57 protein-coding genes, 2 tRNA genes and 1 pseudogene (2 of these 60 only partly in view) are annotated in these 54,730 nt (G+C 71.2%); 26 read left to right on the top strand and 34 right to left on the bottom strand.

Going from position 1 to position 54,730, the window contains the following annotated elements:
- From ABD999_RS39205 to ABD999_RS39190, 4 genes are all read right to left on the bottom strand, one after another.
- Positions 1–117: the beginning of a DUF1540 domain-containing protein gene (locus ABD999_RS39205; protein ID WP_271277708.1), read on the bottom strand. Its footprint begins 225 nt before the window's first position; the window shows 117 of its 342 coding nt (coding positions 1–117); its start codon is at positions 115–117; the stop codon falls past the left edge of the window.
- 278 nt (positions 118–395) lie between these two features.
- Positions 396–1,499, bottom strand: a complete 1,104-nt coding sequence (locus ABD999_RS39200; protein WP_271277707.1) for a cobalamin B12-binding domain-containing protein — start codon at positions 1,497–1,499, stop codon at positions 396–398.
- Positions 1,496–3,058: a PP2C family protein-serine/threonine phosphatase gene (locus tag ABD999_RS39195; protein WP_271277706.1), complete on the bottom strand. Its 1,563-nt coding sequence runs from the start codon at positions 3,056–3,058 to the stop codon at positions 1,496–1,498. Before ABD999_RS39195 ends, ABD999_RS39200 begins: the two co-directional genes overlap by 4 nt.
- Before the next feature lie 141 nt (positions 3,059–3,199).
- On the bottom strand, positions 3,200–3,526 hold the full coding sequence (locus ABD999_RS39190) for a winged helix-turn-helix transcriptional regulator (protein WP_148036503.1): 327 nt from the start codon (positions 3,524–3,526) through the stop codon (positions 3,200–3,202).
- Between the two features lie 111 nt (positions 3,527–3,637).
- Here ABD999_RS39190 and ABD999_RS39185 point away from each other — a divergent pair, with 111 nt between their 5' ends.
- Positions 3,638–4,360 (top strand): MBL fold metallo-hydrolase, encoded by a 723-nt coding sequence (locus tag ABD999_RS39185; protein ID WP_271277705.1) that lies wholly within the window; start codon positions 3,638–3,640, stop codon positions 4,358–4,360.
- Positions 4,357–5,001 carry an NADPH-dependent F420 reductase gene (locus ABD999_RS39180; RefSeq protein WP_271277704.1) on the top strand — a complete coding sequence of 215 codons (645 nt, stop codon included), beginning with the start codon at positions 4,357–4,359 and terminating at the stop codon, positions 4,999–5,001. Before ABD999_RS39185 ends, ABD999_RS39180 begins: the two co-directional genes overlap by 4 nt.
- 57 nt (positions 5,002–5,058) lie before the next feature.
- On the opposite strand, the gene ABD999_RS39175 is transcribed toward ABD999_RS39180, so the two are convergent.
- The 3 genes from ABD999_RS39175 to ABD999_RS39165 all read right to left on the bottom strand — a co-directional run bounded on the left by ABD999_RS39175 (position 5,059) and on the right by ABD999_RS39165 (position 7,172).
- The gene (locus tag ABD999_RS39175; RefSeq protein WP_271277703.1) at positions 5,059–5,982 is read right to left on the bottom strand and encodes a slipin family protein; all 924 of its coding nucleotides are present in this window, start codon (positions 5,980–5,982) and stop codon (positions 5,059–5,061) included.
- A gap of 159 nt (positions 5,983–6,141) precedes the next feature.
- On the bottom strand, positions 6,142–6,639 hold the full coding sequence (locus ABD999_RS39170) for a hypothetical protein (protein WP_271277702.1): 498 nt from the start codon (positions 6,637–6,639) through the stop codon (positions 6,142–6,144).
- 164 nt (positions 6,640–6,803) lie between these two features.
- Positions 6,804–7,172: a nuclear transport factor 2 family protein gene (locus ABD999_RS39165; protein ID WP_271277701.1), complete on the bottom strand. Its 369-nt coding sequence runs from the start codon at positions 7,170–7,172 to the stop codon at positions 6,804–6,806.
- 331 nt (positions 7,173–7,503) lie between these two features.
- Between ABD999_RS39165 and ABD999_RS39160 the strand changes: the two genes are divergently transcribed.
- Complete coding sequence (locus ABD999_RS39160) at positions 7,504–7,824, top strand: GYD domain-containing protein (protein ID WP_148036509.1); 321 nt, start codon at positions 7,504–7,506, stop codon at positions 7,822–7,824.
- A gap of 205 nt (positions 7,825–8,029) precedes the next feature.
- Here ABD999_RS39160 and ABD999_RS39155 read toward each other — a convergent pair whose 3' ends face one another.
- The gene (locus ABD999_RS39155; RefSeq protein WP_148036510.1) at positions 8,030–8,488 is read right to left on the bottom strand and encodes a hypothetical protein; all 459 of its coding nucleotides are present in this window, start codon (positions 8,486–8,488) and stop codon (positions 8,030–8,032) included.
- Between the two features lie 288 nt (positions 8,489–8,776).
- On the opposite strand from ABD999_RS39155, the gene ABD999_RS39150 reads away from it, so the two are divergent.
- Together ABD999_RS39150 and ABD999_RS39145 are read left to right on the top strand one after the other, a co-directional pair.
- On the top strand, positions 8,777–9,094 hold the full coding sequence (locus ABD999_RS39150) for a hypothetical protein (protein ID WP_148036511.1): 318 nt from the start codon (positions 8,777–8,779) through the stop codon (positions 9,092–9,094).
- 108 nt (positions 9,095–9,202) lie between these two features.
- Complete coding sequence (locus ABD999_RS39145) at positions 9,203–9,829, top strand: VOC family protein (protein ID WP_271277700.1); 627 nt, start codon at positions 9,203–9,205, stop codon at positions 9,827–9,829.
- A 17-nt stretch (positions 9,830–9,846) separates the two neighbouring features.
- Here the strand turns inward: ABD999_RS39145 and ABD999_RS39140 are convergent, their stop codons facing one another.
- The 4 genes from ABD999_RS39140 to ABD999_RS39125 form a co-directional block, all read right to left on the bottom strand.
- On the bottom strand, positions 9,847–11,199 hold the full coding sequence (locus ABD999_RS39140) for an MFS transporter (protein ID WP_271277699.1): 1,353 nt from the start codon (positions 11,197–11,199) through the stop codon (positions 9,847–9,849).
- A gap of 139 nt (positions 11,200–11,338) precedes the next feature.
- Positions 11,339–13,807, bottom strand: coding sequence for a P-loop NTPase family protein (locus tag ABD999_RS39135; protein WP_271277698.1), 2,469 nt, complete (start codon positions 13,805–13,807; stop codon positions 11,339–11,341).
- The gene (locus tag ABD999_RS39130; RefSeq protein ID WP_271277697.1) at positions 13,791–15,083 is read right to left on the bottom strand and encodes a hypothetical protein; all 1,293 of its coding nucleotides are present in this window, start codon (positions 15,081–15,083) and stop codon (positions 13,791–13,793) included. Before ABD999_RS39130 ends, ABD999_RS39135 begins: the two co-directional genes overlap by 17 nt.
- Complete coding sequence (locus tag ABD999_RS39125; protein WP_271277696.1) at positions 15,076–16,125, bottom strand: hypothetical protein; 1,050 nt, start codon at positions 16,123–16,125, stop codon at positions 15,076–15,078. The genes ABD999_RS39130 and ABD999_RS39125 overlap by 8 nt, the downstream gene beginning before the upstream one ends.
- A 433-nt stretch (positions 16,126–16,558) precedes the next feature.
- Here ABD999_RS39125 and ABD999_RS39120 point away from each other — a divergent pair, with 433 nt between their 5' ends.
- Positions 16,559–17,995 carry a cellulase family glycosylhydrolase gene (locus ABD999_RS39120; protein WP_271277695.1) on the top strand — a complete coding sequence of 479 codons (1,437 nt, stop codon included), beginning with the start codon at positions 16,559–16,561 and terminating at the stop codon, positions 17,993–17,995.
- A 44-nt stretch (positions 17,996–18,039) separates the two neighbouring features.
- Here the strand turns inward: ABD999_RS39120 and ABD999_RS39115 are convergent, their stop codons facing one another.
- The gene (locus ABD999_RS39115) at positions 18,040–18,342 is read right to left on the bottom strand and encodes an SCO4225 family membrane protein (RefSeq protein WP_271277694.1); all 303 of its coding nucleotides are present in this window, start codon (positions 18,340–18,342) and stop codon (positions 18,040–18,042) included.
- Positions 18,343–18,892: 550 nt separating this feature from the next.
- Here ABD999_RS39115 and ABD999_RS44045 point away from each other — a divergent pair.
- Positions 18,893–19,048, top strand: a pseudogene (locus ABD999_RS44045) (DapH/DapD/GlmU-related protein); the annotation flags it as partial.
- Positions 19,049–20,213: 1,165 nt separating this feature from the next.
- On the opposite strand, the gene ABD999_RS39105 reads toward ABD999_RS44045, so the two are convergent.
- The 5 genes from ABD999_RS39105 to ABD999_RS39085 are packed head-to-tail and all read right to left on the bottom strand — an operon-like array spanning position 20,214 to position 24,407.
- Complete coding sequence (locus ABD999_RS39105) at positions 20,214–22,037, bottom strand: ABC transporter permease (RefSeq protein WP_271277710.1); 1,824 nt, start codon at positions 22,035–22,037, stop codon at positions 20,214–20,216.
- 5 nt (positions 22,038–22,042) lie between these two features.
- Entirely contained in the window at positions 22,043–22,789 is a 747-nt protein-coding gene (locus ABD999_RS39100) for an ABC transporter ATP-binding protein (protein ID WP_271277692.1), read from the bottom strand.
- Positions 22,786–23,313, bottom strand: a complete 528-nt coding sequence (locus tag ABD999_RS39095; RefSeq protein ID WP_271277691.1) for a PadR family transcriptional regulator — start codon at positions 23,311–23,313, stop codon at positions 22,786–22,788. The genes ABD999_RS39100 and ABD999_RS39095 overlap by 4 nt, the downstream gene beginning before the upstream one ends.
- A gap of 36 nt (positions 23,314–23,349) precedes the next feature.
- Positions 23,350–24,060, bottom strand: coding sequence for a hypothetical protein (locus tag ABD999_RS39090; RefSeq protein ID WP_271277690.1), 711 nt, complete (start codon positions 24,058–24,060; stop codon positions 23,350–23,352).
- Positions 24,057–24,407 (bottom strand): hypothetical protein, encoded by a 351-nt coding sequence (locus ABD999_RS39085; RefSeq protein WP_271277689.1) that lies wholly within the window; start codon positions 24,405–24,407, stop codon positions 24,057–24,059. The genes ABD999_RS39090 and ABD999_RS39085 overlap by 4 nt, the downstream gene beginning before the upstream one ends.
- Before the next feature lie 77 nt (positions 24,408–24,484).
- Here ABD999_RS39085 and ABD999_RS39080 point away from each other — a divergent pair, with 77 nt between their 5' ends.
- The gene (locus tag ABD999_RS39080) at positions 24,485–25,471 is read left to right on the top strand and encodes a BtrH N-terminal domain-containing protein (RefSeq protein ID WP_271277688.1); all 987 of its coding nucleotides are present in this window, start codon (positions 24,485–24,487) and stop codon (positions 25,469–25,471) included.
- Here ABD999_RS39080 and ABD999_RS39075 read toward each other — a convergent pair.
- Positions 25,457–26,647: an RNA polymerase sigma factor gene (locus ABD999_RS39075; protein ID WP_271277687.1), complete on the bottom strand. Its 1,191-nt coding sequence runs from the start codon at positions 26,645–26,647 to the stop codon at positions 25,457–25,459. The two genes, ABD999_RS39080 and ABD999_RS39075, sit on opposite strands and share 15 nt — an antisense overlap.
- 6 nt (positions 26,648–26,653) lie before the next feature.
- Positions 26,654–26,995, bottom strand: coding sequence for a YciI family protein (locus tag ABD999_RS39070; RefSeq protein ID WP_148036525.1), 342 nt, complete (start codon positions 26,993–26,995; stop codon positions 26,654–26,656).
- Positions 26,996–27,159: 164 nt separating this feature from the next.
- On the opposite strand from ABD999_RS39070, the gene ABD999_RS39065 reads away from it, so the two are divergent.
- Complete coding sequence (locus ABD999_RS39065; RefSeq protein ID WP_271277686.1) at positions 27,160–27,945, top strand: class I SAM-dependent methyltransferase; 786 nt, start codon at positions 27,160–27,162, stop codon at positions 27,943–27,945.
- A gap of 6 nt (positions 27,946–27,951) precedes the next feature.
- Here ABD999_RS39065 and ABD999_RS39060 read toward each other — a convergent pair whose 3' ends face one another.
- The 3 genes from ABD999_RS39060 to ABD999_RS39050 form a co-directional block, all read right to left on the bottom strand.
- Entirely contained in the window at positions 27,952–28,179 is a 228-nt protein-coding gene (locus ABD999_RS39060; RefSeq protein WP_148036527.1) for a LapA family protein, read from the bottom strand.
- Between the two features lie 67 nt (positions 28,180–28,246).
- Positions 28,247–29,158: a hypothetical protein gene (locus ABD999_RS39055; RefSeq protein WP_271277685.1), complete on the bottom strand. Its 912-nt coding sequence runs from the start codon at positions 29,156–29,158 to the stop codon at positions 28,247–28,249.
- Between the two features lie 13 nt (positions 29,159–29,171).
- Entirely contained in the window at positions 29,172–30,137 is a 966-nt protein-coding gene (locus tag ABD999_RS39050) for a helix-turn-helix transcriptional regulator (protein ID WP_271277684.1), read from the bottom strand.
- Positions 30,138–30,226: 89 nt separating this feature from the next.
- Between ABD999_RS39050 and ABD999_RS39045 the strand changes: the two genes are divergently transcribed.
- Together ABD999_RS39045 and ABD999_RS39040 are read left to right on the top strand one after the other, a co-directional pair.
- Positions 30,227–30,688: a VOC family protein gene (locus ABD999_RS39045; protein WP_148037262.1), complete on the top strand. Its 462-nt coding sequence runs from the start codon at positions 30,227–30,229 to the stop codon at positions 30,686–30,688.
- 90 nt (positions 30,689–30,778) lie between these two features.
- The gene (locus ABD999_RS39040; protein WP_271277683.1) at positions 30,779–32,929 is read left to right on the top strand and encodes a hypothetical protein; all 2,151 of its coding nucleotides are present in this window, start codon (positions 30,779–30,781) and stop codon (positions 32,927–32,929) included.
- Here the strand turns inward: ABD999_RS39040 and ABD999_RS39035 are convergent.
- Entirely contained in the window at positions 32,913–33,338 is a 426-nt protein-coding gene (locus ABD999_RS39035) for a DUF6463 family protein (protein WP_271277682.1), read from the bottom strand. The two genes, ABD999_RS39040 and ABD999_RS39035, sit on opposite strands and share 17 nt — an antisense overlap.
- 85 nt (positions 33,339–33,423) lie before the next feature.
- Between ABD999_RS39035 and ABD999_RS39030 the strand changes: the two genes are divergently transcribed.
- Both ABD999_RS39030 and ABD999_RS39025 read left to right on the top strand, forming a co-directional pair.
- Positions 33,424–33,969, top strand: coding sequence for a TetR/AcrR family transcriptional regulator (locus ABD999_RS39030; RefSeq protein WP_271277681.1), 546 nt, complete (start codon positions 33,424–33,426; stop codon positions 33,967–33,969).
- Positions 33,970–34,099: 130 nt separating this feature from the next.
- Positions 34,100–34,780 (top strand): GntR family transcriptional regulator, encoded by a 681-nt coding sequence (locus ABD999_RS39025; protein ID WP_271277680.1) that lies wholly within the window; start codon positions 34,100–34,102, stop codon positions 34,778–34,780.
- Here ABD999_RS39025 and ABD999_RS39020 read toward each other — a convergent pair.
- From ABD999_RS39020 to ABD999_RS39005, 4 genes are all read right to left on the bottom strand, one after another.
- Entirely contained in the window at positions 34,758–35,192 is a 435-nt protein-coding gene (locus ABD999_RS39020) for a hypothetical protein (protein WP_271277679.1), read from the bottom strand. The two genes, ABD999_RS39025 and ABD999_RS39020, sit on opposite strands and share 23 nt — an antisense overlap.
- A gap of 49 nt (positions 35,193–35,241) precedes the next feature.
- Positions 35,242–37,935 (bottom strand): AfsR/SARP family transcriptional regulator, encoded by a 2,694-nt coding sequence (locus tag ABD999_RS39015; protein WP_271277678.1) that lies wholly within the window; start codon positions 37,933–37,935, stop codon positions 35,242–35,244.
- A gap of 61 nt (positions 37,936–37,996) precedes the next feature.
- On the bottom strand, positions 37,997–40,225 hold the full coding sequence (locus ABD999_RS39010) for an AfsR/SARP family transcriptional regulator (protein ID WP_345483155.1): 2,229 nt from the start codon (positions 40,223–40,225) through the stop codon (positions 37,997–37,999).
- Positions 40,226–40,336: 111 nt separating this feature from the next.
- Positions 40,337–41,146: a M23 family metallopeptidase gene (locus tag ABD999_RS39005; RefSeq protein ID WP_271280090.1), complete on the bottom strand. Its 810-nt coding sequence runs from the start codon at positions 41,144–41,146 to the stop codon at positions 40,337–40,339.
- 150 nt (positions 41,147–41,296) lie between these two features.
- On the opposite strand from ABD999_RS39005, the gene ABD999_RS39000 reads away from it, so the two are divergent.
- The gene (locus ABD999_RS39000) at positions 41,297–42,121 is read left to right on the top strand and encodes an endonuclease/exonuclease/phosphatase family protein (RefSeq protein ID WP_271280089.1); all 825 of its coding nucleotides are present in this window, start codon (positions 41,297–41,299) and stop codon (positions 42,119–42,121) included.
- Between the two features lie 4 nt (positions 42,122–42,125).
- On the opposite strand, the gene ABD999_RS38995 is transcribed toward ABD999_RS39000, so the two are convergent.
- Complete coding sequence (locus ABD999_RS38995) at positions 42,126–42,497, bottom strand: STAS domain-containing protein (protein ID WP_271280088.1); 372 nt, start codon at positions 42,495–42,497, stop codon at positions 42,126–42,128.
- A gap of 106 nt (positions 42,498–42,603) precedes the next feature.
- Here ABD999_RS38995 and ABD999_RS38990 point away from each other — a divergent pair, with 106 nt between their 5' ends.
- The gene (locus tag ABD999_RS38990) at positions 42,604–43,257 is read left to right on the top strand and encodes a flavin reductase family protein (RefSeq protein WP_261809052.1); all 654 of its coding nucleotides are present in this window, start codon (positions 42,604–42,606) and stop codon (positions 43,255–43,257) included.
- A gap of 10 nt (positions 43,258–43,267) precedes the next feature.
- Here the strand turns inward: ABD999_RS38990 and ABD999_RS38985 are convergent, their stop codons facing one another.
- A complete protein-coding gene (locus ABD999_RS38985) occupies positions 43,268–44,011 on the bottom strand; it encodes an ABC transporter permease (RefSeq protein WP_271280087.1) in 744 nt (247 codons plus the stop codon).
- Positions 43,992–44,936 (bottom strand): ATP-binding cassette domain-containing protein, encoded by a 945-nt coding sequence (locus ABD999_RS38980; RefSeq protein ID WP_271280086.1) that lies wholly within the window; start codon positions 44,934–44,936, stop codon positions 43,992–43,994. Before ABD999_RS38980 ends, ABD999_RS38985 begins: the two co-directional genes overlap by 20 nt.
- A 232-nt stretch (positions 44,937–45,168) precedes the next feature.
- Here ABD999_RS38980 and ABD999_RS38975 point away from each other — a divergent pair, with 232 nt between their 5' ends.
- The 11 genes from ABD999_RS38975 (at position 45,169) to ABD999_RS38925 (ending at position 51,624) form a co-directional block, all read left to right on the top strand.
- Positions 45,169–46,179 carry a GH25 family lysozyme gene (locus ABD999_RS38975; protein WP_271280085.1) on the top strand — a complete coding sequence of 337 codons (1,011 nt, stop codon included), beginning with the start codon at positions 45,169–45,171 and terminating at the stop codon, positions 46,177–46,179.
- 43 nt (positions 46,180–46,222) lie between these two features.
- Positions 46,223–46,750, top strand: coding sequence for a C40 family peptidase (locus ABD999_RS38970; RefSeq protein WP_271280084.1), 528 nt, complete (start codon positions 46,223–46,225; stop codon positions 46,748–46,750).
- 60 nt (positions 46,751–46,810) lie between these two features.
- Positions 46,811–47,041, top strand: a complete 231-nt coding sequence (locus ABD999_RS38965) for a transposase (protein ID WP_148036545.1) — start codon at positions 46,811–46,813, stop codon at positions 47,039–47,041.
- Between the two features lie 39 nt (positions 47,042–47,080).
- Positions 47,081–47,156 (top strand) — tRNA-Thr (locus tag ABD999_RS38960).
- A gap of 152 nt (positions 47,157–47,308) precedes the next feature.
- Positions 47,309–47,382, top strand: a tRNA-Met gene (locus tag ABD999_RS38955).
- Positions 47,383–47,453: 71 nt separating this feature from the next.
- Positions 47,454–47,618, top strand: coding sequence for a 50S ribosomal protein L33 (rpmG, locus tag ABD999_RS38950; protein WP_019632658.1), 165 nt, complete (start codon positions 47,454–47,456; stop codon positions 47,616–47,618).
- Between the two features lie 179 nt (positions 47,619–47,797).
- Positions 47,798–48,247, top strand: coding sequence for a MaoC family dehydratase N-terminal domain-containing protein (locus tag ABD999_RS38945; protein ID WP_271280083.1), 450 nt, complete (start codon positions 47,798–47,800; stop codon positions 48,245–48,247).
- A 1-nt stretch (position 48,248) separates the two neighbouring features.
- A complete protein-coding gene (locus tag ABD999_RS38940; RefSeq protein WP_148036547.1) occupies positions 48,249–48,677 on the top strand; it encodes a MaoC family dehydratase in 429 nt (142 codons plus the stop codon).
- 54 nt (positions 48,678–48,731) lie between these two features.
- A complete protein-coding gene (locus ABD999_RS38935) occupies positions 48,732–49,775 on the top strand; it encodes a hypothetical protein (protein ID WP_345483152.1) in 1,044 nt (347 codons plus the stop codon).
- An 11-nt stretch (positions 49,776–49,786) separates the two neighbouring features.
- On the top strand, positions 49,787–50,818 hold the full coding sequence (locus ABD999_RS38930) for a UDP-N-acetylmuramate dehydrogenase (protein WP_271275138.1): 1,032 nt from the start codon (positions 49,787–49,789) through the stop codon (positions 50,816–50,818).
- 239 nt (positions 50,819–51,057) lie between these two features.
- A complete protein-coding gene (locus ABD999_RS38925; protein ID WP_271275139.1) occupies positions 51,058–51,624 on the top strand; it encodes a TMEM165/GDT1 family protein in 567 nt (188 codons plus the stop codon).
- Here the strand turns inward: ABD999_RS38925 and ABD999_RS38920 are convergent.
- The 3 genes from ABD999_RS38920 to ABD999_RS38910 all read right to left on the bottom strand — a co-directional run.
- Positions 51,621–52,199 carry a hypothetical protein gene (locus tag ABD999_RS38920; RefSeq protein WP_271275140.1) on the bottom strand — a complete coding sequence of 193 codons (579 nt, stop codon included), beginning with the start codon at positions 52,197–52,199 and terminating at the stop codon, positions 51,621–51,623. The genes ABD999_RS38925 and ABD999_RS38920 overlap by 4 nt on opposite strands.
- Positions 52,196–53,059 (bottom strand): hypothetical protein, encoded by an 864-nt coding sequence (locus ABD999_RS38915; protein WP_271275141.1) that lies wholly within the window; start codon positions 53,057–53,059, stop codon positions 52,196–52,198. Before ABD999_RS38915 ends, ABD999_RS38920 begins: the two co-directional genes overlap by 4 nt.
- An 85-nt stretch (positions 53,060–53,144) precedes the next feature.
- Positions 53,145–54,730, bottom strand: partial view of an ATP-binding protein gene (locus tag ABD999_RS38910; protein ID WP_271275142.1) — the 3' portion only. The gene runs 1,270 nt beyond the window's last position; only the last 1,586 of its 2,856 coding nucleotides appear in the window; its start codon lies beyond the right edge, outside the window — the gene reads right to left on this strand; it ends in the stop codon at positions 53,145–53,147.

The following is a 54,730-nucleotide window of genomic DNA, read 5'->3' as shown; positions in this document are numbered from 1 at the left end:
GCGGTCGGTGTTGTAGGCGCACGCATCCACATCGCATTCGTTCACTACAGGCATCTTCATCGGGATCCTCCGGGACGTTAAAGTGGCGCCGGTGAGCGGCTTGTCGAAACCGCTCACAGATGCTGCCCCAGCTCCGGTGAGCCCACTCTGAGTCGTCATGAAGCAGGGTGAAGTTTTGCCGTTTGCGATGGCTTCGCGGCCTTTTCTAGCGTTTCTGGGGTACGCAGCCAGGTGTCATCGAAGGCGACCGTAGGCCGCGGCCCATCACCGTACGTACAAAGGATCTTGGTGGCTGGGTGTGCTTCGGGCCACCCAAGGAAATGCGCACGGTACAGCCGGGAAGTACAGCAGCCGACCTGCGCCATGTCTCCTTCCCCACCCTCACTACCTGTTTATTACCTCTGTCCATCTTCGCGGGGAGGGATTTCACCTTCTGAAGACTCGCCCGCCTGCTGAGAGCCCGCCGTCGCCTCACGCCCCCGGGCCAGGGTGTCGAGGGCGTGCGGGAGGCCCGTGAGGCGGGCGCCCAGGGCGTCAAGTACGGCGGTCAGTGCGCGCGGCGGCGCGTCGCGCTGGGTGAGCGTCCATGCCAGCCACCTCGTGTAGGAGACGAACAGCTCGGGATCGTTCACGTACACGGCGGTGCCCAGGAAATCGACGGTGAACGCCACGTCCTCCGCGGTGAGGACGGGCGGTTCCGCAGGCCGGGGCCCGGTCTCGGGAACGCGCCGGCTCAGCTCTTCCAGGGCGCCTCTGACCAGGTCTGGCTTGCGGTCGGTGAACAGGGCGTACTCATGGGAGGCGAGATGCGGTCGCCGCTCGGCGCTCAGGCCGGGCGCGTGCCTCCGGGGCAGCGGCCCGGCGTCGAGCAGGTCAGCGGCGGCACGGGCGTCGGGCGTCCAGGCGTCGGCTCCTAGCAGGCGGGCGTAACGGCCGTCGGGGCCGAAGGCGGCGCCGCCCACGAGCACGGGCGTGCCGGCCGCCTGGCACGCGCTGATCGCGGAGTGCGCAGCGGGCAGGCGGGTGGCGATCGAGCTGGAAAGCGCGACCATGTCCGGGGCCGTCCTGTGCAGGTGCACGATCAGGTGCCGGGTCGGCACATGGGCTCCCAGGTAGTCGACCATCCAGCCGCGCAGCCGCAGCACCTCGGTCAGCAACCGGGCGGGGAAGGTGTGCCACTCGCCCTCGACGCACGCCACGCAGAGCCGCCACTTGAGCGGCGCGGAACCGTGGTCCGTCGTGTCGATCGTGTTGGCGAGGACGGCGAGCACGCCCTCGTTGACGGCGGTCGCCATGTGCTCCTGGGCGACGGTGAGGCGGTTGGCCGCCCACTCCTCGCCGATGCGTGCCTGCGCGACGGCGACGACGTCGAGGAGGAGGCGCTCCAAGGAGACACCGGCGTCGTGCGCGTCCTGCGCCACCTTTACCGCGGCGTACTCGTCGCCGGCCGTCGCCGCCGCCCGCAGCGCCTCGACGTACTGCTCCATGTCGTCCTTCACGCCCCCGGTCCTCCGGTCGCCGCAGGGGGTGCCTCACCTGGGGCGCCGATGGCGACGATCGCTATGTCGTCGTGCTCACGGTCGCCCGCCCATTGCAACGCGAGCATCTGCACGTGTTCCGCCAGGGTGTCCGTCGGCACGCCGACGCTCCGCCGCAGTTCCTCGCGCAACCGTTCGTCGCCGAACCACTCGTCGCCGAGCGGCCCGCCTCTGGCTTCGATGACGCCGTCGCTATAGAGCAGGCACTTCTCCCCGGGCTGCAGGAGCACCGTCTCGGTGGAGCTGGTGACCTCGTCCAGGAGACCGATCGCCGTGCCATGGGCTGTGGTGACGTCCACCCGGCCGTCGTCGCGCACGATCATCGGCGGCGGATGTCCGGCGCTGGTCAGCCGCAAGGCGACTCGCGTGCCGCGGCGCTCGACGCCGGCCAGCACGAGCGTGACGTAGCGGAGACTCTCGCCGGCGAGCAGCACGTCGTTTAGCCGCTCCAGCACCTGCTGGTGGTCATCGGCCAGCGGCAGCAGGGCGCGCAGCGTGTCACGGATCTTCCCGGTGAGGACGGCGGCCTCCAGCCCCTTGCCGGAGACGTCGCCCAGCACCACCAGGGAGTGCCGCCCCGAGCCGACGGCCGGGTACACGTCGTAGAAATCCCCGCCGATCCGCGAGCTGCCGCCTGCCGCCCGATAGCGGGCCGCCACTTCGATGCCGTCCAGCTGCGGTATCACCGGCGGCAGCAGGCCGGCCATCAGCAGTTCGGTGATGGCCACCTGGTCGGAGTACAGGCGGGCGATGGAGATCGCGGTGCCGGCCCGCGCGGCGAACAGCCGGGCGAACATCTCCTCGCGGGGGGAGAACCCGGTCGTATGGCGCAGCAGGACGAGCGCGCCTACGGGCATGCCGTGTCCGGGCAGCGAGATCACGGCCGCGGAACGGATCCCGCGCCGCCGGCCGGGGAGCACCCGGCCGGGCACCAGGGCGGGGTCGATCCAGCGGGCGGGCACCGGCGGGAACCCCTGCAACGCCTCGTTGAGCCCCGGGATCGTCCGCGGGTCGAGGTCCACGCTTTCGCGTCCGGCCTCGCCCTCCGAAGTGCAGAAGGCGAGCTCGTACTGGCGGCTTCCCAGCGGCATGACGACCAGCGCGGACTCGGCGAGATGCCGCACCGCCAGCCGCGCGGTGGTCTCCAGGCAGCGGTCGAGGTTCAGGGTGGACAACAACTCGGTGGCGGCCTGCACCATGGACAAGACGGATTCGCGCTCGGCCTGCAAGGTCTCCATGGCCTGCTGCTGTCCGGTGACGTCGATCAGCAACCAGGTGACGTGGCCGCCGTCGGCCCACACGGGATGGGCCTCGAACACTCGCTCACCGATCGGTCCGCGGACGGGCGCGCACGCCAGGCCCTCCCGGCCCGTCGTCAGTCGAGCCGAGAGCCCGCGTTGGGCTTCGGCGAGCCAGGCCGGCCCGTCGTGGAACAGTGACCGGGCCGCCTCGTTCGCCTGTTCGACGGCGCCTGAGACGCCGGTCACCACCAGTGGGTACGGCGAGTCCTCCCCGAGCATGCCGATCCTGCCTCGTGCGCGATCGCTGTCAAACCTCAACCGTACTGCCGGGATGTACATGGCTTTCTCGCCGGACAATTGATGTTGTGTCATTTTTCGCCGCAGGACGCGCCGCGTAGCCCGGGTCGTCTTCGCCGACTGTCAGGCGTGCTCGGCGGCCCAGGCGCAGATGGCCGCGAGGGGTTCCTGCAGGGACCTGCCGAGATCGGTGAGGGCGTACTCGACGTGCTGCGGAACGGTCTCCTTGTGGACGTCACGGGTGATGAGCCCGTCCGCCTCCATGCCGCGCAGCGTCTCGGTCAGCACCTTCTGCGTGATGCCGGGCAGGCGGTGGCGCAGGCGGGCAGGCCGCTGCGGGCCGTCCATCAGGGCGTAGATCAGCAGGATCCGCCACTTGGCCGCCAGCCGCTCCAACGCCTGGCGGGTGGCACAGGACTCCTCCAGCACGTCAGGGATCGTCAGGTCCACGGGCGCCTCCGGCGGGAGTGGTAAGGGCACTTCAAAGTGCCTTCTGGGAGACGGGCGTCCCAGCCCTTACGTTCGACAGCACCGCGAACCCAAGGAAGAGAGACGCCGCCGATGACGGACTTCCAGTGTCATGTCTACACCGCCGCGGAGCCAGGGATCTTCGCCAACAGCTACCTGCTGGAGACGGACGACGGCGTAGTGCTGATCGACGCGAACCTGCTGGTGGCCGACGCCGAGGCCCTGGCCGCCCGCCTCGCCGCGCTGCGCAAGCCGCTGCTGGCCGCCTTCGTGACCCATCCACACCCCGACCACTTCAACGGGCTGCCGTACGTCGTGCCCGAAACCGTCCCCGTGTACGCCACCGCGGCAGTCGCGAAGGAGATCGAGCAGAGCGCCGACGCCAAGCGGGAGCAATGGCGGCCCGTGTACGGCGACCAGTGGCCCGACCGCTACCGGGTGCCTGAGCATCTGCTCGCCACCGGCGACGGCGTCGACGTCGGTGGCCTGCGGGTGACCGTGCACTGGCTGGCCGCCCTCGATCGGATCGCTCGCGACCTCCGCGGGGTGCCGCTGTTGCCCGGTCATGGGCCGTCCGGCGATGCCTCCATGCTGGACGCGCAACGCCGGTACCTGATGATGTACCGCGAGACGATCGAACGGCTCGCCCGAGGAGCTTCCAGCCTCACTGACGACGACAAGCATGAGCTCACGCGGACCATGACGCGTTTTTCCCCCGACGCGCGGCTGGACTGGCTGGTCGGGCTGGGCGCCGACGCCGTCGCCGCGGAGCTGGCCGCCGAGCACCGTGAACCGGCACCAGGGACGCAGCAGTGAAGATCGGGGTCCTGGGCACCGGAGACGTCGGCCGCCGGCTCGCCTCCAGGCTCTCCGGTCTCGGCCACGAGGTGACGCTCGGCTCCCGTACGGCGGACAATCCGGTCGCCGCCGCGTGGGCGCGCGAGCATCAAGGGCACCACGAGACCTTCGCCGGCGCGGCCACCCACGGCGAGCTCGTCGTCAACGCCACCGGAGGGCTCGTGGCACTCGCCGCCCTGAAGGCCGCGGGGACCGCCAACCTCGACGGCAAGATCGTGGTGGACGTGTCCAACCCGCTGGACTTCTCGCAGGGCTTCCCGCCCCGGCTGGTCGTGCCCGCGGCTGGAAGCGTCGCCGAACAACTGCAGCAAGCCTTCCCCCGCACCCGCATCGTCAAGACGCTCAACACGATGCACAACACACTGATGACTGATCCGGCGCAGGTCCCGGGACCGCACAACGTGTTCGTGTGCGGGGACGACCAGGCCGCCAGGGCGCAAGTCGCGGATCTGCTGAAGTCGTTCGGGTGGGCCGATCGGCAGATCCTCGACCTCGGCGGCCTGGCTGCCGCCCGCTGCGTCGAGCCCCTCGTGCTGCTCTGGATATCCCTCAGCGGCACCCTGCGGACCTCGGACTTCAACTTCGCGATCCTCCGCTGACGGAGCGGACCCCTGCGCCGGCACACCGTCCCATCCGGTCCTGGAGAGGCTGATGGTCTATGGAGTACGCGAGGCGCCGTTCTTCATGGCCGATTCCGCGGCGGACCGGTCGAAGGAGCGCCCTGACGGGGCCAGTTCGGGCGTGGCGGAGTTCGTCACGGCCGGCTGCCTTTCGGGCTCCTCCTCTGAGGAACTGGCGGGCTGCTCCGTGGTCTCCGGGACCGGGGCGCTGTTCGCGGAGCGTTCGAAGAAGCGCAGGAGCTCCACGGGCACCGGCATGACCAGCGTGGAGGTCTTCTCGGCCGCCACTTCCACCATGGTCTGCAGCAGGCGCAGCTGGAGCGCGCCGGGGGCCTCGTTCATGATGGCCGAGGCGTCGGCGAGCCGCTGCGCGGCCTGGAACTCTCCGTCCGCGGTGATCACACGGGCCCTGCGCTCCCGCTCGGCCTCGGCCTGGCGGGCGATGGATCGCTTCATGCCCTCGGGAAGATGGACATCCTTGATCTCGACGCGGTCGATGTGGATGCCCCAGCCGAGCGCGGGGCTGTCGATCATCAGCGCCAAGCCCTTGTTCAGCTCCTCGCGGTTGGAGAGCAGGTCGTCCAGATCGCTCTTGCCGATGATCGAGCGCAGTGACGTCTGGGCCACCTGCTCGATCGCGAACAGGTAGTTCTGCACCGCGATGGCCGCCCGCATCGGCTCCTCGACCCGGAAGTACGCGACGGCGTCGACCTGGACGGAGACGTTGTCACGGGTGATGCCTTCCTGCGTGGGCACCGGCATCGTGACGATCTGGATATTCACTTTCTTCATCCGATCCACGACCGGGATGAGGAAGGTGAGCCCTGGCGGGCGGATCTCCTGCTGAGCCTTGCCGAAGCGGAAGACCACGCCTCGCTCGACTTGGTTGACGACTCGGACGCTGACCACCAGCAAAGCTACGAGGATGGCGATCAGCCCGATCACGATAGTGGTGATCATGGCATGCCCCTTCCAGCTCAAGGTTAGATCCGGGCATCCGCCCGCGTCGGTAAGGCAGGCGTCAAGACCTGGTCAGCGGCTTCGGCGCGGCCGCGTGGACGCCGTCTCACCGAGGAGTCCTTCGACATGGCCGAGATCGCCGAGACCAGATCCGGCGCGTCATCTGGGTTCGGGTGGACGGCGGGCGAGGTGCCGTTTGGAACCCGAGGTGGTCGGTCCGAGTGTGACGCCGGGCGGCAGCGGTGAGGGGCGTTTCCGGATCCTGGGAATCACGCCGACCTGGTACTGGTCCTCGTAGACGAGCTTGCCTGGATCGCTCGCCCGTACGAGGTCGCATCGCACGTCGTGCACCGACAGGAGGTCCCGCAGCGGCCTGAGACGGGCGAGCATCGCGCCTGTGGTGGCGTGTTTGAACCAGGTGATCGCGCCGATGGTGTTTCCGTCCGCGTAGAAAGGCGGCTCGGGTAGGTGCTCGCGGAACCAGTCGTCGATGTCGAAGTAGAGCTCTTCCTCCTCCGGCGTGAGCAAGTTCTTGCGTCGCAGGTGGTCGACGGCGACGAAGATGCCGACCTCGACCCCCAACCGGCCGACGTAGTCTGCCTGAAGCCGCAGGTACGGCGTCTCGTTGATCATCTGCCTGCTCCAGAGTCTGCTCACGCCCTCGACACCTGTCAGCATGACTCGTCCGCCTCTTTTCGAACACTCTCGACCGAGTTCGTCCAGCGCGGCGGGCACAGTATGGACGGCGCGTATGTCTGTGACGAAGCCGCCCTTGCTCGGGTGCGCCGGCGCCTGCGGCCCGTCTCCCAGTCCTGAGCGGTTCAGTCAGAACTCAGGGTCCCTTGGTGGAAGTAGAGCCGCCAGCCCGCGTCAGTCCAGCGCCACACCGAACTCCGGCGGGCACGCCGTCCGCCGTTGTCGGAGACATAGGTCAGGTGGACCACGCCAGGGGCAAGAAGCAGCCCTGTCATGTCACTCACTCGAATGGGCTCGTCGGATTCCCGAGTACTCCCAGCCAGGCTGGCGATGATCTCGGATCGGCTCCAGAGACGGCCGGACGCGCCGACCTCCTTGAACTCCGGATGCAGGAGTTCGGCCATGAGATTCGCCGACGATCTCACGGTCGGATCGAGAAGCCGGAGCTCTCCGGTCACAGCAGCTTCCACGGGATCCGTCCGCTGGTCGACCATGCCAAGGACCTTACGGGCAACGTCTCCGGCGGGGCACCCCGGCTCCTGGATGATCAGGTCAGCGAGGCGTGTGAGTGGCGGGCGTGATCACGGCATCGTCCCGTACGGGCGGACCCGCGGTGGATGCGGCCGTCAGGAGAACCACTACGGTCATTTGTCGCCTCATAAGCTAGGGATCTTCGCAGCTGCAGGCTTCGGCGGCGTAAGGCTGCGACAGGGGAAAACCAGTACAGAGGGTGGGATTACCGTCATCTGAAGCCGAGAACTTCGATCCCGTGACCGCGATGGCCGCCCCAGTGCAGGGTGGCGGCACGAGAAGAGGGACTCGACCATGCCCAAGTACCTGATTCAGGCGACTTACACCGCAGACGGCCTCAAAGGAGTGTTGCGAGACGGCGGCACCGGGCGTCGGCAGGCGGTGGAGCGCATGGCGGAAAGCGTCGGTGGCCGGGTCGAGCAGATGTATTTCGCGTTCGGGGAGACGGACACGTATGTGGTTCTCGACCTGCCGAACAATGCGGCTTCGGCCGCTGTGGGGCTCACGATATCGGCGACCGGGGCCGTACGGACGAAGACGACCGTCCTGCTGACGACGGAGGAGATCGACGACGCGACGCGGATGGAGGTGGCGTACCGGGCTCCTGGCGCGTGACAGTCGGGTGATTGCGATTCAGGCCGGCCTGGCGCGTGGCAGCGGTGGAAGGCCGGCTCGTCGACGATGACCATCCAGCCGTCAGGGCCTGCGCTCGCGGCCACCGCGCGTCCGCGAACTCCGGATGATCACGCGGTGGCCGTCTCCACGCGACCCCAACGCCTCGAGATCAGTCACTGGAGTACTGGGTGGTCATCGGAGCGCGTCACGGGCACTTCGCGCGCATCTTGGGGCTCCAGCCGTTGCGGACGACGTACTTGCTTCCTGCGTAGTAGCTGACCTGGCCCTGCAGGCGGTAGGTGAAGACGGTTCCCCGCTTGCAGCCCTTGTACAACGTCTTCTTGCCGGCCCCGTACCAGGAGGCGCTGGAGATGTTCTGCCAGCCGTACCAGCGCTTGCGCTGAAGCATGATCTTGGTGCGCTGGTTGCGGGAGCAGCCTCTCGACCAGCCGGTCGCGGCCACGTGTCCCTTGCGCATCTCCGGACGGTACACACGCACCTCACGGCAGGACATCGCCGTCGAGCCGGTCGCCGCGGCGGCCGGGGTGACGGTGGTGGGGGAGGTCTGGGCGCTGGTCTGGACGGCGGCCTGCGCGGGGGCGCCCGCGGTCAGAGCCGCGGCGGCGACCGCCGCACCGAGGACCATCGTGTTGAGCGTTCGCATCGGGTTCTCCTTGGTGCTCGTCGTACTGGACACCGCGAAGGTAGCCAGGCCGATGTTGAGAATCTGTGGAGCGCCTGTTGAGCGAACGACCGGCCAGTACTTCAGTGACCCATCGTGATCATGGTGGGGATCTGAGCTGGTAGTGGTCATGTGGACGCGCGGATCGCCGAGCCGGCGCCTTGCGCCCGGCCTTGATCGGTGCTGCCGGGACGATTAGCATGATCGCCGTGCTGCAGGAGGCGGGGTCGAGACGATCGCGTCACGAGGGAGTTCCGGGGCCTACTGACGATGAGCGCGGAAGAGGATTTCCAGCAGGTCGGCGCGGAGCTGGCTGATCTGGGTGTGGGGATCTCCAGGATGATGGGGCGTCCCGCGCTCAAGGACCAGGCGGGGAAGGTGTTCGCGAGCCTGCAGCGTGACGGCGCGATGGTGTTCCGGCTGGTCAGGGACACCCCCGAGCACGCGGCCGCGCTCCAGTTGGCCGGGGCGTCCCTGTTCGATCCGACGGGGCAGGGCAGGGTGGTGAAGGACTGGGTGGTCGTGCCTCACTCCTCGGCCGATAAGTGGACCGATCTGGCCGAGGCCGCTCTCGGCCGTCCACGCTGACCCGCGAGCGCCGCGGCGCCGGTCCCCGCTGTGGGCCGGAGCCGGCATGACCAGACCGATCAGGATTCGAGAAGTGGGGATCACCGGGCCGCGTCTAGCGTGACTGCTATGGCTTCCATCGAATTCGTCACCCTAGAGGTTGCCGACCCCACGGCGGCCACCCGGTTCACCACCACTGTTCCCGGTTCGGACGCTTGGTTGCGTCTGCGGGCCTCGGAGGCGCCGACGACCGGCTTCCGCGGATTCACGCTGTCGCTCGTCGTGTCCCAGCCGGCCACCGTCAACGGTCTCATCGATGCCGCCGTCGACGTCGGTGCCACGGCGTTGAAGCCGGCCGCGAAGTCGCTGTGGGGGTATGGCGGTGTCGTCCAGGACCCGGGCGGGGCGATCTGGACGGTCGCCTCCTCGTCGAAGAAGGACACCGGCCCGGCCTCCACGCAGATCGACGAGATCGTGCTCCAACTGGGAGTGGAAGACGTGGCCGCGAGCAAGAAGTTCTACGTCGACCGCGGTTTCTCCGTGGCGAAGAGCTACGGCCGCAAGTACGTCGAGCTCGCCACCCCGTCGAGTCCCGTCACACTGTCGCTCTACAAGAGGCGTGCCCTGGCGAAGGTCGCCGGCGTCGCTCCCGAGGGCACCGGATCGCACCGGCTCGCCATCGGCGGCGACGCCGGGCCCTTCACCGACCCGGACGGCTTCGTCTGGGAGGCGGCTCCCGCTCGCCACGGAAAGTGACCAGAGACACGGGGTGGTCAGGAGTGGCGGGCGTCGTCGAGGACGCGGGCGGCCTCTCGCTCGTACGGGGCGCGGGCGGCCAGCACCACCAGGCCGCCCAGGATCATGGGCACGATCAGCGCGTACATGGCCATCAGGAGGGAGCCAGTGGCGTCGGAGGTCATGCCGATGATCAGCGGACCGAAGGCGACGCCGATCGTCAGGAGCAGCTGTAGGACGGCGAAGCCGACGCCGCGCGACCTGGCCGCCACCACGTCGGCGATGCAGGCCGTGCAGGTGGGGATGGCGGTGGCGGAGATCGTGACGGCCAGCAGGATGAGGGTCACCATGGCCACCGGCGAGTTCATCAGCAGGGCGACGCCGAGGAGAGCCGAGCCCACGGTGATGCCGGAGCCGCCGATGAGCAGCCGGCCGCCCTTGACGCGGCCGTGCACCCGCTTCCCGAAGTGGGTGCCGATCAGGGTGCCGGCCAGCACGCCCACGATGGTGACGCCGCCGCTGATGCTGCTGGCGACGCCGGTCTGCATGCCGAGGACGCGGACCATCAGGGAAGGCAGCCAGTAGTAGACGCCGCCGAGGCCGAGGGTGAGGATGCTCACGCCGACGGAGACGAGGACGAGGGTGCGGGTGGCCAGGACCTGGCGGAGCTGGGGCCAGAAGAGCAGTTTCGCCTCGGCTTCCCGCGGTGGTGCCGGGTCCTGCCGGGGTACGGGCGCGGCGGCCATGATCTTGTCGATCTGGCCGCGTTCCGGCTCGCGCAGGCGCCAGACGAGGAGGGCGGTCAGCGCGCCGGGGATCGCCATCAGCACGAAGGCCGCCCGCCAGCCGAACGCCTGCCCGATGACGCCGCCCAGCAGGGTGCCGACGCCGCCGAGGTAGGAGGTCATCCGGGTCCAGCCGTACACCTGCATGCGGGTCGCGGCGGGGTAGAAGTCGGCGAGCAGGCTGCTGACGGCGGGGTTGTCGATGTTCTCGGCGGCGGCGAGCAGGACCCGCATGAGGTAGAAGACGGCGAACCCGGCGGCCAGGCCGGTGCCGAGGGTGGCCAGAGCCCAGCAGAGCACCACGATCCCCAGGATCCTGGTGCGGTTGTAGCGGTCGGCGAGGTAGCCGGCGGGCAGGGCGACGAGGGTGGCGGCCAGCGCCGCGGCGGTGGGGATGGATCCCGCCGCGGTGTCGCTGAAGCCCCATTCGGCCTGGACCAGAGGCAGTACGCCGGACAGCAGGTTCGCTTCGATGCGATCGACCATGCCGACGACGAACAGGACGATGAACGGCCCCCACCCGAAGGGGTTGGGATCGGTCGGGCTGATGCCGCCGGGCGGCGGGGATCCGAGTCTGCGGCGTTCGCGGGCGACGGCCTTGACCATGACTTCTCCTCCGCGGCTCCGGGCGCCGAAAGCGCCAGAACACGGTTCTAAAACAGTGTTCTAGGAGGAGTGTCGTACATCACACTCTGTTTCACCAGTGCTGAGCGGTGCCTGTGAAACGGATGAGCGTCGCGCACCCTCAGCCGATCGACGCGCGCTCGTACGCGTCATAGCTGTCGCGCACGGCTGTGCCGCCCGCGGCCAGGGCCCGCAGCAGCGCCGCCAGCCTGGCGGGTCCGTCGCCGGGCGGCGTACGGTCGAGCGCGGCCCGGCACAGGTCCCGCAACTCCTGCTTGGTGCGCTGCCCGCGCAGGACACCGTCGAAGAACTGGTCCGCGCAGGCGTACAGGGCGCGGACGGCCGTCGCCGACTCGGTCTCCAGCTCCTCCCGCAGGCGGCCGAGCGCCTGCTCGACCATGTCGGTGAGCGTCTCCGACACCCACTGCGCGGTCTCCTCCGCGCGCTGCCGGGTGGACACCACCTTCAGCGCGGCCTCCACGGTCAGCCCTTCGGTCCTGTGGTCGACGAAGTCCTCCTCGGGAGCCGGCCTGGAGTCCGAGCCGGTTCCCTTCTTCCTCGCCCAGGTGGGCACGTCGTCGTCCGGGTCCGTACGCCGGGCGTCCTCACGCGGCGGGTCGTACGAGCTGCCCTCCCGCGCGTGGCCGCCGGGGATCTTCCCCCTGACGTCGATGTCCATCACGATGGGCTGCACGATCCGCAGGAACAGGCTCCGGACCCCGTAGCCGGTGCTCAGGTCGGCCAGGTCGGCCACGGTCGTGGCGAGGGCCACGTGCCCGTCGCCGCGCAGCGACTCGGCCAGCACCGTCAGCGAGCGCCGCTCCGGCAGCGTCTCCTCCGGCAGATGGCTCCACAACGCCTCCGTCACCTGCTGCTGCAGCTCGACGATCGCCTGGTCCATGGAGGCGTCCACGACCTTCTTGAAGGTGTCGGACACGTAGTGGCGGCTGCGGATGAACTCCTGCTCCACGGTGTCGAGCCGGAGCATCTTGGCGTCGGAGCGGACCTCGCTGAGCCACTCGCCGGGGGCGCTGTGGCCGAACCCGGCGGCCATCCACGCCCTGACCTCCTCGACGGCCTTCTCCACCGCCGCGTCGAGCTCGTCCGTCCGCCTGCCTTCCTGCACCCGCCGCAGGTAGTCGTCCGCGATGTCGCCGAGGGCGTCCGAGAGCCCGCGGCGGAGCCGCGTCACGAGCTCGCTGACGAGCGCGTCCTCCGTGGGCAGGGCGACGTTCTCCCGCCGCAGCGCCTCGGCCAGGCCGGCGACCGCCTCGACCGCGCGGCGCCCGGCCGCCTCCGTGCCCTCCCGCGCCGCGCCGAACGCGGCCTGGTCCATCGTGGCCAGCCGCGCGGCCAGATGCGACAGGACGGGGACCAGCACGCGCTCGCGCACCTCGTGCTCCTGGACGACGTCGGCGGTCAGCACCTGGATGCCGTGCATGCCCACGGCGCCGCGGGCCTGCTGGGTCGCGGTGTCGAACTGGCTCCTGGTCAGGTCGGTGTGCTCGGCGTCGTGGTTGAGCAAGATGATCATGAAGTCGCCGATGGCCGCTCCGGCGCTCGCTGCGCGCGCGAGCCGCTGGATCTCGGTGTCGCTCTCGCTGAAGTGCACCGTGGTCTGCCGGGGCCGTTTGATCTGCAGCAGCAGGTCCACCTCGTTCCGCAGGTCCTGCATGAACTGCTGGGCCACGTCGATGCCCCGTTCCTGCGTGCCGGGGAGGTCGATCAGCGTGAGGTCGCGTACGGGATTGTTCGGGAACGGGCAGTAGATCCGGACGTCGCGCACGGCCAGGTAGGGGCGCGGCGCGTCCACCGGGCCCGAGGCCGGGGGATAGGAGACGTGCGCGGCCACCTGGTCGAGCGGGATCTCCCGCACCTGGTCGCGGACCAGGTGCGGCTCGTAGGAGCGCAGCGACGCCCGCGCCTCGTGGAGCCGGCGCAGGTGCTCGGGGGCGGCGGTGAGGTCCCGGCCGGCCGATCGGGGGTCGCTCCGGTAGTCCTCCCAGGCCGGATAGCGGTAGCGGGCGAACTCCGTGATCGTGTACGGCAGGCTCAGCCCCAGGGCGTCGTGGCGCGGCCTGAGATAGACGTCCCTGAACTCGGCGAAGTCCCGCAGCACGACCTCCGCGCGTGCGGTGTCCGAGTTGGAGATCCGGCTGCGGGTCGCGGTGGTGGGCAGCGAGTCCCGCGAGGTCGGCAGGACGTCGACGGGCAGGCGGTCCAGCCCGGAGATCGCCCGGAGCAGCGTGCTCTTGCCCATCTGGGTCTGACCGACCACGCCGATGTTGAGCGTCGTCCGCGAGGTGCGTCCCCGGACCGCCTGCAGCTGCCCGGCCGCCTCGGTCAGCTCCGCCAGCACGGACCGGGCGTCGCCCTCGTCGAGGAAAGCCCGCAGGGCGGTGTTCAGCCCGGGGCTCAGCTCGTGGGCCGCGGCGTCGCGCCTGGCCTCCTCGGCCAGGACCACCAGGTCGGCGAACGCCTGCCGCAGCGCCTCCCAGGCCGTGTACGACTCCTCCGCCTGTGCCTGCCGCGCCCGGCGGGCGTCCAGCACGGCGTTGATCCTGGCCTGAATCTCAGAAGCGTCCACCATGCCTCGCCATCTCTTCGTCGGGCTCTTGCGCGGATCTCCAGACGTACGCGGTCATGCGCGCGGTCCGCTCTCCCTGCTCCGTCACCCTGATTCCGATGAGCCGGCCCTTTTCGCCGATCATCAGGCAGGTCACCTCGTGGAGGCCGGTCGCGACGTGCGGCGCCGGGTGCGGGTACATGTCGGCCTTCCGGCATCCGGGGAGGGTGCGGGCCGTGCCGGTCAGGATGGGGGTCTTCGGGGCGAACTCCAGCGAGACGCCGGTTCCGCGGCGGTAGCTCACCCACGGGCCCTTGCCGGTTTCGAAGCCGGGGACGAGCCGTTTCCCGGCCTGGTCCTTGAGGGTGAGGGGCTGGTTGACGATCCTTCGCCCGGTCTGCGGACGCTTCGGCGCCGCCGGGACGGTTGACCGGGTGGCGGGCTCGGGGGCCGACGCCTCCAGCGGGGCGCGCGAGGAGACGGCCACGCCGACGACCAGCAGGACGAACACGGCCGCGCCGCCGAGCAGGATCGGGGACGATCCGTTCTTGCGGGGTGGCCCGGGGGTTCCGGCGACCGGCGGTGGTGGTCGGCGTTCGGGGTGCTCCAGGGGGTGGGGGTCGACGGGGCCCACGCGCTTTGAAGGCTCCAAGGGGCCGGAGCGGTCGAGACGGGGGACGCCGCGGTCGAGTACGCCCAGGTGGGTGACGCCGGCACCGGGCCGCCCCGCCGCGCTCCAGCCGAGCATGACACTGGCCGGGGCGGGGCTCGCCAGGGCGTGGTTCCACACGATGTCCCAGTCGTTCACGTGGATCACCGGCGGGAGCACGAGGTGCGGATCGACCGGAGGCGGCGGGGCGACCGGCCACGGTGGCGGGCCCGGCCGGCCGGGGTCGGGCCGTCGCACCGCGCTGACAGGAGCGTTCCAGACGGGCTCCATGTGGCGTTCGTAGACGGCTCCGGCCCAGGCGGGGTAGTGGTCGTACAGGTCCGGGAGCTCGGGACCGCCGCTGTCGGCGGCGGAGAACCAGCCGACGAAGCAGTACATCTCCCTGCTGCCGTCGGTGTGCATCGACCGGCTCAGCTCGATCGCCCGGCAGGCCACTCCCACCAGCCGCGCGCCCGGCCGGACGGTGATGAGGAAGCGGGGACGGCCCTCCAGTCGCCTGCCGCCGGCGATGACGGTGTGGATGGCGTTCTCCAGCCACTGGCGGTCGGCGCCCGGCGGGCGGACCCGCCACCACACGTCGGCCCCGGCGGTACGGCCGAAGACCACCGGCGCCCAGGTCTGCTCAGGCACGGCGGCCGGCCGCCCAGCGGGCCGGCGACCCGCCCTCGAACACGCGCAGGTTGCCGAGCCGTGCGGCCAGCGCGGAGATCGCCTGGGTGGACTGGTCGTAACGGCGCTGGTTGTGGCCGATCTCCGCTTCGACCGCCCGCAGCTCCTGCTCCAGCCGTAGCCGCTGGTCGCGTACGGCGCGCCGGCTGCTCTGGGGCAACGCGGCCAGCCGCTCCTTGAGGCTGCCGCGCTCGGCCGCGAGCTTCCCCAGGTGCTGATCGTCCAGGTGGGCGGCGGTCCGGTAGTAGTGCGTCATGGTGAACATGAGCGGCAGGTGGACGTCGTTCGGGTCCACGCCGTCCGGCCGGACGTTGCCGTCCGGCAACGTCTGCAGGGGACCGACCGTGACGGGGCAGACGGCGGTGCACACGCGCGGCTGGAAGGCCACCGGCAGCAGGTTCCTGACCTCGTCGACGACGCCGGTCAGGGTCCGCCCCGGGCCGCCGCCCCAGTCGATGAGGTCCGCCTTCGTGATGAGGATGGTTATCGACGGCCACGCGAGCCCGCGCGCGGTCCTGCGGGTGAGAGTTTCCGTGATCACACTGGAAATGCGGTGGGTGACCATCGCGCGGGCCAGTGGTTCGCGGCGTTCGGGGGTCACGGGCTTACGGAAGTGCTCCCCGTCGAGCGTCACGAAGATGGCCTGGGAAAGCGATATCTTGTTGAGCAGCGTTTGTGTGTCGAGCGAGCCGTCCACGCCGACGAAATCGTGCAGCGCGCCCCCGCGGAAATCGGTCCAGTCGAGCAGCGCCGACGGATTCATCTCCCGCGAGAAGACGAATCGGTAACTGATCGGCTTGACCGACGTCTGCGGCAGCGAAGTGCCCTGGCCCAGGTCATGCCAGCTCTCCAGGATCTGGACATCGGCATTGTTGGTGACTTCGTGAAGGTTGCAATTGCCGACGCCGCGCGTCATCGTCGCGTACAGCGCATGCAGATAAGTGGATTTTCCGGAACCCGGGGCGCCGATCATAGAGACCGTGAGCGTGGGTAATTCTTGCATGCGACCCCTCCCCTGTCGGCATGACGCCCTCGAATTTGACATGCGATCGGCCGGGACGGAATGGCGGATAGCTAAGAGTGGCCAAGTCGTTACCGCAACTGGAATGGTCGGCAATTTGTCCGGCCGGGCGTCAGGTATAGCGGGCGGTGAGAAATTCAATTTATCGCCGGTGCCGGCTGGTGTGTCACCGGCCGGCAGGAACCGGACCGGCAGCAGGCCGCCGCCGCATTGGGTGGGACGATCACCCTTGAGGGGCGGGATCCCGGGCTGCGGATGGCGGGTATCAGTCGTCCTCCTACGAGGGCTCGGCTGACGCTGACCGACGTCCTTTTCTGGAACTTGGGCCTTGTGTGAGGGTTCCGTGTCAACCTATGCTGCGCCGCACGTTAAGAAACTTTCCTAACCGAATACGCCCGGAGAATCGGAGTCGTTCGTGAGGCGAAGTGCAGGTGCGAGGATCTTCGCGGTCGTGGCCGCGCTGGTGGCGCCGTTGATGGTGCCCTCCGGCGCGAGCGCGGCCGTGGCCGACCCGCTGGTGTCGCAGGGCAGGCCCGTCACGGCCTCCTCGGTCGAGGCCGCCGGTCTGGAGCCGGACAAGGCGGTCGACGGCAACGCGTCCACGCGGTGGGCCAGCGCCGAGGGGGTGGACCCGCAGTGGATCCGGGTGGACCTCGGCGCCGCGCACGCCATCTCCCGGGTACGGCTGACCTGGGAGGTCGCCCACGCCAGGGCGTACCGGGTGCAGACCTCGCCCGACGGCTCCACCTGGAGCGACGTCTACTCCACCGCCTCCGGCGACGGGGGGACCGACGACCTCACGGTCAGCGGCAGCGGCCGGTACGTGCGGGTGTACGGCACGCAGCGCGGCACCCAGTGGGGCTACTCCCTCTGGGAGCTGGAGGTCTTCGGGACCCCCACGGGAGGCAGCGGCGGCGGCACCCCGGTCCAGGCCAACGGGCAGCTGCGGGTGTGCGGCATCAAGCTCTGCAACGAGAACGGCAAGCAGATCCAGCTGCGCGGCATGAGCAGCCACGGCATCCAGTGGTACGACCAGTGCCTCAACAGCGCCTCGCTCGACGCGCTGGCGAACGACTGGAAGGCCGACGTCCTGCGCATCTCGATGTACATCCAGGAGGGCGGGTACGAGACCAACCCCCGGCTGTTCACCGACCGGGTGCACTCCCTGATCGAGATGGCCACCGCCCGCGGGATGTACGCGATCGTCGACTGGCACATGCTCACCCCGGGTGACCCGATGTACAACCTCAGCCGGGCCAAGACCTTCTTCACCGAGATCGCCCAGCGGCACGACGGCAAGAAGAACGTCCTGTACGAGATCGCCAACGAGCCGAACGGCGACGCCGTCACCTGGCCCGTCATCCGCGACTACGCGCACCAGCTCATCCCGGTGATCCGGCAGCACGACGCCGACGCCCCGATCCTGGTCGGCACCCGCGGCTGGTCGTCACTCGGCGTCTCCGCCGGCGGCAACGAGACCGAGATCATCAACAACCCGGTCAACGCGGCCAACATCATGTACACGTTCCACTTCTACGCGGCCTCGCACGACAGCCTGTACCTGAACACGTTGTCCCGGGCCGCCGACCGGCTGCCGGTCTTCGTGACCGAGTTCGGCACCCAGACCTCGTCCGGCGACGGGGCCAACAACTTCGCCAGGTCGCAGCAGTACCTCGACCTCATGGCCCAGAAGAAGATCAGCTGGGTGAACTGGAACTTCTCGGACGACTTCCGTACGGGCGCCGTCTTCACCACCGGAACCTGCCCGAGCGGATCGTTCGCCGGGACGAGCCGGCTCAAGGAGGCCGGTGTCTGGGTCCGCGACCGGATCCGCACCGCCGACGACTTCTGACGCGACACGGGCGCCCCGTCCCGGGACGGGGCGCCCGCGTGGCATCAGTCCGAGATCACGGGGCCACGCGCGACGCGCCAGAGCAGATACGCCTGCAGCAGGCCCGCTCCGGTGAGCAGCACGATGAGCAGTACGGGGTTGTCCAGTTGTGGCGGGACCCAGTGCCATCCCCACCAGATGAGGGGCCCGAGCGGGAATGTGATGACCATGAGGGCGAAGCCGGACAGCAGGATCGGGTCCTGGACGGTCAGCAGGATCACCGCCGAAGGGATGCCGAGGAGCATCACCAGACCGGCGTAGAGACCGGCGAGAACCGCGGCGAGCCGGCCGTTCCTGTAGCGCCTCATGCGGTCACGCTCCTCGGACGCTCGGGAGGAGGACGAGCGTATCCCATCGAAGCCGGGCCATGATCGTGGCCGCGAGCCATGGGTTAGCGTGTAGGCAAACGCTTTCCCGGGGGTTGGCATGGGCACCACCGCTCTCGACGGCGACGCCCCGTTCGCCCGTCACCATCACGACTACTCACCCTGGTCCTTCTGGGACGAAGCCGGTCAGGAAGAACAGGACAGGCAGCTCGAACTCCAGCGCGCTCTCACCGGACGGCACGCCGGCTACGAGTTCGGCGAGAGGTGCTTCGTCTCCGAGCTCGCCTCGGTGCAGAACGAGGAGCTGCGGCTCGGCCCGCGCACCTACGTCGCCGCCGGCGCCTACCTGAGCGGCTCGGTGCGGACGGGACGCGACTGCTCCATGAACCCCTACACCGTCGTCCGGGGCGACGTGCGGCTCGGCGACGCGGTCCGGATCGGCGCCCACACCTCGCTGCTGGGGTTCAACCACACGATGTCCGACCCCGACGTCGAGGTCTTCCGGCAGCCGCTCACCAGCCGGGGCATCGAGATCGGGGACGATGTCTGGATCGGCTCCCACGTGGTCGTCCTGGACGGTGTGACCGTCGGCGACCGCGCGGTGATCGGGGCCGGCGCGGTCGTCACCAAGGACGTCCCGGCCGGCGCGATCGTCGGCGGCAACCCGGCGAAGGTGCTGCGCTGGCGGGTTCCCGGGTTGCAGCCGCCGGCCGGCGACCTGGCCACTGCGGTGGCGGGGTTCGCGGAGACCGCGCGTGAGCAGGCGGAGGACGTCCTGGCGCGCTGCTTCGACCCCCGGCTCCTCGGCGGGGCGTTCGTCGACCGGCCGGGCGCGGCCGTCACCGTCCGCGCCCAGTGCGACGCGATCGAGATCGCCGACCTGCTGCTCGGCCGGGCCCCCGGCCCGATGCCGGCGGACGAGCAGGCCGACCGGCTGCGATCCTGGCAGGACCCGGCGACGGGCCTGGTGGGGACGCTGCTCGCGGACGGCAGCCAGAAAAGGCCCGATCCAGGCTTGGCGGAGACGCCGGATGGCGGCCCACGGCCCGAGCCGGGGCTGTCCGATCCGGATGTCGGCTACCACGTCCTGTGCGTCGGCTATGCGCTCGACCTGCTGGGCAGCCGGTTCCCCGCGCCGGTCCGGCCCGTCGCCGACATGGAGGCCGGCGACCTGATCGCCTTCGTGGAGAGCCTGCCCTGGACGCGGGACGCCTGGGGGGCGGGGCACTGGGTCGACATCCTGGGCACCGCCATGCTGTGGAACGACGGACGGGGGCGCCCCGGGGCCACGGAGGCCCTGTTCGGATGGCTGCTCACGCGCGCCGATCCGGACACCGGGATGTGGGGTTCGGCGCGGCCGATCGACGGGCTGCTGCGGATCGTCAACGGCTTCTACCGCGCGTCGCGCGGCACCTTCGCCCAGTTCGGGGTGCCGCTGCCGTACCCGGAGCGGGTCGTCGACACCGTGCTGCGGCACGCCCGCGACCCGCGGTACGTCCGCCCGGAGCGGCAGAACGCCTGCGACATCCTCGACATCGCGCACCCGCTGTGGCTGACCCGGCACACCGGCTACCGCGCCGAAGAGGTGACGACCCTGGCCAGGACCCTGCTCACCGACGCGCTCGGGCACTGGACCGACGGCCAGGGCTTCGGGTTCCAGGCCCCGCACCCCACCACGGCCGGCGTCGCCGCGACCGTGCCTGGGCTGCAGGGGACCGAGATGTGGCTGGCGATCCTCTGGCTGCTGTCCGACCTCGCGGGCGTCGCGGACGCTCTCGCGTACCGGCCGCGCGGCGTGCACCGCCCCGAACCCGCCGTGGAGCGCCCTCGTACCGCGTAGGGCACGGCGTCACTCAGCCGGTCCGGAGGGTTTCGGTCACGGGGCGGCGGGCGCCGAGTCGGGCCGGGACGGAGGTGAGCGCCGCCACCACGAGGACGGCCGCCAGCACCAGGGCGAGTAGCTGCCAGAGCGCGGGAAGCGTGGCCCTGCCGCTGTCACCGCCGCTGATCGCGTTCACCGCGGCGAACAGCGCGAAGCCTCCCGGGAAGGCGCCCAAGACGGCGCCGGCGAGCGTGGGCAGCACCTGCGCGGCGGTCAGTGCCGTACTCACCTCGCGAGGGGTGGCGCCGAGGGCGCGCGCCAGTGCGGACCAGCGCCGGTTGTCGAGCACCGTCGCCCAGGTGATGACGACGGCGTTGACCGCCGTGAGGGAGAGCAGGATGACCGTCCAGACCAGGAGCACGTGGCGCAGCACGGCCACCTGGGAGTCGTCATATCCTCCGGCGAGTGGTTGGTCGCCGAGGAAGGCGTCGAGCACAAGGAGGACGTAGATCCCGCTGACCGTGATCGCGATACTGGCCACGGCCAGCGCGACCCGTCGCGGCCGGCGGGCGGCGATCCGCGAGGCGAGGAGCAGCGGGACGGGCAGTCGCGCGGAGATCGCGATCAGCCAGCCGACGCGGCGGGGTGGGCGTGGCGAGTCGGCCAGCATGTCGACGGTGCTGGAGCGGGCCGCGCGCACGGCCGGGACGACGGTCGCGACCAGCGCGACCCCGAGTGCCACGGCGGTCACGGAGGCGGCCGTCGACCACGTCATCGACGGCGTGCCCGCGCTGCCGACCAGGCCGGCACCGGGCTCGGTGAGCAGCGGAGCGGTCAGCGAGCCGATCGTCAGACCGGCGGCGGCCGCGACGGCGGCCACCAGGACGTACTCCGCGAGCAGCACGGCGGCGACCAGGCCCGGGGTGCCGCCGGCTGCCTTGAGGAGCCCGACGCGCCGGGTCTGATCGGCCATCCGGCCGCCGACCAGCACCGAAAGGCTGGCCACGGCGAGCAGGCCGAGCAGCCAGGCTCCGATCAGCAGCAGGATCTGGGAGTCCTCGGCGAGCTCGGTCGCGTCGTCGAGGATGGTCTGCCAGGGCTGCATGGGCAGATCGCCATGCTTCGTGTCGGCGAACGCCTGGGCCTCGCCCGGGTCGGCCAGCTTCAGGTTCATCACGTACGACAGCGAGTCCGGTCCCGCGGCGAGGCCCCGCACGTCCGCCTGGGTGAGCCAGACGAGGCCGGGATTGTGCGACAACCCCGCGGGCAGGGCCCTGTCGTCGGGCACGACGCCGTGCAGGCAACCGGCGGCGACCAGGCACGACCCGCCCGGATAGGGCGCCATGGAGGCGGTGACCGCGACACCGACGACCTCGAACGACCGGCCGCTCAGCGTGACCGGATCGCCGACGCGCAGCTCGAACGCACGGGCGAAGGCGGCTTCGACCACCACGCCGCCGTCGCTGACCCAGCTGCCCTCCACCAGCTCGGGCTGGTCGACCGACGCGGGTGTGGCGTCGCGTCCCACGGCCTGCACGTCTGACGTCCGCCGGGACGCCTGGAGCTTCGCCGCGGTGACCGGGTACGGTCCGCCGTGGTCGACGACGTCGGGGTCGCCGGCCAGTTCCTCCAGGAGGGGAAGCTCCGACGGCCGGCTTGCGCCCGCCACCACGTCGGGACCGGCGGTCGTCTCCCGGGTGCTCTGGTACGGATGGGCGGCCGCGTCGCGCAGGACGAGCCCGAGTGTCAACGTCGTGGTGGCCGCCATGATGGCGAGCAGCATGAGCACGGCCTCGACGCGGCGCCGCCGGAGGTCGCGCACGGCGAGGCGGCCCACGAGCAGGATGCGGCCCATCACCTTCAGTCCTCCAGCCCGGCGAGGGCGCCGAGCCGCCCGGTGGTGCCGCCGGTCAACCAGGTCTCGTCCACCAACGCGCCGTCGCGCATCGAGAGCAACCGGTCCGCGGTGGCGGCGATCCGCGCGTCATGGGTGACGATGACCAGCGTCTGGCCGGCTGCGTGGAGGCCCTCGAAGAGCTGGAGGACGTCCAGGGTGGCGGCGCTGTCCAGGTTTCCGGTCGGTTCGTCGGCGAGGACGACCAGCGGCTCGTTGCTCAGCGCGCGGGCGACCGCGACCCGCTGCCGCTGGCCGCCGGACAGCGTGGAAGGCAGGAAGCCGGACCTGCCGGCGAGCCCGACCCGCTCCAGCAACTCCTCGGCACGCCGTCTGGCGGCCCGGGGCGAGCGTCCGGCCAGGAGCGCCGCCAGCTCGACGTTCTCCACGGCGGTGAGCTCCTCCATCAGGTGGAAGGACTGGAAGACGAAGCCGACGTCGGTCCGTCGCATCCGTGACAGGGCCTTCTCGCTGAGGTCGTCGACGCGGCGGCCGTTCAGCGACACCTCGCCGCCCGAAGGCCGGTCCAGACCGCCGAGCAGGTGCAGCAGCGTGGACTTCCCGCAGCCGCTGGGCCCCATGATCGCCACCGTCTCCCCGGCGCGGATGTCGAGATCGACCTCGTCGACGGCGCGCACGAGTCCGTCCCCCGTGCCGTACTCCTTACGTAACCCGCGGGCGGACAGCACGGGCGGGTCGGCGGCGATGGTCACGATCCACTCCTTCGATGGGTCCAGTCCTTCTCACATGCCTCCAGCCAGCGCAGGTCCGCCTGGAGCCGGAGCACGATGCCCTCCAGCAGCAGCGCCGGGTCGGAGCGGTCCGGCTCGGCCATGGCGGCGCGCTGGACGTCACGCAGCCGGCGCAGCAACTCACGGCGCTGGGTGTCGACGACGGCGAGCGGGTCGGCCAGCCGGGCCGACGCGGCCGCGATCAGCTTGAGATGGAACTCCGCGAGGTCGGGCTTGGGCCAGCTGACCTCGGCGATCCACTCGGCGACCCGCTGCTGGCCGTCGGGGGTGAGCGCGTACACCTTGCGATCCGACCGGTCGGCGCCGCCGGCGGTCTCCTCGACCGCGATGAGGCCGGCCTTCTCCAGCCGGGTGAGCGTGACGTAGACCTGCCCGGCGTTCATCGCCTCACCGAGAGGACCGAGCGCGTCCCGCAGCCGCGCACGCAGCTGGTAGCCGTAGGAGGGCTCCTTGGCCAGCATCGCCAGCACCACTTCTTGCCGCATCGCGACCCCCTAACCGTTAGCCTCTATAGCTAACGGTTAGCCTCCACCCCTGTCAAGCCGGCCGGCCCTTCCGCGACCGGCGAGATGCGAGGAGAAACGGACCGCCCCTGCCGCCAGCACCGGCATCCCGAGGGCCCAGCAGCGCAGGAACGCCCAGACTTCCTGGTTCGTATGCTCACCGTTGCCCTGGATCTCTGGTGCGAGAGAAGAGGCGATCGTCGGCAGCAGGAGCAGCGCGAAGCCCGCGAGCAGGAGCGCCGCACCGGCCGCGGTCGACTGGCGCGGCCGGTACGGGCGGGCCGCCAGCAGGGTCAGGGCCGCGGCGCAGACGACGGCGGGCAGCGCCACCTTGCCCGCCCAGTGCAGCAGCATCGTCGTCGTCCAGTACCACCGCTCGGCCGGAAGAGGGTCCGAGAAGTACAGCATGGGGGCCGGGGGGCCGAGAAGATCTCGCACCGTGCCGAGGAGGCCGCCGCCGACGAAGGCGAGGACGAACACCGGCAAGCGCCGCCCGGTACGGAGCACGGCGAGGGCGCCGGCGGCGGCGAGCAGGCCGAGGAGCACGCCCTTGGTGGCACCGTAGGCGAACGGGATCCACTTGTTCCACGGGTAGTTCCCGACCGTGACCGCCGTCCAGGCGCCGACGGCGCCCCACGAGACGACCCCGACGGCGATCCCGACGCACAACAGGTCCCAGACGCGGCTGTCCCGGGCGCGTGCGGGGTTCGGTAAGAAGGGGTGGGTCACCAGTCGCGCCATTCGTCCGTGAGCTCGAACCGCTTGATGCCGCGACGGGCCGCGAGCACGTCGAGGTCTATCCCCGCCTCGGTGAGCACGTCGTCGACGAACTCGCACAACTCCTCCCGCTCGACGGTGTCGAAGTCGTGGTCGTGCGTCCCGTCCACGGCGTTGAGCCCTTCGACCACCCGCCGGATCGCCGCGAGGACCTCGTCGTCGGAGGGCGCGCCGAAGCGCCGTACCTCGGCCTCGAAAGACGTCAGGACCCGTTCGGCCGCCGCCACGAACGGCTCCGGATAGGGCGCGGCGAAGTCGGCGACATGTGCGCGCCAGGTGTCTGTCGGTCTCCTGATCATTGCGTGATCGTAGGCCGATTGGACTCTCCCACGGGGGGAGGCCCCATGCTGGTGACCGGACACGAGGAGAGCGGCGCATGACCATCGTCAAGGACATCGAGGCCCGCGGCCTGCACCATTGCGAGACGACGGCGCTCGGGGTGCTGCTGCGGCACGAAGGGCTCGACCTGTCCGAACCTCTGCTGTTCGGGCTGGGGTCGGGACTGTCCTTCGTCTACTGGGACGGCAAGAGCATGCCGTTCCCGTTCCTCGGCGGCCGCGTCAAGCCTTTCGAGCTGACCAGGAACCTGGCGGCCAGGCTGGGGCTGACGTTGACGGTGCAGGAGACCGCCTCACCGCGCAAGGCGTGGGAGAACGTGGCCGCCCCCATCGACGCCGGCCGGCCGGTCGGGCTCCAGCTCGACTCGTACCATCTGGACTATTTCTCGACAAAGGTGCACTTCGGCGGCCATGTCGTCGCCATGTACGGCTACGACGAGCAGGACGTCCACCTCGTGGACACCGGCCAGCAGGGCGGAGCGGTGCGCACGAGCCGGGCCGGCCTCGCCAGGGCGCGGGCCGAACGCGGCCCGATGACCGCCCGGCACCGGTCCTTCACCATCACCCTGCCGCCTCACCCGACGCCGCCCTGGCAGGAGCAGCTCGCCGGTGCCATCAGGGACTGCGCCGACGCCTTCCTCGCCGCGCCCATCGCGAACCTGGGTCACCGCGGCATCGCGAAAGCCGCCAAACAGGTGCCCCGATGGCTGCTCCGCGCCGACGACCCGGCGCGGGACCTGCCGCGGGCCGCCCTCCTCATGGAGCAGGCCGGCACCGGCGGCGCCCTGTTCCGCGTCCTTTACCGCGACTTCCTCGAAGAGTGCGCCGGGCTGATCGACGACGGCAACCTCCGCGCGGGTCACCGGCTGTACGCGGAGGCCGCCGTCCTGTGGACGGACGTGTCCGGCCTGATCGCGAAGGCGGGGGAGAGCGGCGACGCGGCGCACCTGGAGCAGGCCGGGGCCATCCTCCGTGAACTCTCGCGCATCGAGGAGGACGCGATGCGGCGGCTACGGCTGCTGTAGCCGGCCGCGCAGGAAACGACGCTCCGCGTCGGTGGGCGCGAGGTCGAGCGCCGCCCGGTAGTGTCCCTCCGCCTCCTGCCCGCGGCCCGCGCGTCGCAGCAGTTCAGCACGGGTGGCGTGCAACAGGTAATAGCCGTCGAGCCCGGTGATCCCGTCGACCAGGCGGAGCGCCGCCTCGGGCCCGCTGACCATGCCGATCGCCACGGCACGGTTCAGCTCCACGATCGGGCTCGGCGCGATGCGCGCGAGCTCCGCGTACAGTCCGGCGATCTGCGGCCAGTCCGTCCGGGAGGCGAGCGGCGCGGTCGCGTGGCACGCCGCGATGGCCGCCTGGAGCTGGAACGGCCCGGCGCGGCCCCGGCGCAGCGCCCGCTCGCAGATCGCGGCGCCCTCCGCGATCCGCGCCTGGTCCCACAGCGTGCGGTCCTGCTCGTCGAGGGTGACCAGGTCTCCGGCCGCGTCCACGCGCGCCGGTCGCCGGGCGTCGTGCAGCAGCATCAGCGCGAGCACGCCCTGCGCCTCGGGTTCGTCGGGCATCAGCGCCGTCACCACCCGGGCGAGGCGGATGGCCTCCTGGCAGAGCCGGGCCTTCGCCGGATCTCCGTACCCTTCGTTGAACAGCAGGTAGAGCACGTGCAGCACGGCGGGGAGGCGGTCGGGCAGCAGGTGCGCGGGCGGCACCCGGAAGGGGATGGCCGCGTGCGCGACCTTCTGCTTGGCGCGGAAGATGCGCTGGCCCATGGTGCGTTCGGGCACCAGGAACGCCCGCGCGATCTCGGCGGTGCTCATGCCGGTCAGGCTCCGCAGGGTCAGCGCCACCTGGGCATCGAGGTTCAGTGACGGATGGCAGCAGGTGAACATGAGCTCCAGGCGCTCGTCAGGGATCTCGCTGTCGCGCAGGTAGGGCGGTGGTTCCATGGCGGCCGCCTCCCGCAGCTTCGCCGCCTCGCCGGCCGCGCGGCGCATCCGGTCGATCGCGCGGTGACGGGCCGTGGTGGTCAGCCACGCCAGCGGCTGGTCGGGCACCCCGGACTCCGGCCATTTCTGGAGCGCCTTGGTGAACGCGTCCTGCGCGCACTCCTCGGCCAGGTCCCAGTCGCCGCCGGTGAACCGGATCATGGTGGCCACGATCCGGCTCCACCCGTCGGCGTAGATCCCGGCGATCTCGTCCTTCACCTGCGGCTAGTCCTCGCCGTCCGTCCAGAACGGACGCAGCTCGATCATCCCGGCCCACGCCATCGGGTGCTTGGACGCGACCTCGATGGCCTCGTCGAGGTCGGCGCAGTCGATGACGTCGAAGCCGGCGATCTGGTCCTTGGTCTCCGCGTACGGACCGTCGGTCAGCAGCACCTCACGGTTGCGGACGCGGACGGTGGTCGCGTCGCTCACCGGGCGGACGCGCTCGCCCATCAGCCGGATGCCCTTGCCGTCCATCTCCTTGACCCAGTCCTCCACGTCCGGGGCCCCCTCGTCCTGGCCGGGCTTGTAGTCGGGATCGGTGCACACCAGCATGAGGTACTTCATCGGGCTGCTCCTGTCGTGTGTTCGGTCGTTTCGCTGTCTTTCGTCGGATTGACGAACGGGAGAGGCTCTCCACTACAGCTCACCTCAGGATTTTTCCGACCGCACCAGGCGAGGGCCACCCGGCCACTCCCGGTCACCGGCGCGGCGCTGCCAGGATGGGGAGCATGTCCCGCGATCTCCGAGCCACCTTCGACCGGGCGGCCGCCACCTACCAGGACGCACGCCCCGACTACCCCGCCGAGCTCTACGCCGATCTGCTGGACGTCACCGGGGTCACCCCCTCCGCCCACCTGCTCGAAGTCGGCTGCGGCCCGGGGAAGGCCACGCTGCCGCTGGCCCGGATGGGGTTCCGGATCACCGCGGTCGAACTCGGCGCCGCCCTGGCCGCCGAGGCGCGACGCCGGCTCGCCGGATTCTCCGGCGTCTCCGTCATCACGTCGTCGTTCGAGGACTGGGAGCCGCGGGACCGCTTCGACCTCGTGTACGCGGCCACGGCCTGGAAGTGGGTGGACCCGGAGGTCAAGTACGCCAAGGCGGCCTCCCTCCTCACCCCGGGCGGTCACCTGGCCGTGTGGAACGCCGACCACGCGATGCCGTCGGACTTCGACCCGTTCTTCACCGAGATCCAGAAGACCTACGAAGAGATCGGCGAAGGCCACGACGGCCCGTGGCCCGGGCCGACGCCCGAGGAGCAGGACGACCCCATGGCCGCCGAGTTCGACGCCTCCGGACATTTCACGGTGGTCGGGACGAAGCTCTACGTATGGGCGTTGCGCTACACGGCGGACGAGTATCTCGCCCTGCTCGACACGTTCTCCGGCCACATCGCCATGGAGCCGGACAAGCGCGAACATCTCTACCGGCAGATCCGCCGCCTCCTCGCCGCCCGCCCTGACGGACGGCTCACCCGCCACTGGTCAGCCGTCCTCACCGTCGGCCGACGCCTGTGACCTGTTTCATCCGCCCCGGCGGCCCATCAGCGCGCCGATGACCATCCCGATCGCGGTGCAGACCACCAGAGTGATCCACAACGGGGCGACCAGCACGATCATGAAGAGCTGGATGGTCGCGTCCTGCTGGTTCTGCACGATGAACACCACCGCCAGGATCAGCAGAACGAGCGCCATCCACAGGCGCGGCGGCACCGCCCTGAGCCGGCTCGCCGGCTTCTGCCCTGTCACCATGTGTTCCCCCCGGATGCACACAGAGCCCTGGAACGCAGCCCTACCCGAGAAACCGCCGGTGATGTGGTCACTCCGCGCCGAAGTCGAAGGCGACGTCGGCGAGATGGACCGCCTCGACCACCGGGTCGTCGAGGAGCTCGCGCAGGTCGGCGAGTTTCCAGCGGTCGACGACGAGCCCGTGGACGACGCCCTCCTCGGCCGCCGTCACGAGCCACCCGCGGGTCAGTTCGAACGCGTCCAGGTCGTCGCTCTCGTCGAGGATCCCCACCCACTCGCGGTACGCGGCCAGCGCCGCCTCGGGTTCGGTCTCGCACTGATAGGTGGTGTTCTCCCAGGTGTGGTTGGCCATGTCGCGGTTCCAGACGACCGCGTTGAGCGAGGGCGGATCACCGGAGTCGTCGAAGTAGGACGGCGAGTAGATGTAGGAGACGTCCTCTCCTCCGCAGATCTTGTGGCGCCGGTTGAAGGCGACGAGTTGCCCGGCGGTCACGGAGTCGGCGAAGTCCACGACCGCCACGGCGTCGAGCGTCCGCGGCAGCCCGTCGATGATGTCGCGGGACGTCTCCGCCGCCTTCCCGGAGACGCCGTCGGGGTCCGCCTCCACGGAGTCGATCGCGTCGGCCAGGCTGCCGGAGGGTCCGTCGAGCTGGGGCGCCCGGACTGTTCCGAAGACGTCCTCCACGATCTCGTAATCGGTGCCGCCCTCGCCGGGACCGGCCCCGCGCGGCTCTCCCCACAGCGTGTAGGTCGTCGTCAGGAGGCTGCCGCGATCGAGGTAGCCGTGCATGCGCTCGTCCGGGTTGGCGACGCGCGCCGCCGTGCCGTACACCTGGGCGATCCGCTCGTCGCCGGTCTCGACGAACAGCGGTAAGGCCCGGTCGGCCACGACGAGGGCCAGCCAGAGCGCCGCGGTGACGGCCAGGACCTTGAGCAGCGACCTGCCCACGTACGCCCAGTCGGGCTCCCTCGCGTTCGTCACCGCGCGCTCCTCCCTAGTGGTCCGACGCCGGTGCGCCGGCGGTCAGCAGTTTCTCCGCGAGCACGCGACAGCGGCTCGCGAGCTCCGGCGGGTCGAGCACCTCGAAGTCGTGCCCGAGCAGCAGCACGTGCATGAGCACCGCGTCGAGGCTGCCGGCGCCGCTGATCACCTCGCAGCGTCCGCTCCCTCGCGGCCGTACGACGGCGGCCGACGCCGGGACCTGGGCGCGCACCGTACCGGCGGGCGCGTGGACGAGGAAGCGCGCCCGGTGCGGGTAGACCCGGCTCGCCACGCCCTCCTGCACGTACGAGGCCGCGTCCGGCGCGGGGCGCGGGCGGAAGCGCCAGGTGCGGGCGGACACGTCGGTCATCCGGTCGAGACGGAAGCTGCGCCAGCCGTCGCGATCGAGGTCGTAGGCCAGGAGATACCAGCGCCGCTCGGAGGCGACCAGGCGGTAGGGCTCGACCCGCCGCCGGCGCACCTGGCCCCCGGACGGATAGCCGAAGCCGGCCTCGACCTCGTCGCGGCAGGCCCCGGCCAGCGTCATGAGCACCTGGGGGTCGACCGGCGCGCGGCCCGCGGCGAAGGACTCCACCGACCCGGAGAGCGCGCGCACCTCGTGCCGCAGCCGCGTGGGCAGCACCCGGTCGAGCTTGGTCAGCGCCCGCAGCGCGGCGTCGCCGGCGACCGCGCCGCCCGCGCCGGCCAGCAGCGAGACGACGGTGGCGATCGCCTCCTCGTCGTCGAGGAGGAGCGGCGGCAGGTCCTGCCCGGGGCCGAGCCGGTAGCCGCCCCCGACGCCCTGCCCGGCGTGCACCGGGTAGCCGAGGGCACGCAACCGCCCGACGTCCCGCCGTACCGTCCGCGAGGTGACCCCGAGCCGGTCGGCGAGTTCGGGGCCGGTCCAGACCCGGCGCTGCTGCAGCAGCCCCAGCAGGGCTAGCACCCGCTCCGTCGTGCTCCGCTCGTCACCGGCCATGTCGCCCACCCTGTCAGATAGCGGACCGATCCTGTCCTCCAGAGGGTGACAGCATGGACTCGAACCACCACGACGAACGGAGCGATCCGATGAGCCGCCATATCCAGGTCACCTTCGACGCCCACGACCCGCGGGCGCTGTCGTCCTTCTGGCGCGACGTCCTGGGCTACGTCCACCCCGGCCCACCCGGCGTCGACCTGCCCGAGGGCGCCGACCCGCTGGCCGCGTGGGACGACTTCCTCGCGCGGGCCGGCGTCCCGGAGGACCAGCGCAACACCAGGTCGGCCGTCGAGGACCCGGACGGCCACGGCCCCCGGCTGTTCTTCCAGCAGGTGCCGGAGGACAAGGTCGTCAAGAACCGCGTGCACCTCGACGTGCGCGCCGCTCCCGGGCTGCAGGGGGAGGAGCGGATGGCGGCGCTGGAGGCCGAGTGCGACCGGCTCGTCGCGCTGGGCGCGAAGAGGGTACGGCGTGACGAGCCCGATCTTCCGCTGACCGCCGGCACCATCGTGATGACCGACCCCGAGGGCAACGAGTTCTGCCTGGACTGATGCCGAATGGGCTGGATGCCCTGAATGGGCGGGCCGCGGATCCTACGCTCTTGGCCGTCAAGCGATCCCCGCTGCTCGCTGGAGGCGTCCATGCCCGAGGCTGTTCAAGAGGCGCCCGCCCCCCACGTCCAGGCCATGACGGTCGCGCGGCGGGACGGGGTGATCTGGCGGGCCTACGGCACCGCGGCGCGACACCTGATCAGGCTGGCGGCGCCCGCCGCGCTGGTGTTCCTGCCGATCAGCCTGGTCGCGCTGCTCGGGCTGGCGCTGGTGGTGGACGAGTCGGCGGTGCTGGTCGACGGCTCGTTCGAGCTGCTCGGTACGCCGGGAAGGCCGCTGCTGGTGTGGGCGGCGGCGGTGATGCTCGCCTCGCTGGCCGGCCAGGCCGTGGTCCTGCCCGCCACCGTCGTGATCGCCGTCGGCCTGCTGACCGGCAGGCCCGTCGCCACGCCGGACGCGATGCGCGCCGCGCTGCGGAACCTGCCCGCGATGATGCTCCTCGCGCTGCTGGGCGTCGTGGTGTTCACGGCGACCGCGGTGGCCGGGTTCGGCATGCTGATGTGGACCGGACAGCTGCTGTGGGCCGTTCTCGTGATGGCGTCCCTGGCGGTGCTCGCGCTGCCGAGCCTGCTGGCCGTGGCGATCGTGACGCTGGAGGGCCGGAGCGCCGGGCGCGCGCTCGCCGGCGCCTACCGGCTGGCGGGCAGGGGCGAGCCGACGGCAGGCGGCTTCTGGTCGTGCACGCTGACCCTGGCCTTCGGCGTGCTGGTCTTCCCCGCGGCGGCCCAGCGGGGGGTGGAGTGGGCGGTGGAGTGGGCCGCGTCGGGCAGCGTGCTCGGGTACGGGGTGGCGACCTCCGCCCTCACCCTGGTCATCCCCGCGTTCCAGGCGACGGTGATCGCGCGCCTGTACCTGAACAGGCTGGCACACCGGAGTACGGCCGAGGCGTTCGAGCGGGTCGTCGAGAACCTGCCGGGGAGCGGGGCGGCGAGCCCGGCCAGGCCGGTGCCGGTGCTCGCGGCGCTGCTGCTGCCGGGGTCGCTGTTCGCGGCCACGCTGCTGGTCAACCCGTTCGGCTGGCTGGAGGTGACCCAGACGGTCGTCACGGCCACCTGGACGAGCGACGACGTCCCTCCTCAGCCGAGACCCGGGCTGCGGGAGACGGATCTGAAGGCCATGTACGCGGGCCGGGGCGACGAACTGATCATGTTCATGGACAGTTTCGGCCTGGCGAGGCTGCTGACCTGCTCCGCGACTGGCTGCCCGCGTACCGGGTTCCGCTGGGCCGAGCCCGCCGGCGCGGACGAGGACATCGCGTCGTCCAGCGCCCGGCTCCACGAAGGCCGGATCGCCGTGAGCACCTGGTCGCAGCGAGGGCAGGGCGATGACCGGCGCGTCCGGCTAGGGCTGATGCTCTGCGACGCCCGCGGCTGCGTCCCAAGCCCCCGGCCGATCGGTGAGGAGATGTCGGTCTACGAGGGCAGGAGCGTCGCGCTGGCGCCGGGGCGCTACGACGGCCTGATGATCGCCCAGGTCCGGGAGCTGCCGGAGCGCGACGGTGAGGTCCTGTCCGTCACCTTCTGCGAAGACCCGGTCTGCGCCGACCCGTGGACGAAGGAGCTGGCCAGGCTTCCATCCAGGACCTCCGCGTACCAGGAGCACGGCCTCGTCGTCGGGGCTGGACCGACGAACCGCCCCGTCGTCCTCCGCTTCGACGAGCACGCGGGCTCTCTCTCCCTGATCACCTGCGAGGAGTCCGACTGTGCCGAGGTGCACGTGGAACGGCTGGTCCACGGGGGCTGGACCTGGGGGTTCGACGAGGTCGGCGGGGAAGCCGGCGCCACCATGGTGGTCAGGGACGACGGCCGGCCGCTGATCGCCTACCGCGACTCGGCCGATGGATCGATCAGGATGCTCGACTGCCGCAACCTGAGCTGCTCCCAGTCCGACCCCGTCATCCTGGCCGGCCCCGGCCGCTTCCGCGTGCCCCCGGCGCTGGTGGTGGACGGGGAAGGACGGGCGCTGGTGGCCTACCAGGACGTCGACGACAACCGGATCGTCGTGGCCACCTGTGAGGGAACCCGCTGCACGCACACGCCGGTGGCGAAGAGCCGGTACGCCCTCGGCGACGCCCTCGCCATGACCCTGGACGCGCGCGGCCGACCGATGATCGGCTGGATCGACCATTCCGAGCACGACTGGGACCTGATCCTGACCACCCCGCTCAATCTGCCGTCCTAGCGTCCGGGGAGCTCGTCTTTCTCGCCGCCAGAACGATCAGGATCCCGGGGGCGATCCCGGCGAAGAACGGTGATGGTACGAGGAGGACGCCGCCCAGCGCGCACCACAGGGCCAGGGCCCAGCCGATCCCGGCGGGCACGGCCACCCCGCGCCGGGCGAGGTGCCAGGTCAGTGATCCCAGGAGGATCAGGGGTACGCCGAAGCTTCCCGGGCCGCCCCAGAAGGTGACCTTGTTCCGCAGGGACTCGACCGTAGGGCCGTCCGCGAGAAGCGGGACCGCCGCCCACATCCCCCGATCCACCCAGCCGGCGACGTCCGCCCAGGCGGTGGTCGCCAGCACCGCCAGGTGTCCCGCACCCATCACGATCATGATCCCGCCCGCCCAGCGGAGCAGCTTTCCGGAGTCCATCGCACAGCCCTTCTATGTTGGCCAACACAGAATATGCCGATCGACATTCTCTGTGTCATCCGGCGTAGCTGGTTGGATGGACCGCATGGCCACGCGACGTATCCAGAGGACCGAGGAGAGCCGCCGGCTGCTGGTGGCGGCCGCCGCCGAGCTCTTCGCCGAGAAGGGCTACCGGCAGACGAGTTTCGTCGACATCGCCGACAAGGCCGGCATCAGCCGCGGCTCCATCCCCTGGCACTTCGGCAACAAGCTGGGCCTGCTGCAAGCGGTGCTCGACGACCAGCTCCACACCGTGCTGACCGCTTTCGACGAGCAGGCCGGCGACCCGCTCGACCAGGTCATGGACTTCATCCGCCTGCCTGCCGCCCGCCTGTTCATCACCCTGCTGGCCGAGGCCGTGGAGGACGGCTCGCCGATCCGCGAGCACTACGCGCGGCTCCACGCGGCCCTCCGGCAGGGGGTCCAGGCGCGGATACCGGCCGAGGCCCTCCCCGCGGGCACCTCCGCGGAGGCCTTCACGGTCCTCCTGGTGGGGGCCGTCATCGGCGTCCACGCCCAATGGCGCGTCGCCCCCGAGGCGGTGGACCTCGACGCCGTCCGCACCCTTCTCGAACGGATGATCAATGTGTAATAGGCAAGATCGGCGTGGGAAGCCGCGTGCGGCCGGGCTCGACGTGAGCGGCGTGCGCGGCACGACTGCGCGCCCCTGTCCCGCTGACCCTGTTTGACAGTGATCGCAGCGTGCCTGTGCAATATGTTGCATGCCGGTGCCACAGGGTCGCGGACTCGTCTCCAGGTCGCTGCTTCGGGAAGACGCCTACCGGGCGATCCGGGACGCGATCGTCGACGGCACGCTGGCCCCCGGTGAGCGACTCAACGACACCGACCTGGTCGAGTGGCTGGGCGTCAGCCGGACCCCGGTGCGCGAGGCCCTCGCGCGACTGGAGCAGGCGGGCCTGGTCAGGACCAAGCCCGGCCGCTACACGATCGTCAGCCCCCTCGACGCCCGCGCCTGCCGTGACGCCCAGTCGGTCACGGCCGCCATGCACGAACTCGCCGTCCGCGAGGCGCTGCCGAACCTCTCCGCCACCGAGCTCGAAGCCATGCGCACGGCCAACGCGCGGTTCGCCGACGCCCTGCGCCGCGACGACGTGGACGCGGCGCTCGCCGCCGACGACGAATTCCACGGCGTGCTGGTCACCGCCAGCGCCAACGACGCGCTCCGCGACGTCCTCGAACGGTTCACGCCGGTGCTGCGCCGCCTGGAGCGGCTCCGCTTCTCCTCACTGAGCGGCCGGGAGTCGGTCGCTCAGCATGACCGGATCATCGAATTGTGCGCGGCCGGCGACGTGGCGGGGGCGGCCGCGGCCACCCGCGCCAATTGGGAGACGCTCACCCCGTTGCTCGACGAACCGCCCGTCACCGGGGCCAGTTCGCGATGATCTCGGGCTTGATCGCGTCGGCGTGACACTTGAAGGTCTTGCGCAGGGCGCGGTCGTACAGGCAGACCCGCACGTCCACGCGCTTGATCTCGCCGTCGGAGGAGAGCCGGAAGGGCGTCTTGGCAGCGCAGGTCGAGCGGGGCCGGCTCCATCCGGTGCCGCCGCCCGCGTAGTGGAAGCGGGCGCGGACGTAGGCGCAGTGACCGGGGTGCCTGTCGCGATCGGACAGCGTGCCGCGCACGACGAACGTCTCGGCGCTGAAGTCGGTGATCCAGACGTCGGCCTTGGCGTGACCGGAATGTCCCGCCGCCGACTTGACGGGCCCCCAGTGGATCCCGGCGGACGCCTGCGCCGGCCCGCCCGCGGCGATCAGGAAGGCCAGGACTCCACCGATGACATAGGTCTTCTTCATGGCCGGGACGATAGGGGACGCCACTTGGAGAGATCTTGCATCCGGCTGGTCACAGCTGGTCGGCGATGGCGGCCGGGGTACGCGGCGCGGGGCCGGTGGCGATGGCTCCGGCCTCGGCGTCGTCGATGAGGTCGAGGTCGCGCAGGATCGCGGCCGAGCGGTTCAGGAGGGCGCGGTCGCCGCGGACGCGGCCGAGGCCCCACAGGTGTTCGGCCTCCCAGTAGGTGCCCGACAGGCCGCGCAGCCGGTCGAGGCGGAGGGCTTCGGTGAAGCAGGCGGCTGCGGCCTCGCCCCGGCCGGCGAGGCGGTGCGCCTCGCCGAGGTTGCCCAGCGCCATGACCTCGGTGACGCGGGCGGCGGAGTCGCGGGCCAGGCCGATGGCGGCCTCGTGCGCGGCGACCGCGTCGTCATGGCGGCCGAGCCGCTGGCAGGTGAGCCCGACGCCGGTCAGGCAGCCGGCCTCCTGGCGGGCGTGGCCGAGCCGGTGCCAGGCGGCGCGGGCCCGCTCCAGGGATTCGAGCGATTCCTCGTACCGTTCGAGCACGCGGAGCACGACGCCGCGGCCGTGCAGGGCCAGGGCGGTCCCGGCGTCGTAGCCGGCCCAGGCGCGCAGGGCGCGGTCGAAGCAGGCGAGCGCCTCCTCCGCCCTGCTCAGCCAGTGCAGCGCCCAGCCGAGGTCGTTGTCGGCCAGCCCGGCGTGGCGGCGGTCGCCGGTGAGACGCGCGGCCGTGAGCGTGATGTACGCGAGCGTCAGCTGCTCACGCCGGCGGCCCCGGCCTTCGAGCGGGGCGTTCAGGCACGCCGACAGGTAGGGCGCGACCTCGGGGGCGATGCCGGAGGCGGCCTGCCGGGCCGCGGCGACGAGGTTGTCCGTCTCGGCGTCGATCCACTCGTCGACCTCGTCGCGCGAGCCGAGCGGGACGCCGGGGTGGTCGAGCGAGCCGGGCAGGAAGTCGATCCGCCAGCCGATCGTCGGCTCGACGGCCAGCGTGGCGTGCCGGGCCGTGGCCACGTAGCAGTGCAGGGCGCGGCGCACGGCGCCGGTGCGGTCGGCCCCGGTCTCCTCCTCGGCGGCGCGTTCCCTGGCGAACAGTCGCAGCAGGTCGTGCAGGTGGAACCGGCCGGGCACGTCGGACCGTACGAGCTGGTTCTCCGCCAGCCGATCCAGCAGCACCGCCGCGCGCTGCTCGGGCAGACCGGCCAGCGCGGCGGCGACCGGGACGCCGACGTCGGGCACGTCCAGGAGGCCGAGCAGCCGGAACAGCCGGGCCGCCGCGGCGTCGCCGAGGTCCTGGTAGCTGACCATGAAGCTGGTGCGCACGGCCTGGTCGTGCAGCGCCAGCTCGGCCAGCCTGCGCTGCTCGTCGGCGAGCCGCCCGGCCAGCGCCCGCACGCTCAGGCCGGGCTGTCCGGCCAGTTTCGCCCCCGCGATGGTGAGCGCCAGCGGGAGCCGCCCGCACAGCTCGGCGATCTCGGCCGCCGCCTCGGGCTCGCTCCCGACGCGGGCGGTCCCGGCCAGCCTGCCGAGCAGGGCGACCGCCTCGTCCGGCGGCAGGCCCTCGACCGGGTGATGGCGGGCGGCGTCGACGGAGCCGAGCAGCCGCCTGCTGGTGACGAGCACGCCGCAGGTGGCGCTGCCCGGCAGCAGGTCGCGCACCTGCTCCGGACCGGCGGCGTTGTCCAGCAGGACGAGCAGCCGCTTGCCGTGCGTCATCGAGCGGAACGCCGCGGCGGCCTCCTCCTGGTCGGCGGGCACCGTCGCGCCCAGCGCGCGGAGGAACCTGCCGAGCACCTCCGCGGTGGCCGCCGGCTCGGTGTCCGGGGTGGACCCGTGCAGGTTGACGTAGAGCTGCCCGTCGGGGAAGAGACCGGCCAGGCGGTGCGCCACCTGGACGGCCAGCGCGGACTTGCCGATGCCCGCCGGGCCCGAGACGGCCACGACGTGCTCGCCGCCGTCCGTCAGCAGCCCGCACAGCCGCTCGACCTCGCCGTCACGGCCCGTGAACGCCGCCACCGCCGGAGGAAGCTGCGCCGGGGTGCGCCCGCGTACGAGCTGTTCGGCGCGGCGCAGCTCCGGCCCCGGTTCGAGGCCGAGCTCGCGGTCCAGCAGCCGCGTGCCCTCGCGCAGCACGTGGAGCGCCTCCTGACGGCGGTTCAGCCGGTCGAGCGCGAGCACGAGCTGGGCGCGGAGCGATTCGTGGTACGGCAGGTCGGCGACCATGGGCGCGAGCCGCTCGGCCACCCGCGACGGGCAGCCCCGGCCCAGCTCCAGCGCGGCCCACTCACCGACGGCGGTCAGCCTGAGCTCTTCGAGCCGCCGCACCTCCGCGTGGTCGAAACCGTCCAGCACGGGCCCGCGCCACAGGGCGAGCGCCCGACCGTAGAGGGCGGGATCGCCCAGCCGGCGGCCCTCCTCGATGAGCCGCTCAGCGTGATGGGAGTCGAGCCGCGCCACCCGCGTGTCGATGCGGTAGGCGCCCGGCCGGGTCTCGATCACCGGGTGGCCGAGCAGCGTCTTGCGCAACCGGGAGAGCAGCATGTGGAGCTGGGTGCGGGCGGTCGGGGGCGGGGCGCCGTCCGTCCAGAGCGCCGCGACCAGCTGCTCGGCGGTGACGCTCTGCCCGGCGTGCAGCAGCAGGACGCTCAGGACCGTACGGGCGCGCGACCCGATGGGGGCGACGGCGCGGCCGGCGACCTCGACGCGCAGAGGGCCGAGGATCTGGAAAGCGACTGGGCCGGACATCGACTCCTCCCTTGATGGATCGTAACGGGAGGGGTGCCGGAGGCGGCAAGCGTTCAAGACGTCATCGAACGGCGGTCGCGGCGCGTTCCCTGGCGAACAGCCGCACCAGCTCGTGGAACCGGTAGTGCGGCCGGCTCGGCCCGCCCGGCGGGCGCAGCAACTGCGCGTGGGCGAGCTGCCGCAGCAGCTCGGCGTCGTTCCCGGGTCGCGCGTCCGTACGGTCGTCCTGCCGCACGCCGGGCAGGTCCGGGCCGAAGCCCGCCGGCTGTTCGACCAGCCCCAGCCGGTCGAACAGCCGCGCCGCCTCGGGCGGCAGCTCGCGGTACGACAGGGCGATGCTGTCCCGTACGCTCAGGCCGTCGCAGACCAGCTCGTCCAGCCGGTGGCGCTCGTCGGCGAGCAGCCCGACCAGGCCGGACAGCGGCCACCGCGGCTGCCGCGCCAGCTTCGCCGCCGCGATCCGCACCGCGAGCGGCAGCCCCCCGCACAGACCGGCCAGCCGCTCGGCCGCCTCCCGCTCGTCCGCCACACGCCTGCCCCCGGCCACCCGACCGAGCAACTCCACGCACTCCGGTACGGGAAGCACATCGACGGGCACATCGATGGGCACAGGGCCGGGCACGTCAACAGGTACGGCGGCGGGCACGGGCGTGTCGATGGGCGTATTGATCGGCACGGTCATGGCTGTTTCGCCCAGACGGCGGCGGGCGGTGATGATCACGCGGCAGCCGGGCGCGTCCACGAGCAGGGGCCGCACCTGCTCCGCCGATCCGGCGTCGTCCAGGACCACGAGCGCTCGCCGCCCGGCCAGCGCCTGCCGGAACGCCACGGCCTGTTCCGCCGGATCTGGCGGCACCCGCACGCCGAGCGCGCGCAGGAACCGTTCCAGCACGCTTCCCGGGCGCACCGGCTCCCCGCCCGCGTCATACCCCCGCAGGTCGGCGAAGAGCTGGCCGTCCGGGAACCGGCTGGCCATCTGATGAGCCCACCGCAACACCAGCGCCGTCTTCCCCACCCCCGCCATCCCGCTCACCACCGCCACCCGCGGCCCGTCCTGGGCGAGCAGCCGATCCAGCGCCCGCAACTCCGGCGCCCGCCCGACAAACCCCCGCACGGGCGGCGGCAACTGCGCAGGCCGCACCACCGCGACCTGCGGCAGATCACAAGCCGGCCATACCGCCCCCGTCGGATGGGCCAACAACCGGCCGTACGGCGACTCATCGCGCCACGCGGGCTCGGTGGGTTGTCTGTTGTGCGGTGGTTGCGCCGGCTTGGCCTGCGGCTGGTCGCGAGTCGGTCGTGCCGCTCCCGCGGGATGGGCCGGCAGCCGGTCGTACGGCACCCCCTCGCGCCACGCTGGCTCGGCCTGCGTGTCCGACTGTCTGTTGTGCGGAGGTTGCGTGGGCTGCGCAGGCTTGGCCTGCGGCTGGTCGTGCGGCGGCTGCTCGCGCCACGCCAGTTCGGTTCGCGTGGCGGGTGGTATGTAAGGCGGTTGCGCCTGCCGCGCTGGGGCGGGTCGCGGTAAGTGCGTCGGTGGGGCGGGGTGGCCGCGGAGGACCTTGTGCTGGGCCTGGCGCAGTCCGGGGCCGGGTTCCAGGCCCAGTTCCCGTAGCAGCAGGTCGCGGCCTCGGTGGTAGCAGGCGAGGGCGTCGGCCTGGCGGCCGGCGTGCGACAGGGCGAGCACCAGTTTCTCGCGCAGCCCCTCGTACAGGGGATGGTCGTCGACCAGCCCGGTCAGGTGCTCCACGACCTCGCGCGGCCGGCCGCACGCCAGCTCCAGCCCGGCCCATTCCTCGACCGCCGCCAGCCGGACCGCGTCCAGGCGGCGCGCCCACGCCGTGATCGCCGTGGTGTCGAGCCCGGCCAGCACGGGCCCGCGCCACCGGGCCAGCGCCTGTCCGAGCAGGTCGGCCGCCTGGTCAGGCTGCCCGGCCGCGGCGAGTTCGCGCCCTTCGGCGATCCGCTGCTCGGCTTCGTGCGCGTCGACCCGTACCCCTTCGGCGTCGAGCCGGTAGCCGTGCGGCTCGGTGACGATCACCCCAGGATCGCCTCCGGCCGCCTTGACGGCCTTGCGGAGAGCGGCGACGTGGATGGAGATCTGGGTGCGTACCGACGTGGGCCGGCGGTCCTCCCAGACCGTGCGCGCCAGCCGGTCCACCGGCACCGCCTGCCCGGTCTCCAGTAGCAGGGCGACAAGCAGCGCACGGCGCCGCGACCCGCCGAGCCGGACAGGGTGCCCGGCGACGCCGGCCTCCAGCGGTCCGAGGACGAGAAACTCCAGCTGAGCCATGATCGAGATCGGTCTTGCAGGCGACGACGGCAGGGCACACCCGCTCGCCGAACCGAAACCCCCGATCGATCGTAGAGGAACCTCGTTATCGATCCGCTAAACGCCCGGAGATCAGGCGGGGCAGGACGTCCCGCCGCCGAGGTACTTCAGGTGGTTCCCGCTCACGAAGGGGCCCTGGCCGTCGGCGCCGCCGCTGCTCTTCAACCTGCGCCAGACCGTGGAACCGGGCTTGCGGTAGCCGTTGTAGCCGAAGACGTACACGGTGCCCTTGGTCAGCTTGCCCTCGGACTCGTACTTCGTGCCCGCCCAGGAACGCTTGTTGACGGCCTTCTCGGCCCGGTACCGGCACCAGACCGTCGGCTTCGGATGCGTGCAGCTGTGGCTGGTGAGGATCTGCCGCCCGCCGCTGCCGAGCGAGCGGTTCTTGCCGTTGAAGTAGGGCTTGACCAGCTGCCAGGTCCCGTTCACCTTCTGCTGCTGCTCGTAGTGGAGGTGGGGTTTGCCGGTTCCGACGCTGCCGATGCGGCCGATGACGGTGGACCGGGTGACCTTGGAGCCGTTCTTGACGCGGTTCTTCATGTGCGCGTACATGGTGCGCCAGGTGCTGTTGTGCTCGACGTACATCGTGTTGGTCGTGCTGCCGGACAGATACCGCACCGTCCCGCCGACCGCGGGGCGCACCTCCCAGCCGTCGGCGCTGTAACCGCCCGAGTAGGGGTTGTCGGTGTTCGGATACATGTCGAGCGCCTTGTCCACGTAACCGGCGTGGGATCCGGCGGAGTCCGTGAAGACCTTGGTGCCGCACGCGAACGGGAGCTGGAAGAACGGCCGCGAGGCGAGCGCCTCGGTGGCGGCGTGGGCCGGAGCCGGAAGGCCCGTCATGGCGACGAGCGCGGCGACGGACACGGCTGTGCGACGCAAGAGGAGTCCTCCTCCATCAGAGGTGATAGGTGCCCCGGAGACGTTAGGGAGGCGGGTTATCGATTCCCTTAGCGCCGTTTCCCTTAGGGATTCGATAACCCGGCTCACTAAGGTGCCTGGAAACTTTCACCGGGACGAGAGGGGTGCGCCTTGCCATGTCATGCCAGCCTGAGGATCCTCGCCGCCGGTCTGCTGGCCGCGACCTGCTTCGCCGGTCCGGCGTCGGCCGAGGCCGCGGCCCGGCCGGTGCGCGTGCTCCAGTTCAACCTGTGCAACAGCGGGCACGCCCCCTGCTGGGGCGAGAAGCCGGGCCCCGACGGCACCCGGGCCGCCAGGACGATGAGCAAGGTCGTGTCGGTGTTCAAGTCGCTGAACCCGCGACCGTCCGTCGTCGTGATGAACGAGGTGTGCTCCTCCGACCTCGCCTCCATGAAGATCCGGCTCGGCCTCGACGGCGACTCGTTCTTCACCGTGTACAAGAACTCCGCCAAGTACACGTGCGGTGGTTCCAGGAACGGCGGCGGCTCCTACGGTTCGGCGATCCTGACCGAGGCGCCGCTGCGCAGGCCGTACAGCGCGTACCGGCTGGAGAAGCGGTTCACCAAGCAGGACGGCAGCAGCGAGCGGCGGGTGATGGGCTGCCGGAAGGAGCCCGCCTTCACCGTCTGCACGGGCCACCTGTCGGTCAGCACGGTGGCGGTCGCCGAGGCGCAGTGCCGCGAGCTGATGAGCGGCGGCAGGAAACTGGCGGGCAGGGGCCCGCTGATCGTCTCCGGTGATCTGAACCTGCGCTGGAACAGGCCGGCCGAGCAGGCGGCGCTGAAGCGCTGCCTGGGCAGCGGCTACACGCGCAAGAGCGACGGCAACCGCCAGCACGTGATCGCCCGTGACAGCGGCCACGGCTTCGTCAGGACCGGGACGATCAGCATGGGGTCGTACAGCGACCACGACGCGTTCTGGGCGGACCTCTCGTGAGCCGTCAGAGGCCGAGGGCGTCGCCGCCGGGCAGGCGGGCGCACAGCGCGGTGGGGACGTCGGGGTCGATGGGGACGACGGCGGAGACGCCCGTCACGTCGAGCAGCCGCCGCAGCACCCCCCGCACGCCCGCCATCCGCAGCCAGCCGCCCGCCTGCCTGGCCCTCTCCACGTAGTCGAGGAAGGTGCGCAGGCCCATCGAGTCGCAGAAGGTCAGCTCGGCGGTGTCGACGACGAGATGGATCCGCCCCCCGGACAGGCTGGCGCCGAGCGCCTCGTCCAGCTGGGGGCACCGGGTGGTGTCCAGCTCGCCGATCAGGCTGATGACCGCCGTGTCACCGAAGTATTCACTGGTGATGGCGAACGGTGCATGCATCCAGCGGCCTCCATGGTGTATGGGGCGACATTACACCGGTCAAGGCCGGTCGACAGGTCCGATTGCCGCCGGTGCCGGGACCCCGGCAGGCGCGAAAGTGTGGTCCGTGACCAAGCACACCCGTATCGAACCGTCGATCCTCTACTTCGGCACCCCTGTCGTGCTGATCTCCACCGTGAACGAGGACGGCACGCCCAATCTGGCCCCGATGTCGTCGGCGTTCTGGCTCGGCTGGCGGGGCGTGCTGGGGCTGGGCAGGCGGTCCAAGACCGCGCGCAACATGACGCGGACCCGCGAGTGCGTGCTGAACCTGCCCTCGGACGAGCTCGCCCCCGCCGTCGACCGGCTCGCCCTGACCACCGGCGCCGACCCGGTGCCGCCGGGGAAGCGCGAGCGGGGCTACCGGTACGTGCCCGCCAAGTTCGAGCGGGCGGGGCTGACGCCGGTGGCGAGCGAGACCGTGGCGCCGCCCCGGGTGGCCGAGTGCCCGGTGAGCATGGAAGCGGTGGTGGTCGTCGAGCACCCGGTGGGCGACGGCGGGATCGTCACCTTCGAGGTGCGGGTGCAGCGCGTGTGGGTGCACGACGAGATCCGCAAGGACGGCGCCGACGACCACGTCGACCCGGACCGGTGGCGGCCCCTGATCATGAGCTTCCAGAAGCTGTACGGGCTCGGGCCGCAGGTGCACGACTCGACGCTGGCCCGCATCCCGGAGCACGCCTACCGGGGGCCGGACATCGAGAGGGCCCGCGCCGTGTGAGCTGCACCGGTCAGACGCCCCGGCGCAGGGTCCGGTTGCCCAGGAACAGGCCGAGCGCGGCCACCGCCACCGCCGTCGCGGCCCCGTACAGGACCGGCAGGCCGAGCACCTGGCCGGAGAAGAGCGCGCGCTCGGCGTCGACGATGTAGGTGATCGGGTTGAGCCCGCCGGCCACCCGCAGCCAGTCCGGACCGGAGTCGAGCGGCAGCAGCACCCCCGACAGCAGCAGCATCGGGAACAGCAGCACCTGCGTGACCGTGTAGAACAGGGTGCCGTCGGGCGCCGACTTGACGGCCAGGACGAACGAGAGCGCGCCCAGCCCCACCCCGAACACGATCAGCAGCGCCAGCCCGGCGACCACCCCCGCCAGGTGCGGCTCGAACCCGAGCGGCAGCGCCAGCACGATGATCAGGACGGCCTGGGCGAACAGCACGGCCATCTCCTTCATCGTCCTGCCGACCAGCATCGCGGTCCGGTCGAGCGGCGTCACCATCATCCGCTCCATCGAGCCGCCGACCAGCTCCATCAGCACGTGGTAGCCGGCCGCCATCGGCCCGGTCAGGCACATCATCACCAGGATGCCCGGCACGAACCACTGCCAGGACGCCCCGACGGCGCCGTCCAGCAGGGCCCCGAACAGGAACAGGAAGAGCAGCGGCTGCCCCATCTCGAACATCAGCCCCACCGGCTCCCGCCACGCGGGCGTGAACTCGCGGCGGAACACGGTCACGGTGTCACGCAGGAAGGTCGTCATCGCTGAGGCTTCTCCCGGTCAGGGTGAGGAACACGTCGTCGAGGGTCGGGCGGACGGTCTCGGCGGTGGCGACCTTGACGCCCGCCGCCTCCAGCGTGCGCAGGTGCTCGGGCAGGGCGGCGGTCGCGGAGGCCGCGCGCAGCCGCACGGTGACGCCCTCGGCGGCGCCGCCGAGGAGCGCGGCGGCCCGCCCGGCGTCCTGGGCGGTGTGCGTGGTGAGCGTGACGCGGTCGCCGGCCAGGTCGTTCTTGAGCTGCTCGGCCGTGCCGTCGGCGATGATCCGGCCGTCGTCGATGATGATCACCCGCTCGGCCATGCTGTCGGCCTCTTCGAGGTAGTGGGTGGTGAGGAAGAGCGTGGTCCCGTACGTCTCGCGCAGGCGCAGGATGTGTGACCAGATCTCGGCGCGGCTCTTGGGGTCGAGCCCGGTCGAGGGCTCGTCCAGGAACAGCAGGCCGGGACGGTGGACGAGGCCGAGGGCGATGTCGAGGCGGCGGCGCTGGCCGCCGGAGAGCGTGCCGGGCTTGCGCGCGGCGAGCGGCCCCAGGTCGAGCAGTTCCAGCATCTCGCCGGCCCGGCGGCGGGCCTCGGCGCTGGTCAGGCCGTAGCAGCGGCCCTGGGTGACGAGCTCGTCGCCGACGCGGAAGTTCTCTCCGGCGCTGTTCCGCTGGCCGACGTAGCCGATCCTGGCGCGCACCCCGGCGGGGTCGCGCGCCACGTCGCGGCCGGCGACGGTGGCGGTGCCGGACGTCGGCGGCAGCAGCGTGGTGAGCATCCGCAGCGTGGTGGACTTGCCCGCGCCGTTCGGGCCGAGGAACGCGACGAGCTGTCCGGCCTCGACGTCCAGGTCGATGCCGCGTACGGCCTCGACGGTCTGTTTCTTCTTCAGGGAGAACACGCGGGTCAGACCCCGGGTGTGGATCATGGTGCCTTCCTCCGGGCATGGCGAAGAAACCCCTGGTGGTGGGGGGTGTCGGATGGGAGCGGCTCAAGTGTCAGCCCGGGAAAGCGGTCCTGGCAAACGTGAACATCACGTTCATATACGGCTCTGACCTGCGGAAACGCCACGTGGTTCGGATGGCGATGACGGATAACTTTTCGGCCTCTGAAGTGCGATTTCTCCGTACATGTAAAGATTTTTTGCGACTATCACCCACGTGAAGCGTCTGGTGCTCATCGCGGTGGTGGCGGCAGTCGGTCTGGGCGCGCAGAGCGCCCAGGCGGCGGACGGGGTCGCGGGGGTGGACGTCAGCAACTGGACCGGCGAGGTCGACTGGTCGGCGGCGGCGTCGGGCGGCGCCAAGTTCGCCTTCGTGCACGCCACCGAGGGCGGCGACTACGTCAACCCGCGCTTCACCGCGCAGTTCGACGGCGCGGCGGCGGCCGGGCTGGTCCGCGGCGCCTACCACTTCGCGCAGCCGCACGAGTCGGGCGGGGCCGCGCAGGCCGAGCACTTCGTGCGCAACGGCGGCAACTGGCTCACCGACGGGCGGACGCTGCCCGGCGTGCTCGACCTCGAAGACAACCCGTACCAGGACAGGAACGGCAAGAACGCCTGCTACGGCCTGTCGGCCAAGGACATGGTCGCATGGATCAAGGACTTCACCAGGACCTACCGGGCCAGGACCGGGCGTCAGGCGATCGTCTACACCACCACGAGCTGGTGGCGGACCTGCACGGGCGACAGCACCGCGGCCAAGTCCAGCCCGCTGTGGATCGCCCGGTGGGGCGCCGACCCGGGCGAGCTGCCCAAGGCATGGCAGAAGCACACGTTCTGGCAGTCGGCCGACAAGGGCCCGCTGCCCGGCGGGCAGAACGCGTTCAACGGCTCCGAGTCCGAGCTGGCCGCGATGGCCAACCCGCCGGCCGAGGTGACCGTCTCCGGCAAGACGGTCAGCCGCACGACCTACCGGCTGACCGTGGCCAACACCGGGCCGCATCCGGTCACGGACGTCAAGGTCTCCGGGCGGACGTTCGGCGGGCAGCGGGTGGTCAAGGCGCCCACCGGCTGCACGTTCAGCGGCACCGCGATCCGCTGCTCGATCGACGAGCTCAGGCGCGGCCAGAAGAGGACCTTCGCCTTCACCACCAAGCCCCGCAAGAAGAAGGGCACGGTCGGCATCCGGTTCACTGTCGGAACCGTGGCGGTCAAGCTAAGCGCCAGATAGCCCCATAAGGCAGGATTGAACCGGCATCACGAGGGAGGCACGGGTGTCGGGGAGGCGCGGAGCTCTGCTCGCCATGGCGCTCGTCCTGCTCGTCGTCACCGCCTCCGCCCCGATCAAGCACTACGTCTTACCCCGGATCGTCGCGATCGCGTACGAGATCGAGCGCCACGGCATCGTCTACTCCTGGGGCGGCGGCCACGCCGAACGCCCCGGCCCCTCCACGGGCACCTGCGCCGGCTACACGGGCAGGATCAAGCCCTGCCCCGCCACCCGGACGCGGGGGCTGGACTGCTCCGGGCTCACGCGCTGGGTGTACGCGCTCGCGCACGGCGCGGACGTGCTCGGGCCGGGCAACACCGACGACCACGTACGGCGGATGCGCCAGGTCCGGTCGCCGGTGCCGGGTGACCTCGTCTTCTTCGGCGAACGCAGGAAGAAACGGCTCAGGACCCGGCACGTCGGCATCTATCTGGGCCTCGGGCGGATGATGAACGCCCCCGAGACCGGCGCGATCGTCCGGGTGGACGACATCGCGAAGGTGCCCGGATTCCTCGGGTTCTACCGCTACTGATCCCGTTACGCCTGTCGTCTCGGGGGAAATTGAGAGACCCGAAGGCTAATGTGTGCCGCTATGGACAGGCGATGGGTCGGGAGCGACGGGTACGAGATCGTGCTCGGCATGCGGGCCGGGCGTCAGGTGCTGAGGGTGCGCCGCAACGGCCGGCTCGTCGCCGAGTGCGCGTCGGTCTCCGAGGTCGCGCGCCACGTCGATCTGGCCGATCTCTGCGAGGTCATCGCGCTGCCCGAGCGACCCCGGAAAACCGGGCGGGAGACGGCCCGAACGAGTTCGCATCATCGTTGAGTGCCGTGTATGGTTACACCTGTCCGCAGCGCCGGACAGGCCCCTATAGCTCAGTCGGCAGAGCGTCTCCATGGTAAGGAGAAGGTCAACGGTTCGATTCCGTTTGGGGGCTCCACCCGCGACAGACCCCACCACGGTGGGGTTTTTGCTTTGTGTCGCCGGGGGTGCTTTTGGCATACTTGCATCACCCCGCCTGACCAGGCGAGTGACGTAGACGCTCGCGGGGTCGGGTATCCTCTACGGGGCCGGGTCGTTTCCGGCTTCAAAGGCGGAGTAGCTCAGTCAGGCAGAGCAAACGGCTCATAATCGTTGTGTCGCCGGTTCAAGTCCGGCCTCCGCTACTGCCCTCACCCAGGTCACCCGGCCTGGGTCCGGGCATGTCCATGTCCCGAACGTAGAAAGGCACTCCCAAGTGGCTGCCACCGACGTTAGGCCGAAGATCACGCTGGCCTGCCAGGAGTGCAAGCACCGCAACTACATCACGCGGAAGAACCGGCGCAACGACCCGGATCGGCTTGAGCTGAAGAAGTACTGCCCCAACTGCCGCTGCCACCGCGCGCACCGCGAGACCCGCTAGTTCTCGTCAGGGGCGGTCACTCCCGGCCTCCATAGAGCGCACAACCGGCGTCCCCTCCGGGCGCCGGTTTGTCATGTCCGGGGGGCGGCAAAAAGCAGGCCATCGGCAGCGACAGCCGAACCTTGTTCTGTTACCTTCTGCTCAACAGCGCGTCCGGTGAGACATGCGAGGGAGCATCGATGGCCTTGAACCGTGACTTCGTGGGGCGCAGTTACCCATCCAGCACTCCATACGAAGTCAGCCGGGTGAAGATCCGAGAGTTCGCGGCGGCGATCGGCGACGACAACCCGATCTACCACGACAGGGACGCCGCCAGGGCCGCCGGCCACCCCGACGTGGTGGCCCCGCCCACCTTCCCGATCGTCTTCAGCCTGCGGGGCGGCGGCGAGGCGCTCGCCGACCCCGACCTGGGGCTCAACTTCGCCATGGTCGTCCACGGTGAGCAGCGTTTCGAGTATCTCCGCCCGGTCTACGCGGGCGACGAGCTGGTCACCACCGCCACCATCACCGACATCCGCACCGCCGGGCGCAACGAGCTGCTGACGGTCAGGAGCGACGTCACGACGGTCTCCGGCGAGCCGGTCTGCACCACGTACAACACGATCGTCGAGCGCGGAGGGGCGGCCTGACATGACGGCGACGGTGAAGTACGACGAGGTCGAGGTGGGCCAGGAGATCCCGCCGGTCGACTACCGCGTGCGCCGGGTCAACCTGGTCATGTACGCGGGAGCGTCCGGCGACTTCAACCAGATCCACTGGAACGAGCGGTTCGCCAAGATGGTGGGCCTGCCCGACGTCATCGCGCACGGCATGTACACGATGGCGCAGGCGGGCCGGTTCGTCACCGACTGGGCCGGCGACCCGGGCGCGGTCGTAGACTTCGGGGTGCGGTTCTCGTCGATGGTGGTCGTGCCCGACGACGACGAGGGCGCGACGATCACGGTGAGCGGCGTCGTGGAGGAGAAGCTCGACGACGGCAAGGTCGTGGTGGCACTGACCGCCCGATCGGGGGACGCCCGGGTGCTGTCCAAGGCGAGGGCCGTGGTGCGGCTCGCCTAGGCGGCCGATTCTCGGGTACGCGTGACGGTCATGAGTGAGAAAGCATGGCCAACTGTGGAGTCGATCCCGGTCTCGGCCGTCACGGACGACCGGCCGCCCGCCCACCTGAGGCCCGCCAGGACCGACGAGATCGCCGGCGCGAGCGGCACCGGCCGCGACACCGCCGGCGGCGCCGCCGTGCCCACCCCCGCACGCGCCACGGGCGTGGGCACGGCCGGCACCAAGGGCCGCCGCCGCGAAGGCGCCCGCGGCAACCCCGCGGCCGAGTTCGGCTTCTCCGGCGATCCAGGCCAGCACGGCGACCCGGGCGACGACATGCTGCACGCGCAGCGGGTGTGGGACGGCACGCTGGCCACCAACCGGATGGACGACCTGGGCGTCAACGCCGAGCGGCAGCGGGTGGAGACCAAGGACGTGACCGCCTCGGTCGGCCTCCTGGTGGACGGCTGGCCGGGTGACGTGCGCGCCTGCGTGGAGTCGGTGCTGGCGTACACCGGCTGCACGGTGCTGGCGCTCGACCTGGGCAACGTGGAAGGCGCCGGCGACGTGCTGGACGTGCTGGCCGGGCGCGAGCCTGACCGGGTGCGGGTGTGGCACGTCGCCGAGACGCCGCACTGGCTCGGCGGCACCGCGACCTGGGGCGCGGCCAGGGCCAAGCTGCTCCAGCTGGACACCGCCGAGGTGCACGTGTTCATGGACACCTCGGTGGTCCTGGTGGGCGACGCCCTCACGCCGCTGATCGCCGCCGTGCAGGAAGGCGCGGTGGCCGCCGGGTGGAAGGGCCGCAAGCCGCCGGGCGCCGAGAGGCCGGACAGCGGAGCCGAGTGGCTGGAGGCCGGGCCGGGCAAGGTGCCCGCGCTGACCGGTGACCTGATGGCGGTGCGCCGCTCGGCCGCCGTAGCGGCCCTGCCCGAACAGGCCCGCTACGGAGCCGACGCCGACCTGGAGCTGTCTCTGCGCCTGCGCGGCGAGCTGGTGGTGCCCCGCACGCGCCTTCCCGTACGGCAGGAGCGCGTGCACGCCGTGGCCGACGACTACCGGCTGGAGGAGTCACACCGTAACCACGGCCGGGTGCTCAGGATGCTGGAACCCTCCTAAGCTAGACCCCTATGGAGATGCTCGCGCCGTACACCACGCTGGGGTTGGGCGGTCCCGCCCTCGACTTCGTCCAAGCCGACACGGCCGAGCGACTGGTCTCCCTGGTGGCCGAGGCCGACCGCGCCGCGCGGCCGACGCTGGTCCTCGGCGGCGGCAGCAACCTCGTGGTGTCCGACGCGGGCTTCGACGGGCTCGTCGTCCGGGTGGAGACCAAGGGCGTGCGGGTGTCCCGCGACGGCGAGCAGGTGCTCGTGACGGTCGAGGCGGGCGAAGACTGGGACCCGCTGGTGGCCCGCACGGTCGCGGAGGGCTGGTCCGGCGTCGAGTGCATGGCCGGCATCCCTGGCCTGGTGGGCTCCACCCCGATCCAGAACGTCGGCGCCTACGGCCAGGAGATCGCGCAGACCGTCCGGTGCGTGCGCGCCTACGACCGCCGCACCCAGCAGGTCGAGGATCTGGAGGCCCGCCAGTGCGGGTTCGCCTACCGCACCAGCATGTTCAAGCGCGACCTGTCGCGCTACGTCGTGCTGTCGGTGACGTACGCGCTGGAGCTCACCGACATGTCCGGGCCGGTCGCCTACCAGGAGCTGGCCACCCGGCTGGGCGTCGAGCCCGGCGCCCGCGTGCCGCTGGCCCGCGCCCGCGAGGCGGTGCTGGAGCTGCGCCGCGGCAAGGGCATGGTGCTCGACCCCGGCGACCCCGACACCCGCAGCGCCGGTTCGTTCTTCACCAACCCGGTCCTGACCGCGGAGCAGGCGGCGGAGCTGGCCGCCCGCGCGCCCGGCCACCCGGGCTGGGAGCTGCCCGGCGGCCTGGTCAAGGTGCCGGCGGCGTGGCTGATCGAGCAGGCGGGCTTCCCCAAGGGCTACGCCCGCGGCCCGGTGCGCATCTCCACCAAGCACACGCTCGCGCTGACCAACCCGGACGGCGCCGGCACCACCGGCGACCTGCTGGCCCTGGCCAGGGAGGTGCGCGACGGGGTGCGCGAGAAGTTCGGCGTCACGCTGGTCAACGAGCCGGTGCTGGTCGGCTGCGAGATTTGACCCGGGGAATGCCCGCGCGCGGGCCGCTGTTAAGGTAAGTCGAAACACCGAAGGGGAGTAGTCCCAATCGCGTAGATCGACATACTGGCGCGCGCGTGCGCGCGCCCGGTCGCGCGGGCCTCACGGGCGGACGAGACCTTCGGCCTGGCAGTCGTGTACGAAACGCTGCCGGGCCGAAGCCGTGCCCGAAAATCTCCCCGGGTGCGATGCCCACGGTCCGGCCGCACGAGAGAGGGACCGTGGAAGCTTTCTGGATCAGCCTGGGCGCGATCTTCCTCGCCGAGCTCGGCGACAAGAGCCAGCTCATGGCCATGACGTTCGCCACCCGCTACAAGGCATGGGTGGTGCTGACCGGCATCACGGTCGCCACCACCGTCGTCCACCTGGGCAGCGTGGCCATCGGCGGGCTCATCGGCGACGCGCTGCCCACCACCGCCATCTCGATCGTGGCGGGCCTGGCCTTCATCGGCTTCGCCGCCTGGACGCTGCGCGGCGACGAGCTGACCGAGGAGGAGTCGCGCAAGGCCCAGCGGGCCACCCGCAGCGCGCTGATCGCGGTGACGGTGGCGTTCTTCCTCAGCGAGCTGGGCGACAAGACGATGCTCGCCACGATCACGCTGGCCACCCAGTACGGCTGGGTCGGCACCTGGATCGGCTCCACGGTCGGCATGGTGGCCGCCGACGCGCTGGCCATCGTGGTGGGCCGCATGCTGGGCAGGAACCTTCCGGAGAAGGCCGTCCGCTACGGCGCCGCCGCCGCCTTCGCGATCTTCGGTGTCGTGATGCTCGTCGACGCCTTCCTCTAACGTGACCTCATCGCGCCGAGCGTCCGGCGGCCGGCCCTGATGTCGGAGATCAGCACGTACGCGACGAGCAGCAGGCCGAGGCAGAGCGCCTCGGCCGCCCACCAGGGGATCTCGGCGAGCAGCAGGTAGCCGTCGCTGTCGCTGCGCGTGCGCAGCGCCCAGGTGACCACGGCCACCACTCCGGTGACCAGCAGCCAGGTGCGCAGGCGCGGCAGGTCGCCCCGCCGCCACAGCCGGATCCGCCACTCCAGGTAGACCACGAGCACGCCGAGCAGGGCGCAGAACCCGATCAGCCACCACGGCAGGGCGAACGTGGCCCGCTCGGCGATCGCCGCCCGCGTGGCGCGCAGCTCGGCCTCGGCCCGGCGCTGCGCGGCCACGGCGGCGTCGCGCTGCTCCTTCAACTCGGCGACCACCTGCTGGCGGGGCTGCGGGGTGGTGTCCGACGGAAGCATCCTGGCCACCACGGTCAGCATGATCGCGATGAACGCCAGCACCAGCACGATGGCCATGAACAGGTCGATGAACCGCAGGTCGAGCGGCGGCGCGAAGGACCGGGCGGGCCGCCTCCTCACTGCTCCCTCACCAGCGTGTAGCGCTGCGGGCGGCCGCCGGACTCGGCCAGCGTCTCCACGGCGGTGCGCAGCGCGTCCAGGCCCTTGATCAGCTCTTCCGTCCTGCCCCTGGACTGGGCCAGCTCCTGGGCCAGCCCGTTCAGCGCGGGGGCGGTCCGCTTGGCGGGCAGGCGAGCCAGGTGGAGCAGGAACAACTCGTCGGCGGCGGCCACGTTCGCCCGCTCGGCCCGCTCGGCGAGCGCCATCGCGCCGAACGCGAGCACGCTCAGGAACAACGCGATCAGGGTGACGCCGAACGCGGACGCCAGCTCGGGCAGCACGTGCTGCTTGAGCGCGGCCATCAGGGCGGCGGCGTCGCCCTGGCGGTCGAGCGCGTCGCCGAACGCGGTGACCATGGCGGCCATGGTCAGCGCGGTGCCGATGAACCCGAACACCGGCAGCGCCCAGATCAGCGCGTGGTCGAGGTGGTGCTTGTTGGCCATCTCGCTCTCGTCCAGCGCGGAGCGGGCGCCGAGCACCGCCTCGGCGTCGTTCCCCGCCTCGGCGGCCTCCCTGAACAGCTTGAGCCGCCGCGCCACGAGGGTGTCGTCGCCCGGATGGACCGCCTGCACGGAGGCGACCGCGCGGGCGGTCGCGGCGCTCTCCCGGCGGATGTCCGGCACGACCCTGGCGATGCGGAGCACGGTGGTCAGGAACACCGCGATGATGAGCGTGACCACCAGCTCCGCCGCCGCCGGGACCGTGGTGGCGCCCACCGACTCCAGCAGCGCGCCGACGAGTCCCGCGACGTGACACAGCATCGCGACCATCGTGCCCATCACGGGCGCGAACGCCGGGTGACACCAGCCGAACCTTGACAAGCCTCGCTCCACTTCACCTCGTGATCAAGTCAGATGACTACCCAACCACATACGAAGCTGACTAACGGTAACGAGGTGGCTACAACTACCGTGAAAGCAGAGAAAGTCGGTGCGCGGCGGCGGCCGCCTCGCCCCGGGTGGTGACGCAGAGCTTCGCCAGGATGTTGGAGACGTGCACGCTGACCGTCTTGGCGGAGATGAACAGCTCCTTGGCGATGTCCCTGTTCGTCCGGCCCAGCGCCACCAGGCGGAGCACCTCCAGCTCGCGCGGGGTGAGCAGCTCCGACGGCTCCTGCGGGCGCTGGGCGCCGCCGACGCGGCGCGAGAGCGCCTCGATCTCGGCCACGAGCGGGGCCGCGCCCAGCGCGGTGGCCCGGGGGAGCGCGGTCGCCAGCCGGGCCGCGGCACCGTCCCTGTCACCCGCCCGCGCCGCCACGGTGGCCGCCCGCAGCAGGGCCCTGGCCTGGTTGTGCGGCCGGTTGAGCCGTTCCCACGCGGCGGCCGCGGCGTCGAAGTCGCCCGAGTACGTCAGCCGGTAGGCCTCGGCGACCGGGCTCGTCACCGACAGGTGCGCGGCCACGTCGGCGGCCTGCTCGCGCACCGCGCGGACCCGTTCGGGCTCGACGTCCTCGGCCGCGTCGCAGACGGTGCGCAGGAGGGCGAGCAGCCGCCAGCCGAGCATGGCCTTGCTGGACTGCGCGGGCCTTGCCAGCATCCGCTCGGCCACCGCCAGCGCCTGGCCGGGCTCGCCTCGCAGCATGTGCCAGCCGATGTGCAGCCGGGCGCTGTTGGTGATGTCCTGGACGAAGTCCTCCGGGCGCTCCTTGAGCACGCCGATCTCCGACAGGATGTTCTCCACCAGCTCCACCTCGCCCCGCGCGAGCGCGATGTCGGCGCGCACCCGCAGGAGGTGGTGACGGGTGCGCAGGGACGGCCCGAAGCTGAGCGCCCGCTCGACCGTCTCGACGGCCTCGTCCCAGCGGCCGATGTTCTCCAGCGCCTCGGCCTTGTTGTTGAGCACGAACAGGCCGCTGGCGCGCAGCCTGCCGAACCTCTTGGCCTCCCGCCAGCCCTCGTCGGAGAGCCTCAGCGCCTCTTCCCAGCGGCCGGTGTCGGGCAGCGAGTCGATCATGTTGCCGATCGCCCGGGTGATGACGCGGCCGGAGTTCTCCTGCCTGCCGAGGTCGAGCGCCCGCTGGTTGGTGGCGATCGTGGCCTCGATGTTCCCCGCGATCGAGTGGCCGAGCGCCAGGTTGAGCAGCAGGTCGGCCTCCAGGCACCGGTCGCCCAGCTCCCGGGCCAGCCGCAGCCCTTCCTCCACGTACATCTCGCCCTCGGCGGCCTCGCCGCGCAGCATGAGGTGCTGGCTCATCCGTACCAGCACCTCGGCCCTGGCCTCGCCCGGCTCCGGCACCAGCTTGAGCGCGTGGCGCAGGTCGTCCACCACGCCCATCTGGCCCTTGGCGATCTTCAGGTTGCTCCAGCGGACGATGAGCCCGGCCACGCGGTGCGGCTCGCGGGCCTCGTCCAGCTCCGACAGCGCTGCCTTGACGAACTTGACGGCCCGGTCCACCTCGCCGCCCGCCTGCGCGGCGGCGGCCGCCTTCTCCAGCACGGCGGTGTGGTCGGCGCCGATCCGCTCCGCCGCGCCGGGCACCCGGTCCCAGAGCA

Source organism: Nonomuraea ferruginea (assembly GCF_039540635.1).
Classification (GTDB): Bacteria; Actinomycetota; Actinomycetes; order Streptosporangiales; family Streptosporangiaceae; genus Nonomuraea; species Nonomuraea ferruginea.
This window is presented reverse-complemented; position numbering and strand designations above follow the sequence as displayed.

What these genes read in the sequence shown, in the direction of transcription:
- ABD999_RS39195 (WP_271277706.1), bottom strand. Translation starts at nt 3,058, where the DNA reads ATGCTCGGGGAGGACTCGCCGTACCCACTGGTGGTGACCGGCGTCTCA.
- ABD999_RS39185 (WP_271277705.1), top strand. Translation starts at nt 3,638, where the DNA reads ATGACGGACTTCCAGTGTCATGTCTACACCGCCGCGGAGCCAGGGATC.
- ABD999_RS39175 (WP_271277703.1), bottom strand. Translation starts at nt 5,982, where the DNA reads ATGATCACCACTATCGTGATCGGGCTGATCGCCATCCTCGTAGCTTTG.
- ABD999_RS39165 (WP_271277701.1), bottom strand. Translation starts at nt 7,172, where the DNA reads ATGGTCGACCAGCGGACGGATCCCGTGGAAGCTGCTGTGACCGGAGAG.
- ABD999_RS39160 (WP_148036509.1), top strand. Translation starts at nt 7,504, where the DNA reads ATGCCCAAGTACCTGATTCAGGCGACTTACACCGCAGACGGCCTCAAA.
- ABD999_RS39155 (WP_148036510.1), bottom strand. Translation starts at nt 8,488, where the DNA reads ATGCGAACGCTCAACACGATGGTCCTCGGTGCGGCGGTCGCCGCCGCG.
- ABD999_RS39150 (WP_148036511.1), top strand. Translation starts at nt 8,777, where the DNA reads ATGAGCGCGGAAGAGGATTTCCAGCAGGTCGGCGCGGAGCTGGCTGAT.
- ABD999_RS39145 (WP_271277700.1), top strand. Translation starts at nt 9,203, where the DNA reads ATGGCTTCCATCGAATTCGTCACCCTAGAGGTTGCCGACCCCACGGCG.
- ABD999_RS39140 (WP_271277699.1), bottom strand. Translation starts at nt 11,199, where the DNA reads ATGGTCAAGGCCGTCGCCCGCGAACGCCGCAGACTCGGATCCCCGCCG.
- ABD999_RS39135 (WP_271277698.1), bottom strand. Translation starts at nt 13,807, where the DNA reads ATGGTGGACGCTTCTGAGATTCAGGCCAGGATCAACGCCGTGCTGGAC.
- ABD999_RS39125 (WP_271277696.1), bottom strand. Translation starts at nt 16,125, where the DNA reads ATGCAAGAATTACCCACGCTCACGGTCTCTATGATCGGCGCCCCGGGT.
- ABD999_RS39115 (WP_271277694.1), bottom strand. Translation starts at nt 18,342, where the DNA reads ATGAGGCGCTACAGGAACGGCCGGCTCGCCGCGGTTCTCGCCGGTCTC.
- ABD999_RS39105 (WP_271277710.1), bottom strand. Translation starts at nt 22,037, where the DNA reads ATGGGCCGCATCCTGCTCGTGGGCCGCCTCGCCGTGCGCGACCTCCGG.
- ABD999_RS39095 (WP_271277691.1), bottom strand. Translation starts at nt 23,313, where the DNA reads ATGCGGCAAGAAGTGGTGCTGGCGATGCTGGCCAAGGAGCCCTCCTAC.
- ABD999_RS39085 (WP_271277689.1), bottom strand. Translation starts at nt 24,407, where the DNA reads ATGATCAGGAGACCGACAGACACCTGGCGCGCACATGTCGCCGACTTC.
- ABD999_RS39080 (WP_271277688.1), top strand. Translation starts at nt 24,485, where the DNA reads ATGACCATCGTCAAGGACATCGAGGCCCGCGGCCTGCACCATTGCGAG.
- ABD999_RS39070 (WP_148036525.1), bottom strand. Translation starts at nt 26,995, where the DNA reads ATGAAGTACCTCATGCTGGTGTGCACCGATCCCGACTACAAGCCCGGC.
- ABD999_RS39065 (WP_271277686.1), top strand. Translation starts at nt 27,160, where the DNA reads ATGTCCCGCGATCTCCGAGCCACCTTCGACCGGGCGGCCGCCACCTAC.
- ABD999_RS39060 (WP_148036527.1), bottom strand. Translation starts at nt 28,179, where the DNA reads ATGGTGACAGGGCAGAAGCCGGCGAGCCGGCTCAGGGCGGTGCCGCCG.
- ABD999_RS39050 (WP_271277684.1), bottom strand. Translation starts at nt 30,137, where the DNA reads ATGGCCGGTGACGAGCGGAGCACGACGGAGCGGGTGCTAGCCCTGCTG.
- ABD999_RS39045 (WP_148037262.1), top strand. Translation starts at nt 30,227, where the DNA reads ATGAGCCGCCATATCCAGGTCACCTTCGACGCCCACGACCCGCGGGCG.
- ABD999_RS39040 (WP_271277683.1), top strand. Translation starts at nt 30,779, where the DNA reads ATGCCCGAGGCTGTTCAAGAGGCGCCCGCCCCCCACGTCCAGGCCATG.
- ABD999_RS39035 (WP_271277682.1), bottom strand. Translation starts at nt 33,338, where the DNA reads ATGGACTCCGGAAAGCTGCTCCGCTGGGCGGGCGGGATCATGATCGTG.
- ABD999_RS39030 (WP_271277681.1), top strand. Translation starts at nt 33,424, where the DNA reads ATGGCCACGCGACGTATCCAGAGGACCGAGGAGAGCCGCCGGCTGCTG.
- ABD999_RS39025 (WP_271277680.1), top strand. Translation starts at nt 34,100, where the DNA reads ATGCCGGTGCCACAGGGTCGCGGACTCGTCTCCAGGTCGCTGCTTCGG.
- ABD999_RS39020 (WP_271277679.1), bottom strand. Translation starts at nt 35,192, where the DNA reads ATGAAGAAGACCTATGTCATCGGTGGAGTCCTGGCCTTCCTGATCGCC.
- ABD999_RS39015 (WP_271277678.1), bottom strand. Translation starts at nt 37,935, where the DNA reads ATGTCCGGCCCAGTCGCTTTCCAGATCCTCGGCCCTCTGCGCGTCGAG.
- ABD999_RS39010 (WP_345483155.1), bottom strand. Translation starts at nt 40,225, where the DNA reads ATGGCTCAGCTGGAGTTTCTCGTCCTCGGACCGCTGGAGGCCGGCGTC.
- ABD999_RS38995 (WP_271280088.1), bottom strand. Translation starts at nt 42,497, where the DNA reads ATGCATGCACCGTTCGCCATCACCAGTGAATACTTCGGTGACACGGCG.
- ABD999_RS38985 (WP_271280087.1), bottom strand. Translation starts at nt 44,011, where the DNA reads ATGACGACCTTCCTGCGTGACACCGTGACCGTGTTCCGCCGCGAGTTC.
- ABD999_RS38980 (WP_271280086.1), bottom strand. Translation starts at nt 44,936, where the DNA reads ATGATCCACACCCGGGGTCTGACCCGCGTGTTCTCCCTGAAGAAGAAA.
- ABD999_RS38965 (WP_148036545.1), top strand. Translation starts at nt 46,811, where the DNA reads ATGGACAGGCGATGGGTCGGGAGCGACGGGTACGAGATCGTGCTCGGC.
- ABD999_RS38945 (WP_271280083.1), top strand. Translation starts at nt 47,798, where the DNA reads ATGGCCTTGAACCGTGACTTCGTGGGGCGCAGTTACCCATCCAGCACT.
- ABD999_RS38940 (WP_148036547.1), top strand. Translation starts at nt 48,249, where the DNA reads ATGACGGCGACGGTGAAGTACGACGAGGTCGAGGTGGGCCAGGAGATC.
- ABD999_RS38930 (WP_271275138.1), top strand. Translation starts at nt 49,787, where the DNA reads ATGGAGATGCTCGCGCCGTACACCACGCTGGGGTTGGGCGGTCCCGCC.